The sequence below is a fragment of the Streptomyces sp. A01 genome (assembly GCF_059026195.1).
In genome coordinates, this window is record NZ_JBWLKN010000019.1 from 57,275 (window position 1) to 113,067 (window position 55,793).

The 55,793-nt window shown below is 72.5% G+C and carries 49 protein-coding genes, 2 pseudogenes and 1 riboswitch (2 of these 52 running past the window's edge); of the genes and pseudogenes, 22 read left to right on the top strand and 29 right to left on the bottom strand.

Translation table 11 applies throughout. The annotated features are described in order from the left end of the window. A protein-coding gene (locus AC5P1B_RS24335; protein WP_493889659.1) for a hypothetical protein crosses the window boundary here: on the top strand, window positions 1-816 show its 3' portion. 450 nt of this gene lie to the left of the window's left edge; the window shows 816 of its 1,266 coding nt (coding positions 451-1,266); the start codon falls outside the window, past its left edge; the stop codon is at window positions 814-816. A gap of 59 nt (window positions 817-875) precedes the next feature. Here AC5P1B_RS24335 and AC5P1B_RS24340 read toward each other — a convergent pair whose 3' ends face one another. The 4 genes from AC5P1B_RS24340 to AC5P1B_RS24355 form a co-directional block, all read right to left on the bottom strand. Beyond that, complete coding sequence (locus tag AC5P1B_RS24340; protein WP_493889661.1) at window positions 876-1,631, bottom strand: response regulator transcription factor; 756 nt, start codon at window positions 1,629-1,631, stop codon at window positions 876-878. After that, window positions 1,631-2,917 (bottom strand): sensor histidine kinase, encoded by a 1,287-nt coding sequence (locus tag AC5P1B_RS24345; RefSeq protein ID WP_493889662.1) that lies wholly within the window; start codon window positions 2,915-2,917, stop codon window positions 1,631-1,633. Before AC5P1B_RS24345 ends, AC5P1B_RS24340 begins: the two co-directional genes overlap by 1 nt. A gap of 1 nt (window position 2,918) precedes the next feature. Next, window positions 2,919-4,043, bottom strand: a complete 1,125-nt coding sequence (locus AC5P1B_RS24350) for a hypothetical protein (RefSeq protein WP_493889663.1) — start codon at window positions 4,041-4,043, stop codon at window positions 2,919-2,921. Window positions 4,044-4,135: 92 nt separating this feature from the next. Next, entirely contained in the window at window positions 4,136-4,906 is a 771-nt protein-coding gene (locus tag AC5P1B_RS24355) for an IclR family transcriptional regulator (protein WP_493889665.1), read from the bottom strand. Between the two features lie 124 nt (window positions 4,907-5,030). Between AC5P1B_RS24355 and AC5P1B_RS24360 the strand changes: the two genes are divergently transcribed. Next, window positions 5,031-6,686, top strand: a complete 1,656-nt coding sequence (locus tag AC5P1B_RS24360; protein ID WP_493889666.1) for an aldehyde dehydrogenase (NADP(+)) — start codon at window positions 5,031-5,033, stop codon at window positions 6,684-6,686. Here AC5P1B_RS24360 and AC5P1B_RS24365 read toward each other — a convergent pair. Continuing rightward, window positions 6,659-7,312, bottom strand: a complete 654-nt coding sequence (locus tag AC5P1B_RS24365; protein WP_493889667.1) for a class I SAM-dependent methyltransferase — start codon at window positions 7,310-7,312, stop codon at window positions 6,659-6,661. The two genes, AC5P1B_RS24360 and AC5P1B_RS24365, sit on opposite strands and share 28 nt — an antisense overlap. Before the next feature lie 92 nt (window positions 7,313-7,404). On the opposite strand from AC5P1B_RS24365, the gene AC5P1B_RS24370 reads away from it, so the two are divergent. Then, window positions 7,405-8,466 (top strand): aminotransferase class V-fold PLP-dependent enzyme, encoded by a 1,062-nt coding sequence (locus tag AC5P1B_RS24370; protein WP_493889669.1) that lies wholly within the window; start codon window positions 7,405-7,407, stop codon window positions 8,464-8,466. Between the two features lie 89 nt (window positions 8,467-8,555). On the opposite strand, the gene thpD is transcribed toward AC5P1B_RS24370, so the two are convergent. The 4 genes from thpD to ectA all read right to left on the bottom strand — a co-directional run bounded on the left by thpD (window position 8,556) and on the right by ectA (window position 11,944). Further along, window positions 8,556-9,467, bottom strand: a complete 912-nt coding sequence (gene thpD / locus AC5P1B_RS24375) for an ectoine hydroxylase (RefSeq protein ID WP_493889670.1) — start codon at window positions 9,465-9,467, stop codon at window positions 8,556-8,558. Between the two features lie 74 nt (window positions 9,468-9,541). Continuing rightward, entirely contained in the window at window positions 9,542-9,946 is a 405-nt protein-coding gene (locus tag AC5P1B_RS24380; RefSeq protein WP_493889672.1) for an ectoine synthase, read from the bottom strand. 92 nt (window positions 9,947-10,038) lie between these two features. Then, window positions 10,039-11,307, bottom strand: a complete 1,269-nt coding sequence (ectB, locus tag AC5P1B_RS24385; RefSeq protein WP_493889673.1) for a diaminobutyrate--2-oxoglutarate transaminase — start codon at window positions 11,305-11,307, stop codon at window positions 10,039-10,041. A 73-nt stretch (window positions 11,308-11,380) separates the two neighbouring features. Further along, the gene (gene ectA / locus AC5P1B_RS24390; protein ID WP_493889674.1) at window positions 11,381-11,944 is read right to left on the bottom strand and encodes a diaminobutyrate acetyltransferase; all 564 of its coding nucleotides are present in this window, start codon (window positions 11,942-11,944) and stop codon (window positions 11,381-11,383) included. Window positions 11,945-12,348: 404 nt separating this feature from the next. On the opposite strand from ectA, the gene AC5P1B_RS24395 reads away from it, so the two are divergent. Together AC5P1B_RS24395 and AC5P1B_RS24400 are read left to right on the top strand one after the other, a co-directional pair. Continuing rightward, complete coding sequence (locus AC5P1B_RS24395; protein ID WP_493889676.1) at window positions 12,349-13,449, top strand: amidohydrolase family protein; 1,101 nt, start codon at window positions 12,349-12,351, stop codon at window positions 13,447-13,449. A 406-nt stretch (window positions 13,450-13,855) separates the two neighbouring features. Then, on the top strand, window positions 13,856-14,827 hold the full coding sequence (locus tag AC5P1B_RS24400) for an SCO1860 family LAETG-anchored protein (RefSeq protein ID WP_493889677.1): 972 nt from the start codon (window positions 13,856-13,858) through the stop codon (window positions 14,825-14,827). A 318-nt stretch (window positions 14,828-15,145) separates the two neighbouring features. Here AC5P1B_RS24400 and cobC read toward each other — a convergent pair whose 3' ends face one another. After that, on the bottom strand, window positions 15,146-16,474 hold the full coding sequence (gene cobC / locus AC5P1B_RS24405; protein ID WP_493889678.1) for an Rv2231c family histidinol phosphate aminotransferase CobC: 1,329 nt from the start codon (window positions 16,472-16,474) through the stop codon (window positions 15,146-15,148). Next, window positions 16,458-17,264 carry a cobalamin biosynthesis protein gene (locus tag AC5P1B_RS24410; RefSeq protein WP_493889679.1) on the bottom strand — a complete coding sequence of 269 codons (807 nt, stop codon included), beginning with the start codon at window positions 17,262-17,264 and terminating at the stop codon, window positions 16,458-16,460. Before AC5P1B_RS24410 ends, cobC begins: the two co-directional genes overlap by 17 nt. A gap of 178 nt (window positions 17,265-17,442) precedes the next feature. Here AC5P1B_RS24410 and AC5P1B_RS24415 point away from each other — a divergent pair, with 178 nt between their 5' ends. Next, window positions 17,443-18,222 carry a ZIP family metal transporter gene (locus AC5P1B_RS24415; protein ID WP_493889681.1) on the top strand — a complete coding sequence of 260 codons (780 nt, stop codon included), beginning with the start codon at window positions 17,443-17,445 and terminating at the stop codon, window positions 18,220-18,222. 179 nt (window positions 18,223-18,401) lie between these two features. Here the strand turns inward: AC5P1B_RS24415 and AC5P1B_RS24420 are convergent, their stop codons facing one another. The 9 genes and pseudogenes from AC5P1B_RS24420 to AC5P1B_RS24460 form a co-directional block, all read right to left on the bottom strand. Then, window positions 18,402-19,955, bottom strand: a complete 1,554-nt coding sequence (locus AC5P1B_RS24420) for a cobyrinic acid a,c-diamide synthase CobB (RefSeq protein WP_493889682.1) — start codon at window positions 19,953-19,955, stop codon at window positions 18,402-18,404. Further along, complete coding sequence (gene cobO / locus AC5P1B_RS24425) at window positions 19,952-20,548, bottom strand: cob(I)yrinic acid a,c-diamide adenosyltransferase (protein ID WP_493889684.1); 597 nt, start codon at window positions 20,546-20,548, stop codon at window positions 19,952-19,954. Before cobO ends, AC5P1B_RS24420 begins: the two co-directional genes overlap by 4 nt. Beyond that, complete coding sequence (locus tag AC5P1B_RS24430) at window positions 20,548-22,806, bottom strand: putative cobaltochelatase (protein WP_493889685.1); 2,259 nt, start codon at window positions 22,804-22,806, stop codon at window positions 20,548-20,550. The genes cobO and AC5P1B_RS24430 overlap by 1 nt, the downstream gene beginning before the upstream one ends. After that, window positions 22,803-22,982: a hypothetical protein gene (locus AC5P1B_RS24435; RefSeq protein ID WP_493889686.1), complete on the bottom strand. Its 180-nt coding sequence runs from the start codon at window positions 22,980-22,982 to the stop codon at window positions 22,803-22,805. Before AC5P1B_RS24435 ends, AC5P1B_RS24430 begins: the two co-directional genes overlap by 4 nt. Continuing rightward, window positions 22,979-24,589, bottom strand: coding sequence for a cobyric acid synthase (locus AC5P1B_RS24440; RefSeq protein WP_493889687.1), 1,611 nt, complete (start codon window positions 24,587-24,589; stop codon window positions 22,979-22,981). Before AC5P1B_RS24440 ends, AC5P1B_RS24435 begins: the two co-directional genes overlap by 4 nt. 257 nt (window positions 24,590-24,846) lie before the next feature. Continuing rightward, window positions 24,847-25,818, bottom strand: a pseudogene (locus AC5P1B_RS24445) (cobalamin biosynthesis protein); the annotation flags it as partial. A 129-nt stretch (window positions 25,819-25,947) separates the two neighbouring features. Continuing rightward, window positions 25,948-26,143: riboswitch (cobalamin riboswitch) on the bottom strand. Window positions 26,144-26,546: 403 nt separating this feature from the next. Then, the gene (locus AC5P1B_RS24450) at window positions 26,547-26,786 is read right to left on the bottom strand and encodes a hypothetical protein (protein ID WP_493889688.1); all 240 of its coding nucleotides are present in this window, start codon (window positions 26,784-26,786) and stop codon (window positions 26,547-26,549) included. A gap of 105 nt (window positions 26,787-26,891) precedes the next feature. After that, window positions 26,892-28,250, bottom strand: a complete 1,359-nt coding sequence (locus tag AC5P1B_RS24455; protein ID WP_493889689.1) for an inorganic phosphate transporter — start codon at window positions 28,248-28,250, stop codon at window positions 26,892-26,894. Window positions 28,251-28,396: 146 nt separating this feature from the next. After that, entirely contained in the window at window positions 28,397-29,104 is a 708-nt protein-coding gene (locus tag AC5P1B_RS24460) for a lysozyme (protein WP_493889770.1), read from the bottom strand. A gap of 713 nt (window positions 29,105-29,817) precedes the next feature. Between AC5P1B_RS24460 and AC5P1B_RS24465 the strand changes: the two genes are divergently transcribed. The 3 genes from AC5P1B_RS24465 to AC5P1B_RS24475 all read left to right on the top strand — a co-directional run bounded on the left by AC5P1B_RS24465 (window position 29,818) and on the right by AC5P1B_RS24475 (window position 33,880). Next, window positions 29,818-30,483 carry a class II aldolase/adducin family protein gene (locus AC5P1B_RS24465; RefSeq protein ID WP_493889772.1) on the top strand — a complete coding sequence of 222 codons (666 nt, stop codon included), beginning with the start codon at window positions 29,818-29,820 and terminating at the stop codon, window positions 30,481-30,483. A 334-nt stretch (window positions 30,484-30,817) separates the two neighbouring features. Beyond that, window positions 30,818-31,945, top strand: coding sequence for an alpha/beta hydrolase (locus AC5P1B_RS24470; protein WP_493889691.1), 1,128 nt, complete (start codon window positions 30,818-30,820; stop codon window positions 31,943-31,945). 285 nt (window positions 31,946-32,230) lie between these two features. Beyond that, on the top strand, window positions 32,231-33,880 hold the full coding sequence (locus tag AC5P1B_RS24475) for a hypothetical protein (protein WP_493889773.1): 1,650 nt from the start codon (window positions 32,231-32,233) through the stop codon (window positions 33,878-33,880). 117 nt (window positions 33,881-33,997) lie between these two features. Here the strand turns inward: AC5P1B_RS24475 and AC5P1B_RS24480 are convergent, their stop codons facing one another. Next, on the bottom strand, window positions 33,998-34,411 hold the full coding sequence (locus tag AC5P1B_RS24480; RefSeq protein ID WP_493889693.1) for a VOC family protein: 414 nt from the start codon (window positions 34,409-34,411) through the stop codon (window positions 33,998-34,000). Window positions 34,412-34,717: 306 nt separating this feature from the next. Here AC5P1B_RS24480 and AC5P1B_RS24485 point away from each other — a divergent pair, with 306 nt between their 5' ends. The 3 genes from AC5P1B_RS24485 (at window position 34,718) to AC5P1B_RS24495 (ending at window position 37,876) form a co-directional block, all read left to right on the top strand. Further along, window positions 34,718-36,316, top strand: a complete 1,599-nt coding sequence (locus AC5P1B_RS24485; protein WP_493889694.1) for an ABC-F family ATP-binding cassette domain-containing protein — start codon at window positions 34,718-34,720, stop codon at window positions 36,314-36,316. Between the two features lie 408 nt (window positions 36,317-36,724). Continuing rightward, window positions 36,725-36,943, top strand: coding sequence for a helix-turn-helix domain-containing protein (locus AC5P1B_RS24490; RefSeq protein WP_493889696.1), 219 nt, complete (start codon window positions 36,725-36,727; stop codon window positions 36,941-36,943). Between the two features lie 153 nt (window positions 36,944-37,096). Beyond that, window positions 37,097-37,876 carry an enoyl-CoA hydratase/isomerase family protein gene (locus AC5P1B_RS24495; RefSeq protein WP_493889697.1) on the top strand — a complete coding sequence of 260 codons (780 nt, stop codon included), beginning with the start codon at window positions 37,097-37,099 and terminating at the stop codon, window positions 37,874-37,876. 216 nt (window positions 37,877-38,092) lie between these two features. Here the strand turns inward: AC5P1B_RS24495 and AC5P1B_RS24500 are convergent, their stop codons facing one another. Further along, window positions 38,093-39,244 (bottom strand): hypothetical protein, encoded by a 1,152-nt coding sequence (locus tag AC5P1B_RS24500; RefSeq protein WP_493889699.1) that lies wholly within the window; start codon window positions 39,242-39,244, stop codon window positions 38,093-38,095. 128 nt (window positions 39,245-39,372) lie between these two features. Between AC5P1B_RS24500 and AC5P1B_RS24505 the strand changes: the two genes are divergently transcribed. The 5 genes from AC5P1B_RS24505 (at window position 39,373) to amaP (ending at window position 41,957) form a co-directional block, all read left to right on the top strand. Continuing rightward, entirely contained in the window at window positions 39,373-39,837 is a 465-nt protein-coding gene (locus AC5P1B_RS24505) for an Asp23/Gls24 family envelope stress response protein (protein WP_493889700.1), read from the top strand. A 43-nt stretch (window positions 39,838-39,880) separates the two neighbouring features. Beyond that, window positions 39,881-40,072 (top strand): hypothetical protein, encoded by a 192-nt coding sequence (locus AC5P1B_RS24510; RefSeq protein WP_493889702.1) that lies wholly within the window; start codon window positions 39,881-39,883, stop codon window positions 40,070-40,072. 9 nt (window positions 40,073-40,081) lie between these two features. Then, a complete protein-coding gene (locus AC5P1B_RS24515; RefSeq protein WP_493889775.1) occupies window positions 40,082-40,456 on the top strand; it encodes an Asp23/Gls24 family envelope stress response protein in 375 nt (124 codons plus the stop codon). 176 nt (window positions 40,457-40,632) lie between these two features. Beyond that, window positions 40,633-41,319 (top strand): DUF6286 domain-containing protein, encoded by a 687-nt coding sequence (locus AC5P1B_RS24520; RefSeq protein ID WP_493889776.1) that lies wholly within the window; start codon window positions 40,633-40,635, stop codon window positions 41,317-41,319. 8 nt (window positions 41,320-41,327) lie between these two features. Next, entirely contained in the window at window positions 41,328-41,957 is a 630-nt protein-coding gene (gene amaP, locus AC5P1B_RS24525) for an alkaline shock response membrane anchor protein AmaP (protein ID WP_493889704.1), read from the top strand. Window positions 41,958-42,056: 99 nt separating this feature from the next. On the opposite strand, the gene AC5P1B_RS24530 is transcribed toward amaP, so the two are convergent. The 4 genes from AC5P1B_RS24530 to AC5P1B_RS24545 form a co-directional block, all read right to left on the bottom strand. After that, window positions 42,057-42,812 carry an SDR family oxidoreductase gene (locus AC5P1B_RS24530; RefSeq protein WP_493889706.1) on the bottom strand — a complete coding sequence of 252 codons (756 nt, stop codon included), beginning with the start codon at window positions 42,810-42,812 and terminating at the stop codon, window positions 42,057-42,059. Window positions 42,813-42,817: 5 nt separating this feature from the next. Further along, window positions 42,818-44,803 (bottom strand): glycoside hydrolase family 15 protein, encoded by a 1,986-nt coding sequence (locus AC5P1B_RS24535; protein WP_493889708.1) that lies wholly within the window; start codon window positions 44,801-44,803, stop codon window positions 42,818-42,820. Between the two features lie 29 nt (window positions 44,804-44,832). Further along, a complete protein-coding gene (locus AC5P1B_RS24540) occupies window positions 44,833-45,900 on the bottom strand; it encodes an SURF1 family cytochrome oxidase biogenesis protein (RefSeq protein ID WP_493889710.1) in 1,068 nt (355 codons plus the stop codon). Between the two features lie 93 nt (window positions 45,901-45,993). Next, window positions 45,994-47,013, bottom strand: coding sequence for a DEDDh family exonuclease (locus AC5P1B_RS24545; RefSeq protein WP_493889711.1), 1,020 nt, complete (start codon window positions 47,011-47,013; stop codon window positions 45,994-45,996). A gap of 361 nt (window positions 47,014-47,374) precedes the next feature. On the opposite strand from AC5P1B_RS24545, the gene AC5P1B_RS24550 reads away from it, so the two are divergent. Continuing rightward, complete coding sequence (locus AC5P1B_RS24550; protein ID WP_493889713.1) at window positions 47,375-48,373, top strand: sterol desaturase family protein; 999 nt, start codon at window positions 47,375-47,377, stop codon at window positions 48,371-48,373. Continuing rightward, window positions 48,370-49,119, top strand: coding sequence for a lysoplasmalogenase (locus tag AC5P1B_RS24555; RefSeq protein WP_493889715.1), 750 nt, complete (start codon window positions 48,370-48,372; stop codon window positions 49,117-49,119). The genes AC5P1B_RS24550 and AC5P1B_RS24555 overlap by 4 nt, the downstream gene beginning before the upstream one ends. A gap of 100 nt (window positions 49,120-49,219) precedes the next feature. Here AC5P1B_RS24555 and AC5P1B_RS24560 read toward each other — a convergent pair whose 3' ends face one another. From AC5P1B_RS24560 to AC5P1B_RS24570, 3 genes and pseudogenes are all read right to left on the bottom strand, one after another. Beyond that, window positions 49,220-50,014, bottom strand: coding sequence for an NACHT domain-containing protein (locus AC5P1B_RS24560; protein ID WP_493889717.1), 795 nt, complete (start codon window positions 50,012-50,014; stop codon window positions 49,220-49,222). An 88-nt stretch (window positions 50,015-50,102) separates the two neighbouring features. Continuing rightward, window positions 50,103-50,597: pseudogene (locus tag AC5P1B_RS24565) on the bottom strand (NACHT N-terminal Helical domain 1-containing protein); the annotation flags it as partial. Between the two features lie 219 nt (window positions 50,598-50,816). Beyond that, complete coding sequence (locus tag AC5P1B_RS24570; RefSeq protein WP_493889719.1) at window positions 50,817-52,385, bottom strand: S8 family peptidase; 1,569 nt, start codon at window positions 52,383-52,385, stop codon at window positions 50,817-50,819. A gap of 328 nt (window positions 52,386-52,713) precedes the next feature. Between AC5P1B_RS24570 and AC5P1B_RS24575 the strand changes: the two genes are divergently transcribed. The 3 genes from AC5P1B_RS24575 to moaA form a co-directional block, all read left to right on the top strand. Next, window positions 52,714-53,007 carry a DUF485 domain-containing protein gene (locus AC5P1B_RS24575; RefSeq protein ID WP_493889777.1) on the top strand — a complete coding sequence of 98 codons (294 nt, stop codon included), beginning with the start codon at window positions 52,714-52,716 and terminating at the stop codon, window positions 53,005-53,007. After that, window positions 53,004-54,632 (top strand): monocarboxylic acid transporter, encoded by a 1,629-nt coding sequence (locus AC5P1B_RS24580; protein WP_493889721.1) that lies wholly within the window; start codon window positions 53,004-53,006, stop codon window positions 54,630-54,632. The genes AC5P1B_RS24575 and AC5P1B_RS24580 overlap by 4 nt, the downstream gene beginning before the upstream one ends. A gap of 291 nt (window positions 54,633-54,923) precedes the next feature. Next, on the top strand, window positions 54,924-55,793 hold the 5' portion of the coding sequence (gene moaA, locus AC5P1B_RS24585) for a GTP 3',8-cyclase MoaA (RefSeq protein WP_493889723.1). It continues 120 nt past the right edge of the window; the window shows 870 of its 990 coding nt (coding positions 1-870); its start codon is at window positions 54,924-54,926; its stop codon lies off the right edge, out of view.

Consider the following 55,793-nt stretch of genomic DNA (forward strand, 5'->3'; position numbering starts at 1 on the left):
ACCACCCTCGCCGCCGAGGCCGCGGCCAGGCCGGGCGCGGGCGGCACGGAACTGGAGTCGTGCGGCTGGTACGGCCTCGCCCACCCGCACGCGCATGACAAGACCGGCGGGGTGCCGCTCGACGAGACCGCCCAGCTGCTGATGTCGCTGTGCTTCTGCTCCGCGTGCCGCGCGGGCTACGCCGGACTCGGCGCCGATCCCCAGGCGCTGCGGGCGGCGGTCATCGCGGCGCTGCGCCCCGGGTGGGGCGAGCCCCCGCCCGAGGGGGAGGACCGCGCCGCGATGGAGCCCCTGTGGCCGGGGACGGCCGTGGCAGGCGCCGGTGCGGAGTGGGCCGAGGTGGAGCGGGCGCTCGGCCACGACCTGACGGCCGTGGTCGCCGCTTGGCGCGAGCGGACGGCTGACGCCCTGCAGCGCGATGCCGTCGCTGCGGTACGCGCCGAGACGGGGCCCGGCTTCCGCGTCCTGCTGCACGCCGACCCCGTGCCGCACCGCTGTGGCGCGAACGCCGGAGTGCGGGCTTCCGGCGTCCTGCGGCACGCGGACGGGGTGGTGCTGCCCTGCGGTGGCGGACCGGCCGCCCGCGCAGCCGTCCTCGCGCCCTTCGCGGGCGCAGGCGCGGACGGGGGCACGGGCGTGACCATCGCCGCCAACCTCCCCGTCATCTCCGGCATGGGCGGCAGCCCGGCGACGCTCGCCGCCGACGCGGCGCACGCGGCCGGTCTCGGGGCCACGGAACTGCGGCTCTACCACGCCGGCCTCGCCTCGGACGGTGACTTGTCGGCCGTACGCGAGGCGCTTGCGGCGCTGCCGTAAACCGGGTTCGGGGGCCCGGCCCCGAACCCGGCCCCGGTGTCCGGGCCGGTGCGAACGCGTCAGCGCGGGGTGACGAAGCCCGACTCGTACGCCTTGATCACCGCCTGCGTGCGGTCCCTGACACCGAGCTTGGCCAGCACCGTCGCCACATGCGTCTTGACCGTGGACGTGCCGACGACGAGCCGCGCGGCGATCTCCGCGTTGGACATCCCGGCCGTCATCAGCCGCAGCACCTCCGCCTCCCGGTCGGACAGCCGGTCCTGGAGCGCCCGCGCCGTGGTCCGTTCGGTGCGGTCGCCCGCGTGCTCGGCGGCCAGTGCGCGCACCGCCGCGGGGAAGAGCAGCGAGTCGCTCGCCGCGACCATCCGTACGGCGTTGACCAGTTCGTCGGCTCCCGCCCGCTTCAGCAGGAAGCCGCTGGCGCCCGCGCGCAGCGCGTCGTACACGTAGCTGTCGTTCTCGAAGGTCGTGACGACGACGACTCGCGGTGGCGACGGCACGGTGTGCAGGATCTGCTCGGTGGCGCGGATGCCGTCGAGTTCGGGCATCCGGACGTCCATCAGCACGACGTCCGGACGCAGCTCGCGCACCAGCGCCACCACCTCGGTGCCCGTGCTCGCCTCGCCGACGACGATCATGCCCGGTTCGCTGTCGATGATCGCGCGCAGTGCCGTACGCACCAGCCGCTCGTCGTCCGCGAGCACGATCCGCAGCGTCTCCGGGTCCGGCGCCGTCGGTGCGGGCACGGCGGCCGGTGCCGGGTGCCCCGCCGTCTCCTCCGAGGGCGCGGGGCCGCCGGGTGCGGTGCCGGACATCACATGCCTCCCAGCGGGAGGCGTACGACCAGCCGCCATACGCCGTCGTCCGCGCCCGCGTCGCAGCTGCCGCGCAGCAGGGCCACCCGCTCCGCTATGCCGTGCAGCCCGCGGCCACCACCGGGTGGTCGTCGTCGCTCTCCTGTCACCGGGTTCTCCATCCGGACCTCCAACTGTGTTGTGTCGATGGTGACGCGCAGCCGCACCGGCACCTCTCCCGCGTGCCGCAGCGCGTTGCTGAGCCCTTCCTGGACGATCCGGTACGCCTCACGCGAGACGACGGCGGGCAGCCGGTCCACGGCGCCCGACGTGGTCAGTTCGACGGTGCTGCCTGCCGCCCGGGTGCGGTCGAGCAGTGTGGGCAGCTCGGTGAGGGTGGGCGCGGGGGCGGTGGCCACCTGGCCCTCGCCGTGCCGCGCGGCCGGCTCCTCGCGCAGTAGGCCGAGCACGCTGTCGAGTTCGCTGACCGCGTCGCGCGTGGTGTCCTCGATCGCGGCCAGCGCGCGCCGGGCGAACTCCGGGTCCCGGTCGAGGACCCGCCGGGCGGCGCTCGCCTGCAACGTCACCGCGCTCAGCGCGTGGCCGACGGAGTCGTGCAGCTCCCTGGCCAGCCGGTTGCGGACGGCCAGCGCGGTAGCCCGCCGCTCGGCGGCGGCGAGCTGGTCGGCGGGCGTCGGGCCGAGGAGGAAGGGGGCGCAGCGCGCGAGCAGCGAACCCGCCGCCGTGATGACCCCGATGAGCGCGGCGAGCATCGCCAGACCGGCTGCCGGGGCGACCACGGCGGTGTGCTCGAAGGGGCTCACCCAGGCCAGGTCATCGGCGCGTTCCGAGTCGGTGAAAGGCAGCGCCACAAGCAGCAGGGCGGCCGGGGTGACGGCCAGTATCAGACCGCTGAGCAGGCCGCCGACCCCCAGATGCAGCACGAACCAGAGGCTGGTGCGGCTGCGCGCGTCCCAGGAGTCAGCGGGCCGCTCGGCGAGCTGGGCGTCCGGGACACCGCACAGCCACCGCACCGCACTGGCCTCCAGGGTGCGCACCAGGGGGAGCAGCGCGGCGACCGCGGCGGGCGGCAGGGCCACCACGTAGATGATCAACTGCCAGCTGAGCGAGGTGAAGAGATCGGCGTGGGGAAAGAGCACCACCATCACCACGGAACACAGCAGATAGAACGGCATGAGCAGCGCGCCGCCGAGGACGAGATGCACCCAGCGCAGCCGGGCGCGCCGCCCGAGAGCCGCCTCGACGAGCCGCCGGGCGGCCGCGCCGACCGCTGCTGGAGCGGGCACCTCAGTCGCCCGCCGTCGCGCCGCCGCCTGCGACGGAGGTGAGGGTGGCGGAACCGAGCGGGGTGCCGGGGTCGGCGTCCCGGACATCACTGACCAGGGCGTCGTTGTGCCGCGCGGCGTGGTCGGCCAGGAAGGACGCGCCCGCCGTGGCGATCAGTATCCCCGCGATCATCTGCACAGAGTAGGTCAGCGTCATCAGCGTGGTGGCCCCGTCGTCGCCTTCCATGCCGCCCAGCGAAGTGAACAGCAGCCAGCCGCCCCAGCAGGCGAGTACACCCGAGCCCACCCCGGTCAGTACGAGCGGTGTGCGCAGTCGCACGCCGGAGCCGAGACGGAAGGTGAGCATGAGAATCCCGGTCGCTGCGGCGAGCGCGTACAGCGGGTAGAGGGCCTCCACCACGGAGAAGTCGGAGGTGCGTCGCTCGGCCATCGCCGGGCTGAGTCCGGTGCTCGAACCCGTCGCCCACAGCAGGTGCGTGGCGATCGGGAAGAGCAGGAGCAGGCTGGAGACGACGGCGGTGACGCGGAGCGCCGGGCTGGCGGAGCCGGTGCGCAGGTCGCCGACGCTCCCTCGCCACAGGTGGCCCCAGCGGTCACGGGCGTACAGCACGAACAGCGCGCCCAGAGCCAGCCCCTGGACGATGAAGCCGCCGTAGACGACGCCGAACACCCAGTCGGCGAGGCGGCCGTCCTCCTTCGAAGCCGAGTCCCCGCCGCCGCCCAGCGCCCGGGCGACCAGCTGCGCGGGGAAGCCGGTCATGATGGGCGCGATCAGCCCGGTGGCGCACCACATGGGGAGAGCGAGCAGCCAGGCCGGTGTCCGCTTGCCCCAGGGGCGGCTGAGCAGCAGGGCGATCCCGATGGCCGCCGCGTCCATCAGGACGGTGAGGGCGTTGACCGCCCGCATCAGCGTGGCCTTGTCGGGGTCGAGCAGCGTGCTGCCGTCGGGGATGCCGAGATGGCTGCCGAAAATCCAGGCGATCTTCAGGGAGAGGTAGGGCACGCAGGCCAGGATCGCGATCACACAGAGCGTCCGCCGCACGGTCGCGGCGCGGCCAGGCGTTGCGGTCTCCCGTGAGGCGGGTGGCTGGGCCTGGGGACCGGTGCGGGTGAGCGGGTTCGTCATGTGACCAGACTTTCCTGCGCCCGGCCGCCCGCGCGTCGCCCTGTACGGCGATCCGCCTCCGCCATGTGGCGGAGGCGGTCATCAGCCCCGCGTCAGAGGCGGCGCGTAGCGAGAATCAGCCGGTCACGGGCGTCGAACAGGGCGTCCTTGATCATCTGCTCATGGGCCGGGGTCAGCCTGGCCACCGGCACCGAGCAGCTGATCGCGTCGCGCGCGGGCGTGCGGTAGGGGATCGCGACGCCGAAGCACCGCAGTCCCAGGGTGTTCTCCTCGCGGTCCACGGCATAGCCTTGTTCGCGGACCAGCCGCAGCTCGTCGATGAGCTTCTCGCGGTCGGTGATGGTGTGTTCGGTGAGCTGGCCGAGAGTGTCCGGCAGCAGCTTGCGGACCTGCTCGTCGGAGTAGGTGGCGAGCAGTGCCTTGCCGAGCGAGGTGGAGTGCGCGGGGAGACGGCGGCCCACCCGGGTGAAGGGTCGGAGGTAGTGCTGGGACTGGCGGGTGGCGAGATACACGACGTTGGTGCCGTCGAGCCTGGCCAGGTGGATGGTCTCGGTGGTGTCGTCGGAGAGCCGGTCCAGCGTCGGCCGCGCGGCGGCCACGACCTCGTCGCCGTCGATGTACGAGGTGCCCACCAGCAGGGCGCGCACCCCGATGCCGTACCGGGTGCCCGTCGCGTCCGTCTCGACCCAGCCCAGCTCCACCAGCGTGCGCAGCAGCATGTAGAGGCTCGACTTGGGGTAGCCGACGGCCTCCTGTACGGCCGAGAGGCTGTGCATGCCGGGGCGGCCCGCGAAGAATTCCAGCAGTTCCACGGTGCGGACCGCGGACTTGACCTGTGCGCCACCTGCGTCGGCCGCTGACATACGCCCCTTGACCCCTCTGATCGACCACCCATAGAGTCCCAGCGTATTCACCATCAGGGACGGCGTTCAGCATATCGAACAACACCCGGTGTGCGGTGCGCAAGGACTCAGGAGGAACCGGCCCGTGCCAGCACCAGTGTGGAGCGTTGACCCCCGGACCGGGAAGCAGCGGGAGCAGGTCGCCACCGAAGCCACCGGCGAAGAGGTGGACCGGGCCGTACGTGCCGCGCACGCCGCCCGCCCCGCGCTCGCCGACCGTGCCGCCCGGACCGCGTTCCTGCGCACCGCCGCCACGCTCCTCGAAGAGGCGGGCGAACAGGTCGTCGAGGCGGCCGACGCGGAAACCGCCCTCGGCCCAGGGCGCCTCACCGGCGAACTCGCGCGCACCGCCTACCAGCTGCGCGCCTTCGCCGACCTCGTGGACGAGGGCGACTACCTCGGCATCCTCATCGACCACGCCGACCCCGGCCTCACCCCGCCCCGCCCCGACCTGCGGCGGTACAAACTGCCGCTCGGCGTCGCCGCCGTCTACAGCGCCAGCAACTTCCCGCTGGCCTTCTCCGTGCCCGGCGGAGACACCGCGAGCGCGCTCGCCGCGGGCTGCCCCGTCGTCGTCAAGGCGCACCCCGACCACCCGGCCACCTCGGAACTGTGCGCCGCCCTGCTGCGCCGCGCCGCCGAGCGCAGCGGTCTGCCGCCCGGCGTCATCGGCCTGGTGCACGGCTTCGACGCCGGGGTCGCGCTGATCAACCACCCGCTGGTCGCCGCCGCCGGATTCACCGGCTCCGTCAGGGGCGGCCGCGCGCTGTTCGACGCCGCCGCGGCCCGCCCCCGGCCCATCCCCTTCTACGGCGAACTGGGCAGCCTCAACCCCGTCGTCATCACCGAGGCCGCGGCCGCCGAACGCGCCGAGAGCATCGGCAGGGGACTCGCCGGAGCCATGACGCTCGGCGTCGGCCAGTTCTGCGTCAAGCCCGGCCTCGTCCTCGCCCCCGCGACCGAAGCGGGCGACCGGCTGCTGGCCTCCGTCGTGGAATACGTCAGCGACACCGAGCCGGGCGTGCTGCTCGACGCCCGGATACGGGACGCGTTCGTCGCGGGCGTACGCGCGCGCACCGCACTGCCCGACGTGGGGAGCCCGGTCACGGCGGGCCCCAGCGGCGGCTTGGCGAGCGAGAACGCCACGGGGCCCAGCGGCAGCACGGTCAGCGCCGGATTCCTCACCGTGCCCGCCGCGCGGCTCGCCGCCGAAGGCCCGTACGACCTGCTCCTTGAGGAATGCTTCGGCCCGGTCACCGTCATCGCGCGCTACAACGACGAGGACGAGATCGGCGCGGTGCTCCAGCGGCTGCCCGGCAACCTCACCGCCACCGTGCAGCTCAGCTCCGGCGAATGCTCGGGCGAGGGCACGGGCCAAGGCCCGGGCGAAGGCTCCGGCGAAGGCGCGGAGAGGGCGCCAGGCACCGGTGCCCAGGACGGCGCGCCCGGACGCGGCGCACGGCTGCTCGACCAGCTCACCCCGCTCGCCGGGCGGCTGGTCGTCAACGGCTGGCCGACCGGGGTGGCCGTCGCCCCCGCCCAGCACCACGGCGGCCCCTACCCGGCCACCACGTCCACCACGACCTCAGTCGGCGGCACCGCCATCGAACGCTGGCTCCGCCCGGTCGTCTACCAGGACACCCCGCCCGCGCTGCTCCCTCCCGAGCTGCGCGAGGAGAACCCCCTCGGCCTGCCGAGGCGCGTCGACGGACGTCAGGAGACGCGCCGCACGACCAGCTGAAGCCGCAGATCGACGTGGCCGTCGAGGGTGGGGACCGGGTCCCGCTTCTCCTCGGCCACCTCGAAGCCGTGCCCGGCGGCCAGGGCGTGGAAGCGCTCCAGCGGCTGGTGCCGGAAGACACCCCCGTCCTCGGTGGTGAAGACGCCGTAGGTGCCCGTCGCCGCCTTCTGCGCGCGGTAGCGGCGCAGGCTCCGTTCGTCCGTCTGGAGCGGTACGTCGCTGATGTACAGCACACCACCGGGCCGGATCAGCCGGGACAGCTCCGCCATCACCGCGTCCTGGGCGGCCGCGTCCGGGGCGGAGGTCAGCACGGCGAACAGCAGCGCCGCGTCGAAGGACCCGGCGGCGAAGGGCAGCGGCGGTCGCCTGAAGTGCGTGATCCGCAGCCCCGGGAACGCGCGCCGCCCGCGCGCGACGAGCGCCGCGGAGGGCTCCACGCCGCGCACATCGCGGTAGCCGCGCTCGGTGAGCCGCGCGAGCAGCCGCCCGTATCCGCAGCCGTAATCGAGCACCCGGTCAGCCGGCCCCACATGACGGGCGAGCACCTCGTCGTCCAGCGGATGGGTGAAGGCGTGGGCGGCGCCCGCCGCCTCCCAGTACCGCCGCGCGGCGTCGGAATGCGTCATGGGCGCAGGCTACCCAGCACACCCCGTCCGGCATGCGGGAACGGCGCGGCGCCCCATGGACGAGGCCGTGCCCGCCACGCATAGTGAGAGCCATGGACAGCCTGACGACAGATCAGCGGGTACGCGAGCAGTTCTCGCAGGAGACCACCTACCTCAACACCGCCTCCGCCGGTGTCCTGCCCCGGTGCGCGGCGGACGCCGTACGGGAGGCCGTCGCGGAAACCGCCGCCGGACGGCCGTATCTCCGTCAGGATTTCGAAACGGTCGAGGAGTCCCGGGCCGCGTACGCCCGGATCGTCGGCGTCCCGGTCGAGCGGGTCGCGACGGGCGCCTCGGTCGCCGTGCACTCCGGGCTGCTGGCGGCGGCGCTGCCGTCGGGGGCCGAAGTCGTGATCGCCGACGGCGACTTCAGCTCGCTGGTCAATCCCTTCGCCATGCGCGCCGACCTCAAGCTGCGGAGCGTCCCGCTCACCGACGTCGCCGAAGCGGTGCGGCCCGGCACCGCGCTCGTCGCGGTCAGCGCCGTCCAGTCGGCGGACGGCCGGATCGCCGACCTCGAAGCGATCAGGGACGCCGCCCGCGCGCACGGCGCCCGTACGCTCATCGACGTCAGCCAGGCGGCGGGCTGGCTGCCGCTGCGCGCCGACGACTACGACTTCCTGGTGTGCGTGGGCTACAAGTGGCTGATGACGCCGCGCGGCACCGCCTTCCTCGTCATGCCCGAGGACCGGTCGGCCATCACGCCGGTCTTCGCGGGCTGGGTCGCCGGGGAGAAGCCCTGGGACTCCTGCTACGGACCGGTCGCCGAACTCGCCCGGTCGGCCAGGCGCTTCGACGAGAGCCCCAGCCTGCTGGCGTACAACGCCGCCCGGCACTCGCTCGCGCTGATCGAGCAGCTCGGCCCGGCGGCGATCGGCGCCCACAACGCCGCCCTCGCCGACCGCTTCCGCACCGGCCTCGCCGCCCTCGGCCACCCGGCCATCCCCGCGGCGGGCTCAGCGATCGTCGCCGTGCCCGGTCTCGGGCACGCCGCCGGACGGCTGGCCGAGGCCGATGTGCTGCTCTCCGACCGCGCCGGCAACCTGCGGGCCTCGTTCCATCTGTACAACACGGAGGCGGACGTGGACCGCGCGCTGGAGGCGCTGTCCGGCTGACGCCCCCGCCGGGCTCCGGCGGGCACGCCGAGGGGGCGGCCCCGCAGGGACCGCCCCCATCCGGCAGCTGGTGAACAGCGCCGACCCGACTACCTGACCGGCGTGAACGGCGGCCGCGCCCCGATGAACTCGGGACGGCGCATCGGAGCGGCGAAGGGCTCCACCGCCGCGTTCTCCATGCTGTTGAAGACGATGAAGACATTGCTGCGCGGGTACGGGGTGATGTTGTCCCCGGACCCGTGCATGCAGTTGCAGTCGAACCAGGTGGCCGACCCGGCCTTCCCGGTGAACAGCCGGATACCGTGCTGCTCCGCGAGTCCGGTCAGCGCCTCGTCGGACGGCGTGCCCGCGTCCTGCATCTGCAGCGACTTCTTGTAGTTGTCCTTCGGCGTCGCACCCGCGCACCCGAGGAACGTCCGGTGCGACCCCGGCATGATCATCAAGCCGCCGTTGGTCTCGAAGTTCTCGGTCAGCGCGATCGAGACCGACACCGTACGCATCCGGGGCAGCCCATCCTCGGCGTGCCACGTCTCGAAGTCCGAGTGCCAGTAGAAACCAGAAGCGCCGAAGCCGGGCTTGACGTTGATCCGGCTCTGGTGGACGTACACCTCAGAGCCCAGGATCTGCTGGGCCCGTCCCACCACACGCGGGTCGCTGACCAGCTTCGCGAACACCTCGCTGATCTTGTGCACCTCGAAAACCGTACGCACGTCCTGCGATTGCGGCTCGACGATGGACCGCTCGTCCGCACGGATCACCGGGTCGGCGATCAGCCGGTTCAGCTCGTCGCGGTACAGGCTCACCTCATCAGGCGTGATCAGCTGATCCACCGTCAGAAAGCCGTCCTGCTCGAAGCCGGCCAGATCCTTGTCCACGATGGGCCCCTTCGCCCATTCGCCGTCCGGCATCGCCCACACCACCGGGTCCTGCCGCGGGGTGATCACCTCGGTGGCCCCACGGGTCGGGTACAGGTCGGCGGTGCGTTCGGGTGCGGTGGTCATGGTTTTGCCTTCCTCTCCTCTCGTACGGTCCGTACATGGCGGGCCGCTTCGCCGGTGAACGGCAGGCGCGGGTATCAGCTCTCCACGGGCTCGGTGAGTAGCGGGTACACGCCGTTCTCATCGTGGTCCTCGCGGCCCGTGACGGGCGGGTTGAACACGCACACGCAGCGGAAGTCAGTCTTCGGCCGCATGGTGTGCTTCTCGTGCCCGTCCAGCAGATACATCGTGCCGGGCGTGATCAGGTGCTTCTCGCCGGTCTCGTCGTTGGTGAGCTCGGCTTCACCTTCCACGCACAGCACAGCCTCGATGTGGTTGGCGTACCACATCGACGTCTCCGTACCGGCGTACAGCGTGGTCTCGTGCAGCGAGAAACCCACGCGCTCCTTGGCGAGCACGATGCGCTTGCTCTCCCAGGTGCCGGATGCCGACTTGACGTGCCGGTCGGTTCCCTCGATGTCCTTGAAGGATCGGACGATCACAGTGCTCTGGTGCCTTTCTGTCTCACGCGCCCGGTGCGGGTCACGTGCGGGGTCCTGCCCCGCGCGGTTCGCGCGCGGGGCCGGGGCTTCGGTCAGGCGGTCTCGCGGACGGCGCGGGCCAGCGTGCGCAGGCCCTCGTCCAGTTCTTCGGGGGTGACCGTCAGCGCGGGCAGCAGCTTGACGACCTCGCTCTGCGGGCCCGACGTCTCGATCAGCAGACCGAGCTCGAAGGCGCGCTTGGCGACGGCCGAGGCGCGCGTCACGTCGGTGAACTCCAGGCCCCAGACCAGGCCGCGGCCCCGGTACTCGGCACCGAGCTGCGGGTGCTCGTCGCAGATGGCGCGCAGCGCCTGCTCGACCTGCTCGCCGCGGGCCAGCGTCTGCTTCTCCATCTGGCCGTCGGCCCAGTAGGTGTCGAGCGCCGCCGCGGCGGTGACGAAGGCGGGGTTGTTGCCGCGGAAGGTGCCGTTGTGCTCGCCCGGCTCCCACACGTCCAGCTCCGGCTTGAACAGGGTGAGGGCCATGGGCAGGCCGTAGCCGCTGATGGACTTCGAGACGGTGACGATGTCCGGCACGATGCCCGCCTCCTCGAAGGAGAAGAAGGCACCGGTGCGGCCGCAGCCCATCTGGATGTCGTCGACGATCAGCAGCATGTCGCGCCGCTCGCACAGGTCGGCGAGGGAGCGCAGCCAGTCCGCGCGGGCGACGTTGACGCCGCCCTCGCCCTGGACGGTCTCCACGATGACGGCGGCGGGCTGGTTGAGCCCGGAGCCCTGGTCCCCGAGGAGCCGTTCGAACCAGAGGAAGTCGGGTACTTGGCCGTCGAGGTAGTTGTCGAACGGCATCGGAGTGCCATGCACGAGAGGGATGCCCGCGCCCGCGCGCTTGAACGCGTTGCCCGTGACGGCGAGCGAACCGAGCGACATGCCGTGGAAGGCGTTGGTGAAGGACACGATCGACTCGCGGCCCTTGACCTTGCGCGCCAGCTTCAGCGCGGACTCGACGGCGTTGGTGCCCGTCGGGCCGGGGAACATGACCTTGTACGGCAGGTCACGCGGCCGCAGGATCGTGTTCTGGAACGATTCGAGGAAGGCGCGCTTGGCGGTCGTGCTCATGTCGAGACCGTGGGTGACGCCGTCGCGCTCGATGTAGTCGATCAGCGCGCGTTTGAGGACCGGGTTGTTGTGCCCGTAGTTGAGCGACCCCGCCCCGGCGAAGAAGTCGAGGTAGGTGTGGCCGTCCTCGTCGTACATACGGCTGCCCTGAGCGCGGTCGAAGACGGTGGGCCAGCTGCGGCAGTAGCTGCGCACCTCCGACTCAAGGGTCTCGAAGACACTGAGGTCAGGCTGGGTGATGGTCACAGCATGCTCCTGGGAGATGAGTGGCGAGGGGGGTGAGGAGTGGGTCGGCGGGGGAAGCCGGCCGGGGCCGTGGTCAGCGGCTGTCGACGGGAGGGCGCAGCGGGCCGATGCGGTACAGCACCTCGGGCTCGTGCGCTCCGTCGGGGAACATTCCCCCGTCGAACAGGACCTCACGCTCGACGGCGGCCTGGTGCCGCTCGGCGAAGGAGGTGAACAACCGGTTGGACGCCGCGTTGTCCGGCGTGATCGTCGTTTCCATGCCACGAACGCCGTGGCCGGCGGTGACCCGTGCGGTCAGTCCGTCCAGCAGTGCGCCTGCCAGCCCCCGGCCTCGGCACGCGTCATCGACGGCGACCTGCCAGACGACGAGGGTTTCCGGGCGCTCTGGGCGGATGTATCCGGTGATGAAGCCGACGGGGTCTCCCGCGCTGTCACGCGCCACCACGGAGGTGGCGGCGAAGTCGCGGCACCACAGGAGGTAGCTGTACGAGGAGTTCAGGTCGAGTGCCTTCGAGTCGCGGGCGATGCGCCAGATCGCGGCTCCGTCCTCCACGCGTGGGGTGTCGAGCTTGAGTCCCTCCGGTATTTCCAGGAATTCGCTGTGGGCACGTGCAAGGTCTGCTTGTGCGGCGGTCATGCAAATTGAATTTACCGAGGTAAATCAGAAATTGCATCGCGAGGAGGGGTTACGCAACGGGGGGGTCGTGTGGTATCGCGCGGGGACGCGCGCATGCGCAGCTGGGCGCCGCAAAGTCCCGGTTTGCCCCGGATTTAGGGGGCGAAACGGGCATCATGTGGAGTGTGTCACATGTGCGTAACGGCCTTGAGACGCGTCCGAATTACGCTTGCGTCGCTAACGGAATCTTGGCGTTTAAGGTCGGGAAAAGCGGGCAGGAGAATATGGCTTGCTGTGCTGAATAACCACTTCCGGGTGCCGGGAATTCATTAGCATAAGCGGAGTCTGTTGATGTCCCAGGTCTTGTGGAGGCGCACGTCGCGACCGGGGGAGAAGTCGTCTACGCTGGCTCGTAGAGTGCGCTCATGACGCATAGCACGGTGCTGCACATCAAGGGACGTGTGTTGGCCGGCCCCCTGGCCGACGAAGACGTCCATGACGAGCTCTGGGTGGTCGACGGAAAGATCACCTACGACCGTCCGGCCGGAGCCCGGGACGTCCGCGTGCTGACGGGTTGGGCCCTTCCCGGCCTGGTCGACGCGCACTGCCATGTGGGGCTCGACGCGTACGGCCCGGTGGACGAGTCGACCAGTGAGAAGCAAGCTGTCACCGAGCGTGACGCCGGGGCGCTGCTGCTGCGCGACGCGGGCTCGCCGTCCGACACCCGCTGGATCGACGACCGCGAGGACCTGCCCCGCATCATCCGCGCGGGCCGCCACATCGCCCGCACACGGCGCTATATCCGCAACTACGCGCACGAGATCGAGCCCGAGGACCTGGTGGCCTACGTGGCGCGTGAGGCGCAGCGGGGCGACGGCTGGGTGAAGCTGGTGGGGGACTGGATCGACCGTGAGAGCGGCGATCTGTCGTCCTGCTGGCCGCGCGGCGCGGTCGAGGCCGCCATTGCCGAAGCGCACCGGCTCGGCGCGCGGGTCACGGCCCACTGTTTCGCCGAGGAATCCCTCGCCCCGCTGGTCGAGGCCGGGATCGACTGCGTCGAGCACGCCACGGGCCTCACCGAGGAGACCATCCCGCTGTTCGCCGAGCGCGGCGTGGTGATCGTCCCCACGCTCATCAACATCGCGACCTTCCCCAAGCTCGCCCAGGGCGGCGAGGCGAAGTTCCCCCGCTGGTCGGCCCATATGCGACGCCTGCACGAGCGCCGCTACGACACGGTGCGCGCCGCCTACGACGCGGGCATCCCGATCTACGCCGGTACGGACGCGGGCGGCTCCCTGGCGCACGGGCTGATCGGCCAGGAGGTGGCCGAGCTCGTCAAGGCGGGGATTCCGGCCATGGACGCGCTGTCAGCGGCGACCTGGGGCGCCCGCGGCTGGCTCGGTCGCCCAGGAATGACCGAGGGGGCCCCGGCGGACCTGGTCATCTACGAGTCGGACCCGCGCGAGGACGTACGCGTGCTGACGGCGCCGAGCCGAGTGGTGCTGCGCGGCAAGATCATCGGCTGAGGTCCGGGATGCGGGTCCGAGGCCCCTCGGACGCTGTGCCTCGGGGGTGCAGTGAGTTGCGGCGTGCGGGAAGTGGCGAAGGTGCGCCGGGGCGCGTATGAGCGCGTCAGGGGGCGCGTGGGCAGCGCACGTATGGGCTGACCAGCGCAATTGTGGGCGTCGGGGTCGATGCTCGGGAGGCGGACTGCGGGTGGGAACCTCGCGGAGGAAATCGAAGACAGGCGCGAGAGTCACCCTTTGTGGTGAACTCACGGCAGGTAGGCGTTTGTTCACCCATCGTGCGTAACGATGGCGGGGCCGAGGTCGTCGGAGCACGCCATGTCCCCCAGATCGGCGGGGCCGACGACTCCATGTCTCTTGTGGGGGTTCCACACACGTGTCCCGTTCCAGCAACTGTCCCTCCGGCGTGCCCGCACGCCGTGCCGCCGCCCTGACGGCCTGCTCGACTCTGCTCTTCGGCGCCATGAGCGCGCCCGCGTACGCCACGGGGAATGAGGAGAGGGGGAGCGGCAAGTCCAGCGCTGTCGCCCTCCGCGCCGACCTCGACGTCTCCTTGCTCAACAAGACCGCCCAGGTCCCGCTCAACGCCACGCTCAACGAGGTGCACGCTCCCGCGAGCGCCCGCAAGGCCGCGCTCACCGTCCTCGTGAACGGAGTGGACAAGGGCAAGCCGGTCAACGTTTTACGCGCTGACGTGGCCACCACACGCACCACGGTCACGCAGCGGAGGTCGGAGGGTTACGCCAACATCGCCCGCGCCCGCGTCCACGTCCCAGGGCTGCCGCTGCTGTCCCTCGTGGAGATCGAGGCCGTCACCTCGAAGGCGCTGTGCGCGGTCGGTGCGAAGCCGGTCGCCAAGTCCAACGTGCTGGGCAGCGTCCTCGTCCTCGGGAAGCGCGTCACGCTCAGTAGCGGGGGAAGCACGAAGGTCACCGTGCCGGGCGTGGGCGAGGTCGGCCTCGATCTGTCCAAGACCTCGACGACCTCGCGCACGGCCGCCGCGACAGCGCTCGACCTGCGCGTCTCGGTCAACCCTGGCGAGCTCAACGTGGCGGAGGTCGAGGGCAGGGTGACCCTCGCCGAGGCGACCTGCCAGACGCCCAAGGGCAAGGCGGCGGAGGGCACGCGCCCGCAGCCCGAGCAGCCGAAGCCCGAGCCGGTGACGAAGACCCAGCCGAAGGACCAGCCGAAGACCGCGCCGAAGACAGAGCCGAAGGCCGAGCCGGCCCCGAGCTCTGAGCAGGAGCCGGACCTCGCGGCGACCGGCGGCAGCTCCAGCACGCCGTATCTCCTGGGCGGCGCGGCGGCGCTGCTGGCCGCGGGTGGCGGCACGCTCGTACTGGTCCGTCGCAGGGCGGCTGCCCGAAGCCAGGGCTGAGCGCCAAGGCCGCGTCCGGCGGACCGTGCGGAGGGGAGTGCCGGAGGGAGCCGCTGTCCGTGCGGAGGGGAGTGCCGGAGGGAGGCTGTCCGCGCGTCGCGGAGTGCGGGTGCGTTGTGGCTGGTCGCGCGGTTCCCCGCGCCCCTGGCGGCGCACTCCTCTTCGCTATGCCCGGGCTGCCACCCCGGAGATGGCGGCTCCCATACGCGCCTCGACTGGCGGCGGGCGCCACCGATGCCACGACCCCGACGGCCCGGGCGCCGGCTGTTCGTGGTCGCTTCGTCGTCGCTGCCCGCAGGGGCGGTGTGCGGCCACTGTTCACGGTGGTCGGTGACCGGTCGTCGGTGGCCGGTGGTCGTCAGCTGACGGCCGGTGGCCGGCGGCCGCTGGTGGGCGGGCGTCGACGTTCGGAGGTGCGGCCAGGGCCTTCGCCAGGGCCGTCGCGAAGCGGTCCGTCGTGGAGCGGTCCCGTACGGCGAGGCGTAGCCAGTCCCGGCCGAGGCCGGGGAAGGTGTCGCCGCGCCGTACGGCGAAGCCGAGGTCCCTGAGCCGGTCCCGTACGGCGTCGGCGCCCGGCAGCCGGATCAGTACAAAGGGCCCCGCCGCCGGTTCGCACACGGACAGGCCCTCGAACTCCGTCAACCGCGCGATCAAGTGGGCGCGGTCGGAGGCGATGCGGTGGGCGGCGTGCGCCGCTTCCGCGCGCGCCGGGGGCGCGCTGCACACTTCGGCGGCAGTGAGTGCTGGGGTGGACACCGGCCACAGCGGCTGGGCGCGTTCCAGAGCGGAGATCGTCTCGGGTTCCGCCAGCACGTAGCCGATGCGGAGCCCTGCCAGGCCCCAGGTCTTCGTGAGGCTGCGCAGGACGACCAGTCCGGGGACGTCGGTGCGCTCGGCGAGCGACGCCTGCTCGCCGGGCACCGCGTCCATGAACGCCTCATCCACGACCAGCGTGCGCCCGGGGCGCGCCAGGCTCGCGAGGGTGGCGGCGGGGTGGAGCACGGACGTGGGGTTGGTGGGATTGCCGATCACCACCAGATCGGCGTCGTCGGGTATCGCGCCGGAGCCCAGGCGGAACCCCGTTTTCGCTGTGAGGAGCACCCGCTCTACGGGCCGTCCGGCGTCCCGGAGCGCCGCCTCGGGTTCGGTGAACTGCGGATGCACGACGACGGGGCGGTGGGCCGGCAGGGCTCGTGCGATCAGTACGAACGCCTCCGCCGCGCCCGCTGTGAGCAGTACCCGCTCCGGGGGCAGGCCGTGCCGTGCGGCGACCGCGCGCCGGGCCGCCGCACCGTCGGGGTAGGCGGCGAGGCCGTCGAGGGAGGCGGCGATCTTGGCCTTGAGCCAGTTCGGCGGCGTAGCGGCCCGCACGTTGACGGCGAGGTCGATCAGCCCGGCGGCTCCACGTACCTCCGCGTCACCGTGGTGCCGCAGATCGTGCGCCGGGCCGTCGGCTCCGTCCGCCGCGATGGGGGCGACAGGGCTCGCGTCACGGGTGCCGGTGCCGGTGCTGGTGGTGGTGCCGGTGCCGGAGGCGGTGCTGCTGCTGGTGGCCGCGTCCGCGCCGGTGGCTGGGTCTGCCGTCCCCCGTGGGGCGGGGGCGCCGTCGGTGGCTGGTGGGGTGTCGCTGTCAGTGTGCGTGGACATGGTCCTCCTGCCGCTGTTTCCGGGAGCGGTTCCGGCCGTCGTCGGCCGCCGCCTCGCGATATCGCTCCACGCGCGTGCTCGTCGTGCTGGTACCGGTGGTGCTCGAAGCGCCGGTGGTACCGGCGGTGCTGGTCCTGCCGACGGTGTGCGCTCGCGGGCTGCCGCGTCGGCCGCCGGCGGCGCTGCCGCTGATGGCCGCCGGGAGCGGGGCGGTGGCCTGCGGCCCCCGGATGTCGCCGACGGCTGGGGGGCCGGCCACGCCCCGGGCGGTTTCCGCGCGCTTCTGGCGGAGGCCGGGTGGCGGCGTGGGCAGCGCGATGGCGCAGGTCGCGGCCGGGGGGCCGGACGCCGGTGTGGACTTGCGCTTCTCCACGACCAGCCGCGCTCCGGGACCAGCGGCGAGGAGCGCCGCCGCCTCGGCGACGCTGGGCGTGCCGACGGCGGCCAGTGAGGCGGACGTCGGGTTGGGCACGGCGACCTCGGCCAGCTCGGCGGCCCCGTAGGCGCGCAGCGGCACCCCGTACGCGGTGGCCGCGGCGATCAGCGCGGGTTCATCGGCCTTGATCTCGACCGTCGCCAGCTCGGCGACCGCGCTGGGCGGCAGGCACGCGGCGGCGAGGCAGGCCTCGATCAGCTCTAGCACCTCGGCCAACGGGGCGTCCCGGCTCGCCCCTACGCCGACGAAGGCCGGTACGGACGCCGGTACGAAGGCTGGCACGGAGGCCGACGCGGAGGCCGGTACGGACGAGGCGGAGGTGGAGGCCGGTACGGAGGGTCTGTCGGCTGTCATGGAACGCTCAGTTCCCCCGCGTGCGCCGTGCCGCGCGAGCCTCGGGGCGGATGCCGGACGGCCCGTGGGTGACGGCGACGGCGCCCAGCGTGGTGTGCACGCACCGTTCTCCGCGCGTACTGTGCGTGTCCAAAACGATCGCTTGGGCCCGTGTGCCCCGAAGGAGAGGAGCGAGCCCGTGCCGGTGGTCATCGCGCTCGGGGCGTTCCTGATGACGCTGCTCGGCGGCTGGGCCGCCCACCGTGTCACCGACCGCAGGCATCTGATCCTCGGTCTCGCGGGCGGGCTGATGCTCGGGGTCGTCGGCCTGGATCTGCTTCCTGAGGCGCTGGAGGCCGCCGGGGGCGAGGTCTTCGGCGTACCGGCGGCCCTGCTCTGCTTCGTGTCCGGCTTTCTCCTCGCGCACGGCGTGGAGCGGCTGCTCGCGGCGCGGGCGACCGGCTTGGCGGTGGCAGCGGCGGCGGCGAGGACAGCCATGGCGGACGAGCGGCCCGAGCCGTCGCTCGCGGCGGGCGGACGGGCGCCCGAGGTCGGGCTGACGGCGGCCGCGGCGATGGTCGGGCACAGCGCCATGGACGGGGTCGCGCTCGGCCTGGCCGCGCAGGTCGGCAGCGACATGACAGTCGCCGTCGCGGTCGCGGTGATCGCTCACGACTTCGCCGACGGGTTCAACACGTACACGCTGACCAGCCTGTACGGGAACGCGCGGCGCAAGGCGCTGCTGATGCTCGGGGCCGACGCGGTCGCCCCCGTCGCCGGTGCCGCCTCCACCTTGCTGTTCTCCGTCCCGGACTCTTTCCTCGGCATCTACCTGGGCTTCTTCGGCGGCGTGCTGCTCTACCTCGCCGCCGCTGACATCCTCCCCGAGGCGCACCACGACCACCCGGCCCTGAGCACCCTCGCGTGCACGGTGGCGGGCGTCGGCTTCATCTGGCTGGTCGTGGGCATGACGGCCTGAGGGGGCGGCCAGGCCCGCCGCGTACGCCCGCTCGCGCGCCACGGGGGCGGCCAGGGCGCACCCCGGCGTCCGGGTGGTGCCCGCGGTCGCCAGGGCGTGCGCCCTGCCGAGGGAGCGGCGGCCGGTCGCGTTCCCACGGCCGGAGCGGCCGGTCGCGGCCCTCTGGGCGCGGCGGCCGGTCACGGCGTGCAGCCGGTGACGAACGAGTCGGCCATCGCGGGGCCGGCGGCCCAGTGCAGATGCAGATACGAGGCGTGGACGCCGCCTCGTACGAAACCCTCGACGCGCCGTTCGGGCCGTACGAGGCCCCACGCGGGCAGTGTGCCTGGCTGAGTGCGGTCGTCACCTGACGCGCGTGCGCGCGCGGTGTCGCCCTCTGACGCGGCCTCGGCCTTCCGCGCGTGACCGGCCCGTCCTTCCGCGCCGACAGCGCCGTCGGCGGCGGCCGCGCCCGCGCGCGGTTCGATGACCGTGCGGTGGAACTCGTGCCCCCGCACCCGGGTCCCCGCAGGGGCGAGCGGGCTGTCGGACAGCGCGACCGCCTCCCGGTAGCCGAGGGTCAGCCGGCCCGACATCCGGGCGTCGGCGGGCAGCACGCCGCACATCGGCAGTGGCGCCGCCTCCGCGCCGGAGTCGGCGGCCGGGGCCAGTGAGCGGGCCAGATACAGCAGACCGGCGCACTCGGCGGCGACGGGGGCGCCGGAGGCGGCGAGGGCGGCCACGGCGGCGCGCAGCGGCTTGTTCGCGGACAGTTCGGGCGCGTACATCTCGGGGAACCCGCCGCCGATGACCAGGCCGCGCGTGCCGTCAGGCAGCCGTTCGTCCCGCAGCGGGTCGAAGGAGACGACGTCCGCCCCGGCGGCGGTCAGCAACTCGGCGTGCTCGGCGTACGAGAAGGTGAACGCCGACCCGCCCGCGATGGCCACGACGGGCCGGGCGCCGCGCCCCGCGCCGGGCCGCGGCGCCCCGGCCGGGGAACCGTTCCCGGCGCTGATCGCCGCTGCCGGGTCCCACGCGGGTCCCGGCAGCGGGGGAGCGGTGCGGGCAAGCGCCAGCAGGCCCTCCAGGTCACAGCCGTCCCGTACGCGCTCGGCCAGCGCCGAGACCGACTCCACGGCCTCCGTGTGCCGTTCGGCGACCGGGACGAGCCCGAGGTGCCGACTCGGCGTATGGACCGCGCTGACCCGCCGGAGCACGCCGTAGACCGGAACACCCGACTCCGCCAGGGCTTCGCGCAGCAGCGCCTCGTGGCGGTCGGAGCCGACCTTGTTGAGGATGACCCCGGCGACCCGTACCTCCGGGTCCCACGAGGCGAAGCCGTGCACCAGCGCCGCCACCGAACGGGACTGCGACGAGGCGTCCACGACCAGCACCACCGGTGCCCGCAGCAGCTTCGCCACATGCGCCGTCGACGCCAGCTCCCCCTGCCCCGCCGCGCCGTCGTACAGGCCCATCACGCCCTCGACCACGGCCAGCTCCGCGCCGCGCGCGCCGTGGGCGAACAGCGGCGCGATCCGCTCGGGGCCGCACAGATACGCGTCCAGGTTGCGTCCCGGGCGGCCGGTGGCGAGCGCGTGGTAGCCCGGGTCGATGTAGTCGGGGCCGACCTTGTGCGGGGAGACGGCCAGGCCGCGTGAGGCGTAGGCGGCCATCAGCCCGGTCGCGACGGTCGTCTTGCCGCTGCCGGAGGCGGGCGCGGCGATGACGAGGCGGGGGATGGTCGTGCTGGTCACCACTCGATGCCCCGCTGGCCCTTCTGCCCGGTGTCCATGGGGTGCTTGACCTTGGACATGTCGGTCACCAGATCGGCGAAGTCGATGAGCTGCTGCGGGGCGTTGCGGCCCGTGATGACGACGTGCTGGGTACCGGGCCGGTCGCGGAGGACCGAGACGACCTCGGCGGGGTCGATCCAGCCCCAGTGCATCGGGTACGCGAACTCGTCCAGCACGTACAGCCGGTAGGTCTCCGCCGCCAGATCGCGCTTGACCTGCTCCCAGCCCTCGCGCGCCGCCTCCTCGCTGGACGCCAGGTCGCGCTGGACCCAGGACCAGCCCTCGCCCATCTTGTGCCAGGCGACGGTGCCGCCCTCACCGGAGTCGCCGAGCACGCGCAGCGCCCGCTCCTCGCCGACCTTCCACTTCGCGGACTTCACGAACTGGAACACCCCGACCGGCCAGCCCTGGTTCCAGGCACGCAGCGCCAGGCCGAAGGCGGCCGTCGACTTGCCCTTGCCGATGCCGGTGTGGACGAAGACCAGCGGGCGGTTGCGGCGCTGGCGGGTGGTGAGCCCGTCCTCGGGCACCATCGACGGCTTTCCCTGTGGCATTACGCGGCCCTTTCCGTGTCGGTCGTCTGCCGTGCGCCCCGTGCGCCAGGTGCGCCCTGGGGTCCTCGCGTGCCGCGCGCCCCGCGTGCGCCGCCGCCTGTCTCCCGTACGTCGCGCGCTCCCTGCCCGCCGCCGCGCCCGCCTTGCGCCTGCCGCGCGCCGCGTACCAGCGCGGTCACGCTGTCAGCGCGCAGCTCGTCCAGGGTCACCGCGGGGCCCCGCAGTTCGCGGGCGAGCTCGACGGCGAGGCCGAGCCGTACCATCCCCGACTCGCAGTCGACGACCACGGAAGCCGTGCCCTCGCTCGCCAGCAGCCGCGCCGCACGGGCGGCACCGGCGACCGGCTGCGGCCCGCCGGTGGCCCGGCCGTCCGTCACCACGATCACCAGCGGCCTGCGCGAGGGGTCCCGCATCCGCTCGACCCGCAGCACGTCGCGGGCCTTGAGCAGCCCGGCCGCGAGCGGTGTGCGACCGCCGGTGGGCAGCCGCTCAAGCCGGGCGGCCGCCGCGTCGACCGAGGAGGTCGGCGGCAGCACCTGCTCGGCGTCCTTGCCCCGGAAGGTGATCATGCCGACCTTGTCGCGCCGCTGGTACGCGTCGAGCAGCAGGGACAGCACGGCGCCCTTGACGGCGCTCATCCGCTGCCGGGCGGCCATCGAGCCGGAGGCGTCCACCACGAACAGCACCAGGTTGCCCTCGCGCCCCTCGCGTACCGCCTCCCGCAGATCGTCACGCCGCACGACCAGCCCTGTGCCCGAGCGGCCACGGGCCCGCTGATGCGGGGCGGCGGCCTGCACCGTCGCTGCCAGGTGCAGCTTCTTCAGCGCGCCCTGCGGCCGCCGCGCACCCGTGGTCCTGCCGTGCGTGGTGCGGGCCCGGGAGCGCCGCCCTGCCGCGCCCTCGCCGAGCCCCGGAACATCGAGCATCCGGGCGGCGAACGGGGCCGACGCGCTCACCGCGCCGCGCTCCGGCGCGTCGCCCGCGCCGCTCTCCGGGCCCTGGCCGCCGTCGGCCTCTTCCTGCGGCCGCGCCGCGTCGCCGGGCCCGGCTTCCGGCGCGGGCTGCGGCTGCTCGTCCTCGCTGCCGCGCTGGTGCGGAAGGCCGGGTTCCGTCGCCGGGCCGCCCGGGTCCGTCCCCGGGTCCGCCTCGTGGCCGTCCGAGCCGTCCTGCGGTCCGTCGTGCGGGCCGTCCTTCGGTGGCTCACCGCCGCCGGGCCCGTCCGGGTCCGGGTCGTCGTCGGAGGGGTCCGGCTCGTGCTCGTTGAGGATGTCGTCGAGCTTGTCCTCGTCCAGGCCGGGCGCGTCGAAGGGGTTACGGCGGCGCCGGTGCGGCAGCGAGAGGAGCGCCGCCTGCCGTACGTCCTCGGTGCGCACCTCCGTGCGCCCGGCCCAGGCGGCGAGTGCCGTCGCCGTACGCGCCGTCACGATGTCCGCGCGCATCCCGTCGACCTCGAACGCCGCGCACACGGCGGCGATCTGCCGCAGCGCGCCGTCGCCGAGCCGCACTCGGGGCAGCAGCGCGCGGGCCACGGCGACGCGCTCACGCAGCGCGCCCTCGTCGTCGGCCCAGCGCGCGGCGAACGTGCCGGGGTCCTCGTCGTACGCGAGCCTGCGCCGTACGACCTCCACCCGCTCATCGGTCTCCCGGGAGGCGGCGACCTCCACGGTGAGGCCGAACCGGTCGAGCAACTGCGGCCGCAGCTCGCCCTCTTCGGGGTTCATGGTGCCCACCAGCAGGAAGCGCGCCGCGTGCCGTACGGAGACGCCCTCGCGTTCCACGTAGGAGGCGCCCATGGCCGCGGCGTCGAGCAGCACGTCGATGAGGTGGTCGTGGAGGAGGTTGACCTCGTCCACGTACAGGATTCCCCGGTGCGCGTCCGCGAGCAGCCCTGGTTCGAAGGCCTTCACCCCCTCGGCGAGCGCCCGTTCGATGTCGAGCGCGCCGACGAGCCGGTCCTCGGAGGCGCCGACGGGCAGCTCCACCATGCGGGCCGGCCGGGCGGTGCCGCCGCCCGGCTCGTGCGGCCCGTCGGGGCACCGCGCGTCCGGCGCGGAGGGGTCGCAGGAGAACCGGCATCCGGCGACGACGTCGAGCTCGGGCAGCAGTGCCGACAGCGCCCGCACCGCCGTCGACTTCGCTGTCCCCTTCTCGCCGCGCACGAGCACGCCGCCGACCGCTGGTGAGACGGCGTTGAGGAGCAGCGCCAGCCGCAGACTGTCCATGCCGACAATCGCGGTGAAGGGGTAGGGGGTGTTCACGCCGTGATCACTCCTTCGAGTGGCTTGCGTCCGGCTCCCGGGGCGTTGCCCGGCAGCTGCGGTACGTGGGTGCCGATGGCCCCGCGCACGCGCGGGTGGTGCGCTCCGCCACGGTCAGCGGGCGGAGCTGTCGCTGTCGTCCCCGGCTCGGCGGGGCTGTTCCGTACGGTGGTCATGGCGCCCCAGGCGGTACGAAGGGCAGCCCGGCGGGCGGGCCCTCCTCGATCAGCCGCAGGAGCGCGCTGGTGTCGGCGTGTTCCTCGATCAGGTCGCCGAGCCGGTCGAGCTGTTCTTCGCGCAGCACACCGAAGGAGGTGTCGGGCGCGGGCACGAACGCCCGCCCCGCGGCGGCGGCCACCCGGCGCAGGAACGCGCGCCGGAAACCGTCGCTCTCCAGCGAGCCGTGCCAGTGTGTGCCCCACACGGCGCCCACCCGGCAGCCGTCCAGCGCCCGGCCCTGGCCGTCGCGCATGAACGGCTCGTCGCCGCCCGTCACCTCGGCGACGCCGTGGTGGATCTCGTATCCCTCCACCGTCTCGCCGAGCGCCGTGCCGACCGGCCGCGCCAGAGTCTTGTCCACGGCGAACCGCACCCGCACCGGCAGCAGCCCAAGCCCCCGCACCGTCCCGGCCTTCGACTCGACCTGGTCATCGACGCGTTCGCCGAGGAGCTGATAGCCCCCGCAGATGCCGAGCACGGGACGGCCCTCGGCGGCCCGGCGCGCGAGGGCGTCGGCGAGACCGCGCTCCCGCAGCCACGCCAGCGCGCGCACCGTGCCGCGCGTGCCGGGGACCACCACCAGGTCGGCGTCGGCCAGCTCCTCGGGGCGGTCCACGAACCGGACGACGACGCCGGGTTCGGCCGCCAGCGCGTCCACATCGGTGAAGTTCGACATCAACGGGACGGCGGTGACCGCCACCCGCAGCACGTCGGCGCCGTGCGGCGGTGCCACGACCGATTCCCTGACGGCGCCGCGCATCGAGACCCGCAGCCCGTCCTCCTCGTCGATCCCGAGGCCGTGCGCGAACGGCAGCACGCCCAGCGTGGGCCGACCCGTCAGCTCACGCAGCATGTCGAGGCCCGGCTCCAGCAGGCTCACATCGCCGCGGAACTTGTTCACGAGATAGCCCGAGATCAGCGCCTGGTCCGCCGCTGAGAGCAGGGCGGTCGTGCCGAAGAAGGAGGCGAAGACGCCGCCGCGGTCGATGTCGCCGACCACCACGACCGGCAGCCGGGCGGCGCGCGCGAGCCCCATGTTGACGATGTCGGTGCGCCGCAGATTGATCTCGGCGGGGCTTCCCGCGCCCTCGCAGATCACCGCGTCGTGCGTACGGCGCAGCTCGGCCAGGCAGTCCGTGACCGTGGACAGCAACGCCTCCCGGCCCCGCGGCCGGACTCCGTCCCGTCCCTGAGCCCGGCCCGGACCCGGTTCCCGGCCGTCCTCCCGCTCGAAGTAGCCGCGCGCGGTGAACTCGCCGACCGCCTTGCCGAGCAGCACCACCTGGCTGGTGCGGTCGCCACCGGGCTTGAGCAGCACCGGGTTCATCAGCGCGGTCGGCTCCACGCGGGCGGCCGCGGCCTGCATGGCCTGCGCCCGCCCGATCTCCGCGCCTTCGCGGGTGACGAAGGAGTTGAGCGACATGTTCTGCGCCTTGAACGGCGCGACCTTGACGCCCTTACGGGCCAGCCAGCGGCAGATGCCCGCGGTGACCACGCTCTTGCCCGCGTCCGAGGTGGTACCGGCGACCAGCAGCCCGCCACCCACGCGCCCAGCGTCACTCATGCGCCCCCCTTGGCCTTGCTCACGCCGGGCCGTTCGCCCTTGGTCCTGCCCTTGGTCTCGTCCTTGCCGTGGTCGGCGCTGGCGCCTCTGGTGCCCCTGCCGTCACCGCCGGCGTCGGTGCCCGCGGTACGGGGCGGCGCCGGAGAAGCCATCGGCTTGGCCGCCAGCAGGCTTCCCGCCAGCGCCAGGCCGAATGCCGCCCGCCGCCACCCGGCGCCGCACCTTCCGGGCTGCCCCGCAAGGGAGGCGGCGAACCCGCGCCGGACCATGCCGTATCCCACGCGCCCGGCGACAGCGGCCGTCAGCGCGAGGGTGCTCACCCGGCGCGAGAGCCGTACCGCCCGTTCGATGTCGGCCGTCTCCACCGGCCGGTTCTCCGCGCCGAGCACCGGCCGGTGCTCCACGCGGCCCGCGTAGGCGAGGATGCCGCCGAGCCGGACACCCAGGGCACCGGCGAAGGCCGCCTCGACCGGACCCGCGTTGGGGCTCGGGTGCTTCGCCGCGTCCCGGCGCGCCACGCGCCACGCCCCGCGCCGGTCGGGCCCGGCGAGCGCCGCCAGCACGGCGGTGAGGCGCGCGCCCGGCCAGCCCGCGACGTCGTCGAGCCGGGCCGAGGCCCAGCCGAACCGCAGGTAGCGGGGCGACTTGTGACCGACCATCGCGTCCAGCGTGTTCACCGCCCGGAAGCCCACCAGTCCGGGCACGCCCCCGACAGCGCCCCACACCAGGGCGCCGACCACGGCGTCCGAGGTGTTCTCGGCGACCGACTCCACGACCGCCCGCGCGATCTGCTGCCCGTCCAGCGCCTGCGGGTCACGCCCGCACAGCCCCGGCAGCGCCGCCCTCGCGGCGGCGAGGTCCCCGGCGGCGAGCGCGGCGCCGATGACGCGCGCCTCGCGACCCAGCGACGTCCCCCCGAGCACGGCCCAGGTGGCGGCGGCGGTCAGCGCCGTATCGGCCAGAGCGGAGCGCCGCACAGTGCGGGACAGCGCGACGGCGGCCAGGGTGACGCCTCCGGCACAGATCGCCGTGTGCAGCGCCCCACGTCCCCGGTCGTCACGCCACAGCCGTCGTTCCACGGCGCCCGCCGCGCGCCCGAAGGCGGCCACCGGGTGCGCGCGGGGCGGGTCGCCCACGGCGAGGTCGCAGAGATAGCCGAGGGCGGCGCCGTACGCGTAGGGAAGAGGCCCGTACGGATCGCGCGCGTACGGAAACTGAGGAGCACGCATCGGGTCAGCTCGCCGTCGCGCCTCGAAGGGGGAGGGGACATGGCGGAGGTGGGGGAACGTGCGCGGCGCAGGGCGTTCTGTGACAGCCGACCATGGCGATGTGTCCTCACTCAGGGTCCGCGCCCTGGCTCGACGTGATCGGCGGCGAGAGTCTCCTGGCTCCCCGGATCGGCGCCGCACCCGGGCCTTCCAGCTCGGGGACCGAGCCGTGACCACACGCTGGGGGAGCGCTCCCCGGTGACAGTGGCGGGACCGCGCCGGATTCACACCGGCTTCCTCTGCTGTCGCCGTTTGGCCCCGGCAGTCCACCACGGCTCACGAAGAGCCGTCAACTTGCGGTTGACCTGCGACGGGGTAGCGCGGGGCGCCCACGCGGGCGGCCGTACCACCGGCTCGCGCCCGGCGTCCGATCGGGGCGCGTACCGCGGTCGCGAGCCCCACGGCGTCGCGAGCCCCACGGCGAGGGCGGTGCGACGGCGGTGGTGCCGCGGTGGCGGTGGGGCGGCGGTGAGGCGGCGGCGGTGGTCGGCGTCCAGGCCCCCTCCGGGCGCGCGTCCGCCTGCCCCGTCCGCCGCTGCCTGGTTCGTCCTCCGGGAGCGGGAAGGGCGTCCGCGGGAACGGGGAAGCCCGCCGCCCCGGGCGCGCTGTGCGGGCGCGTCGCGGGCGGCGGGCCAGAGGTTTCCGTGCCGAGAGGGCCGAAGGGGCCGAAGGGGCCGAAGGGGCGCGGGCTAGGCGACGATCAGGTAGATCCCGTACGAGACCACAGCCGCGCACAGCGCGAAGCACGCGTACGCGCCGGAGCGCGCCAGCCCGCTGGGGCTGGTGGTGGCGACCGCCGTGCCGTCCTGCTGGCGGGTCGGCTTGTGCGAGGTGCCGACGATGCCGAGCGTGAAGACGCCCACCATGGCGACGGTCACCACGAGGCTGACACCGAAGACCTCACCGAGTGCTGCCCAGTCGATGCTCATGGCGATGTTTCCTTGCTTCCTTGGGGTGTGGCGCTACGGGGGCCGCGCACCGTACGGGCCGCGCGGAGGTCCGGGCGCCGATGGAAGCGGCGCCCGGACGAGAGGTCAGACGGAGGCCCGTGCCGGGGCCGGGGCGGGGGCGGGTACCGAAGCGGCGGGCTCGGGCTCGGGCACGGTGGCCGACTCCGCTGCCGACGGCGCGCCGGACTCCTGCTCGGAGGCGGACCGCTGGGCGATGGGCCCGGCGGGCGGCGGTGCGACGCTCTGCAGGGCGGCGGTGACCACGCCCACCGGCTCGGCGGCGTCCTTCGTGCCGTCCGCGGCCTCGGCGGCCGCTGCGGCCGGGACGCCACCGACGATCTCGGCCTCGTTGACGTTGGTGTGGTCCACGGGCTTGCGGCGGGAAGCGGCCCAGATGGCGCCGCAGGCGAGGAGGGCCAGCACGGCGACCGTGGCCACGCCCCAGTCGCCACGTTCGGCGAGCAGCGCGGCAGCACCGGCGACCAGCCCGGCCGCGGGCAGCGTCAGGCCCCAGGCGAGCACCATCCGCCCGGCGGTGGACCAGCGCACCACGCCGCCCTTGCGGCCGAGACCCGAGCCCATCACGGAGCCGGAGCAGACCTGGGTGGTGGAGAGTGCGAAACCGATGTGCGAGGAGGCCAGGATCACGGTCGCGGCGCCGGTCTGGGCGGCGAAGCCCTGCGGCGGCTGGATGTCGGTGAGGCCCTTGCCCATGGTGCGGATGATGCGCCAGCCGCCGAGATAGGTGCCGAGCGCGATGGCGATACCGGCCGAGACGATGACCCACAGCGGCGGGTCGGAGGCGGGTGCGACGACGCCGCCGGTGACCAGGGCCAGGGTGATGACGCCCATCGTCTTCTGCGCGTCGTTGGTGCCGTGCGCGAGGGAGACCAGGGCGGCCGAGGCGATCTGCCCGGCGCGGTAGCCCTTGGCGGTGTCCTGGGAGTCGCGGTTGCGGGCGAGCCGGTACGTGAGCCGGGTCGCGGCCAGGGCGGCGATGCCCGCCACCAGCGGTGCGGCCACCGCGGGGATGAGGACCTTCATGACGACCGCGTCGCCGTTGACGCCGTCCATGCCGACGGAGACCACTGTCGCGCCGATCAGACCGCCGAAGAGGGCGTGGGAGGAACTGGACGGGAGCCCGGCCAGCCACGTCAGGAGATTCCAGACGATGGCTCCGACGAGGCCCGCGAAGATCACTTCAGGTTGGATACCGGAGTTCTCATCGATGATTCCTCCGGAAATGGTCTTGGCGACCTCCACGGACAAGAACGCGCCCACCAGATTGAGCACCGCCGACATGGCCACTGCGGTCTTGGGCCGCAGCGCCCCGGTGGAAATGGTGGTGGCCATGGCATTGGCCGTGTCGTGGAAGCCGTTCGTGAAATCGAACACCAAGGCCGTGACGATCACGATCCCGATGAGAAGCGTGATGTGTTCCATTCACCCAGGCAATCAGTTCGGGGGGTAGTGACCCGGCGACCGTAGGTAGGTCGAGTGAACGGAAGGTGAACTAGGGCAGACGTCACGGTGACGCACCTGAAGTGGCCCATTGAGACCGTTTCCGGAAGCGCGTACGTGGGGCGTCCTCAGCCCCCAGCGAGCCTTCTGAGACCCGACATTGAGCCGTTGAACACGTTCTGGTCACCCGGCAGCGGGCCCTTGTTCGCCTGCTGCCAGAACGTGTGGGTGCCCCAGCCGGCGGGGAGGGGCCCCGGAGAGCTGCGCCAACTCGCGAGCCAGAGCGGATGCTGGGCACCGAAGGCGGCGTTGTTGCCCGTGCACCGGCGCCACCAGTTGGTCGTCGTGTAGATGACCGGATAGCGCCCTGTCTGGCGGCGTACCTCGGCACTAAACGCCGAAATCCAGTCAACCATGGCCGAGTCGCTTATCCCATAACAGGCGCGCTTCGGGTCATATGGGTTGAATTCGATGTCAAGTGCGGGCGGCAGTGTCCGGCCGTCCGCCGCCGGTGTCCCCCCGTTGCGCAGGAAGTGCTCGGCCTGCGCGCGCCCTGACGAGGTATTGGGGCGGGCGAAGTGATACGCGCCACGCAGGAGCCCCACGGCCCGCGAACCGTTGTACTGCTGTGCGAAGTACGGGTTTCGGTAGTCGTCCGACTCGGTCGCCTTGACATAGACGAACCGCGCCCCCGCGTCCCGCGCCTGGCGCCAGTTCACCTCCCGCTGGTGCGAGGAGACGTCGTGGCCGCGCGGCTTGCTCGCCGTGGCCGCCGCCGACGGCTCGATCAGCGTGAGAGCGCCCGCCAGCAGGGTGCCGAGGGACGCTATCCACACGCGGGCCCGGCGTCGGCCCGTCGCGCCGCCGTGGACGCGTACCGGCGTGCGCGCCGGTGTGCCGCTGGGCGCCCGCCCCTCGTGTCGGCACTCCTGGCCGTGGCTGTCACTCGCGCCCGTTCCGGCTCTCTCCACGCCAACCCCTTCCATCGCGGTGAGTGGCACCAGGATTACCAGGAGTAGGAGCAAAAAGTCCGGAGATTTAGTGTGTTATTCGTATTTATCAATCCGGTTGGCCGCCTCGCGGACGGACTGACGGTGCCGGAGGGCCCGTGCTTACCGGGGGCTGGCAGGATCTCCAACGGCGCGGCGCGGTGGGAGGCGCGACGCGCCATCAGGTGACCGGCATCACCCGGCGGGCGGGATGGCGGGCGGCCCCGCCGAACGGCCGGACGTCTCCGAACGGCCAGGCGACCGCCACCGGCCGACGCCCACAGCGGCTGAGCGCCGAGCGGACCGTGGGGAACCCGGCGGCGGCCGTGCTGCCCGAAGGCGTCGGAGCGTGGCGCAGAGGCGTAGGGCAGCGAACCGTGGACACAGCCGACCGCACCCGCCGGACGCGCCTGATGACCGGCACGACGGACGAGACCGGACGAGAACCGGAACCGGCAGAGCCGCCAAGACCGCGAAGCAAGACCGCAAAGCAAGACGGCGAGAAGCAAGACGGCGAGAAGCCAGACGACGAAAACGAGAAGGAGAGGGCGAGCGACGACATGACCGGAACGGCGGCGGAACGCGAACACCTACGGCAGACATGGGCGGACGTCGTGGCGACCGCCCGGCGGACGACCGCGGACGGACTGGTGGTCGGCACGTCGGGCAACGTCTCGGCCCGCGTCGGCGACACCGTGCTGGTCACCCCGAGCGGCACCCCGTACGACCGGCTTGGACCCGACGACCTGTGCGGTGTCGACCTCGAAGGACGGCAGACCATCGGGGACCGCGTCCCCACCAGTGAACTGCCGATGCACCTCGCGATCTACCGGGCCACGACGGCCAGGGCGATCGTGCACACGCACGCCGTCCACGCCACCGCCGTCTCCACGCTCGTCACGGCGCTGCCCGCCATCCACTACATGACGGGTGCCCTCGGCGGACCGGTCCGGGTCGCCCCGTACGCGCTCTACGGCAGCGAGGAGCTGGCCGAGCACATGCTGCACGCGCTCAGCGACCGCACCGGCTGCCTGCTCCGCAACCACGGGACGATCGTCTACGGCGACAGCCTCGACCAGGCGTACGACCGCACCGCCCAGCTGGAATGGATGTGCAGGGTCTGGCTCACGGCGGCGGCCGTCCCCGGCCTGACCCCCGCCCTGCTGTCCAGCGAGGAACTGAGCCGCGCGGCGACCAAGCTCAGCACGTACGGCCAGCCGCGATAGGCCGTGTCCGGCGGCTCGTGCTGCGGATTGCGCTGGGGATCGCGCTGGGGAGGGGCAGCCCCCTGTCCGTGCGTCGCGGACCGCGGGTGCGTGGTGGCTGATCGCGCGGTTCCCCGCGCCCCTGACGGGGCGCACACCCCTGCGCCGGACACCCCCTGATCGGCCGCACCGCACCGCACGGGGCCGGGCGCGGCGTTCCCGTCCGGCCGAGGGGTGGCGCGCGCGGGCGCGCACGCGTCACCACGTCTCACTCCCCCCGCGCGGCCCCGTCGCTCATCACCCGGCCGCGTATGCCCACTGGCCGTACGTCGTCGCCCCGCCCACACTGGGGTGGATGCGCATGCGTACAGCGGTGGCCGCGGCCGCCACCACGACGGTGTTGAGTGCCGGTGCGGCCGTGCTGGCCGGACGGTACGTGAGCAACGCCGTCCTCAAGCCGTCGGCCGGGCGCCCGCCGCCGGGTGAGCCGCGGCTGACCGTGCACGCCACCGCCGCCGGGCAGATCACCCTGACCCGCACCCTCGCCTCGCAGCGCCCCGGGACGTACGGCCTCACCGGGGACGGCGTCCACGCGATCGTCGGGCCCGTCATCGAGGGCGCGCCGCATCCCGCCGACTGTGTCGTGCGGCGCCTGGAAGCGGTCACGCACGGCACCGTGCGGCCCGGCGCCCGGGCCTGGCTCACCCCGCAGGTGTACGTCGGCAATCCCAGGGACGCGCTCGGGCTCGACCACGCCGACATCGACATCCCCGCCGAGCTGGGCCCGCTGCCCGCCTGGTTCGTGCCCGCCGCCCGTGACACCTGGGTCATCACCGTGCACGGCATCGGGACGACGCGCGAACTCCCCATGTCCGTCATGCGGTTCCTGAACGACAAACAGCTGCCTGTGCTCGACATGGCCTACCGGGGAGACCCCGGCGCCCCGCGCTCACCCGACGGCGTCAGCCACCTCGGCGAGAGCGAATGGCGCGACGTCGACGCCGCCATCCGCTACGCGACGCGTTACGGCGCGCGCCGCGTCATCCTGCACGGGTGGTCCACCGGGGCGACGATGGTCCTGCACACGGTGGTCCACTCCGCGCTGCGGCACCTCATCAGCGGCGTCGTCCTCGACTCGCCGGTCCTCGACTGGCAGGCCACCCTGCGCGCCCTGGTCGCCGCACGCGGCACCCCCAGCGTGCTGCTGCCGCTCGCCGTGCGAGCCGCGCTGGCCCGTACGCCGCTGCAAGCCGGGCGGTTCGACGCGCTGGGCGATCCCGGACAGCTGACCGTGCCCACGCTGATCCACCACGGCCCGGACGACCACCTGGCGCCGTGGGGTCCTTCCCGGGAACTCGCCGACCGGCGCCCCGACTTGGTCTCCCTGCGCGCCGTGCCCAAGGCCCCGCACGGTGCGATGTGGAACGCCGACCCGACGGGCTACGAAGAGGCGCTGCGCCGCTTCCTGACCCCCTTGGTGTGACGTCCGGGCCGCCTCCGGGCCCAGCTCTCGGCGCGCGCCGCGCACGGCAGGGCACCGCCGCACCGGTCGCCACCGGTCCTGGGCGGCTGGTCCGGACGGGCAGGCGCCGCCCGGGGGCGCAGGGGGCGCGGGAAGGGCGGCACAGCAGTCGCAAGACCATCACCTGGCCCGTGAACGCGGCCGAATGACCACCGATTGGGTTTTCGGGCCGTCAGCGGCAAGACTGCTCTTGTGACGTCCCGTACCCCGCGCGACTCCCGACTCCGACTCGTCCCGCACCGGCCGATGGCCAGTGCCCGCAGGGCAGTGCCGCAGCGCGGCACGCGCCCAGCGCCCCGCCCGCCGGAGGGCACCCCGCCACCGGCGGAACTCGCACGCCAGGCGAGGATCTCGCTCGCCGGTGCCGTCCGGGTCGCCCGCTGGGCCGCCGCCGAGCCCGGCGGCGACGCCTCGCTGCCCCCCGGCGCGTACGGAGTGCTCTCCGACGTGGCGGCCGACCGGGCCGCCGAGGCCCTGGGGCTGACGCCACTTCAGGTGCGCGCCGACTGGGACAGGGCCCGGCTCGCGGGACTGATCGAGCTGCACGGCGGCGCCGCGCGCCCCGGCTGGCGGCTGCGTGCCTGGGACCGCGACGACTCCGCCGTGCTCCGTGGCTGGGTCGCACTGTTCGACGCGTGGTCGATCGCCCGGCCCTGGCCGCCGGGAGCACGCGGTTCGCAGGCCCCGGTGACCGAGGCCACCGGCGCCGCGGCGGTCGCCGAAGTCGTCGAGGCCGTGCCGCAGTTGCTCTCCCTCCTTCAGCTCTCGGCCGGGCCCGTGGGCTTCCCCGCCCTGCTCGACCTGCTGCGCCAGCGCGTCGCCGAGCTGCGGACGGAGCGCTGCGAGGTGCCGTACGCGCAGCGGGCCCCCAAGCCCGGCGGCCCCGGCGGTGCCCCGGCGGCGGGCGAGCGGCAGGCGCCGGGCGCGGCCGGCACATCCGCCGCGGCCGGTGCCGGGCAGGCACCCGCCCCCGGGACGGGGGCGGACGACGCGGCCGACAGCGAGGTGCCCGAGTCGCTGCTGACCTGGGCGCTGGACGGGCTCGCCGCCGTTGGCGCGCTCGTCGTACGCGACGCGGCGCCGGAGCGCGCGGAGGCCACGCCTCCTGGCGAGGCCGGACCCCTGGCCCCCGGCAAGGCGGCGCGGGCCGGGGAAGACGCGCAGCCGGCGGTGGCCGGGCACACCAGTGGTGGCCTGGCCCACGGCGGCACGGACTCCACCGGGCCCGGCGGCACGGCCGACCACCGTGAGGCGGAGCTGACCGCACTGGGCAGCTGGGCCGTGTGGGTCAAGCTGGAACAGATCTGCGTCGCCGCCCAGAGCCCCGCCGGGAACATCGAGCAGCCCGCCGAGGACATGCTGCGCGCCTGCGCGCAGCTCACACCGGGACCGGCCCGCGCCGAATACCGGGCGTGGCTCGCCGCACGGCCGGTCGGCAGCGCGGTCACCGAGCTCCTCGACGCGGCACGCGGCGATGACGCGCTGCTGCGAGGACTCGCCTTCGAGGCGTTGCGCGTTGTCGGCGCCCCCGCCGAGCCCGCCGTGCGCGCGGCCGTCGATGAGTCCCGGCTGCGCCCCTACGCCCTGCTGTGGCTGGCGGAGCAGGCGGGCGCCGACCCCGACGACACCCTCGAAGTGCTCACCCGGGAGGAGGCGACCTGGCTCTGGGTGGACACCGCCGCGGCCATCGCCGACCACGGCGAGATAAGACTGCTGGTGCGCCATCTCGACTCGGCGGTCCAGGGCACGGTCCCCGCACTGCTGGCCGAGGTCAGGGAAGTGGGACACCCGCGCACCGTGCAGGTGCTGGTCGCCCTGGCGGCGGCGCACCCCGACCCCGCCCTGGCCAAGGCGGTGCGCCGGGCCGCGTTCCAGGTGCACACCGGCGGCGTCTAGCCCCAGCCGAACGGCTCAGCCCAGAGCCTTCGCCCGCACCCCGGGGTGCGGGCGGGGAGCGGACGGCGGCCTGGCGACGCGCCCAGGCCCGTGAGGCGCCCCAGCGCCGAGCGCCCGTCAGCCGCCCCCTCCCGGTACGTACGTGCCGAAGCTCCACACGTTGCCCTCGGCGTCGCGGGCCATGTAGTCCCGCGAGCCGTGCTGCTGGTCGGTCGGCGGCATCAGGATCTCCACGCCCTGTTCCGCCGTACGCCGGTGGTGCGCGTCCGGGTCCTCAACCGCCACGTAGATCCCGGCGGGACCGCTGTCCGCCATCGCCTTGCCATAAGCCCCCTCCGAGCGCTTGGTGCCGAGCATCACCATTCCGCCGCCATAGGCCAGCTCGGCGTGGAGCACCGTGCCGTCCTCGCCCTCGTACACGGCATGCTCCGTGAAGCCGAAGGCCGTGGTGAGCTGCTTGATGGCCGCCTTCGCGTCGCTGTACAGCAGGGTGGGGTACACGCCCGGCTGCCCCGTCTTGGTGCCTGCCACGCTGATCACCTCTCGCGTTCGCCGATGGAGTCGCTGATCTGGTGTGATCCACTCCACAGTCTGGCACCGGGGTCCGACATCGGCCCGGACGCCGCTGAGCGGCACGTTCCGGGACCGCCCCGGAAAAGCACTTGCCCGCCCCCGCTACAGTGGTCCGTATGGCAATTCTCCTTGTGCATTAGACGGCGTCTGCCCGCCCTGGTCTCCGGCCGGGGGCCTTGCCCGCCGCAGCCCTTCGTCAGCGTGCCGCGCGGCTGAGGTTTCGCACCCGTCCATTCCGCCGTTCCATCCGCCCTGGAGTTTTCCGTGATCACCGCCTCCGGCCTTGAGCTGCGCGCCGGCGCCCGAGTCCTCATCGAGTCCGCCTCGTTCCGTATCGCCAAGGGCGACCGCATCGGCCTTGTCGGCCGCAACGGCGCGGGCAAGACCACCCTCACCAAGTGCCTCGCGGGCGAGGGCACGCCCGCCGCGGGCAACATCGCGCGCTCCGGCGACGTCGGCTACCTCCCGCAGGACCCGCGCACCGGCGACCTCGACGTGCTCGCGCGGGACCGCATCCTCTCCGCCCGCGATCTGGACTCCGTACTCCGCAAGATGCGCGAGAACGAGGACCGGATGGCGAACGGCCAGGGCGCCACCCGCGAGAAGGCGATGAAGAAGTACGAGCGCCTGGAGACCGAGTTCCTCACCAAGGGCGGGTACGCCGCCGAGGCGGAGGCGGCGACCATCGCCGCCAGCCTCGGCCTGCCCGACCGGGTGCTCGGCCAGCCGCTGCACACCCTCTCCGGTGGCCAGCGCCGCCGGGTCGAGCTGGCCCGGATTCTCTTCTCGGATTCCGACACGCTGCTGCTGGACGAGCCGACGAACCACCTCGACGCCGACTCGGTCGTCTGGCTGCGGGACTACCTCAAGACCTACCGCGGCGGCTTCGTCGTCATCTCCCACGACATCCAGCTCGTCGAGACGGTCGTCAACAAGGTGTTCTACCTGGACGCCAACCGCTCGCAGATCGACATCTACAACATGGGCTGGAAGCTGTACCTCGCGCAGCGGGAGGCCGACGAGAAGCGCCGCAAGCGGGAGCGCGCGAACGCCGAGAAGAAGGCGGCGGCGCTCAACACGCAGGCGGACAAGATGCGGGCCAAGGCCACCAAGACGGTGGCCGCGCAGAACATGGCCCGGCGTGCCGAGAAGCTGCTCTCCGGCCTCGACGCGGTGCGGGCCTCCGACAAGGTCGCCAAGCTCCGCTTCCCCGACCCCGCGCCGTGCGGCAAGACCCCGCTGACCGCCGACGGCCTCTCGAAGTCCTACGGCTCGCTGGAGATCTTCACGGACGTCGGGCTCGCCATCGACCGCGGCTCCCGCGTCGTCATCCTCGGCCTCAACGGTGCGGGCAAGACCACGCTGCTGCGGCTGCTGGCCGGTGTGGAGACGCCCGACACGGGCGAGGTCATCCCGGGCCACGGTCTCAAGCTCGGCTACTACGCGCAGGAGCACGAGACGCTGGACCCGGACCGCACGGTCCTGGAGAACATGCGTTCCTCGGCGCCCGACCTCGACCTGGTCTCGATCCGCAAGACGCTCGGGTCGTTCCTGTTCTCCGGTGACGACGTGGACAAGCCCGCGCGAGTGCTGTCCGGCGGTGAGAAGACCCGCCTGGCGCTGGCCACCCTCGTGGTGTCCTCGGCGAACGTGCTGCTGCTCGACGAGCCGACGAACAACCTCGACCCGGCGAGCCGCGAGGAGATCCTTGGCGCGCTGCGCACCTTCACGGGTGCGGTCGTGCTCGTGACCCACGACGAGGGCGCCGTCGAGGCGCTACAGCCGGAGCGCATCATCCTGCTGCCGGACGGCGTCGAGGACCTGTGGGGCAAGGACTACGCCGACCTCGTGGCGCTCGCCTGACGCGCCTGACGCGCGCGTCGGCCCCGGCGGTCCTGACGCCCCGGGGCCGCTCGTCCGGCACTCGATCCGGTCTTGATCAAAAGATTCTGGATCATTCGGCCGAGGCGTGATCCTTCATCTGAGTGAGACCGGCTCATCTTCCGGCGCGTCTCCTCACGCCCACGCGCGCACTGAGCGTAACGCCGGGCATATTCACGCTGGTCCCGCGAAGCCCGCCTGACCTGCCGCTTCGTCCCGGACACCGAATGGCCGTACGCGTACAGACAAGCGGAATCTGACATTCCTGCGGCCGTGGACGGGCTTACCGGCGGGAACCTTGTCGTGCGGACCTTGTCGAATGGGTGGCCAGGAAGGCGGCTAGGGGTGATCATGAGAGTCCCATAGCGCACTTCCCATGAGGAGGCACGGGTGGCCGAGACTCTGAAGAAGGGCAGCCGGGTAACCGGCGCCGCGCGCGAAAAGCTCGCGGCAGACCTGAAGAAGAAGTACGACTCCGGCGCGAGCATTCGTGCGCTCGCCGACGAGACCGGACGTTCCTACGGGTTCGTCCACCGGATGCTCAGCGAATCCGGCGTGACACTGCGTGGTCGCGGCGGAGCGACCCGAGGCAAGAAGGCCGCGACCTGAGCCTGATACCCGAAACCCTGTTCACCCTCTGACAAGGCGTACCGGTCTTGTCGGCAGCGGCACCCGGTCTGTGATCCGGTCGGCCGAGTGGTTACTGTGCAGTAGTCAACCTGCTGACTGCACCGACCGCTCGCGACCGACCGGAGGCTTGCTGTGACCCTGCTCGACACGGACGGCGTACGTCTCACCGTAGATGACGCCATCGCCACGGTGACCCTGTCCAACCCGGCCAAGCGCAATGCCCAGACGCCCGCCCTGTGGCGGGCCCTGGCCAAGGCTGGGCAGTCACTGCCGGGCAGTGTGCGCGTTGTGGTGCTCCGCGGTGAAGGCAAGTCCTTCTCCGCCGGACTCGACCGGCAGGCGTTCACGCCGGAGGGCTTCGACGGCGAACCCTCCTTCGTCGACCTCGGGCGCGGTCCCGAGGCGGAGCTGGACGCGACCATCGCGGAGTACCAGGAGGCGTTCACGTGGTGGCGGCGCAATGACATCGTCTCCATCGCGGCCGTGCAGGGCCACGCCATCGGTGCGGGCTTCCAGCTCGCGCTCGCGTGCGACCTGCGCGTCTGCGCGGAGGACGCGCAATTCGCCATGCGCGAGACCAGCCTCGGCCTGGTGCCGGACCTGACCGGCACCCAGCCGCTGGTCTCCCTCGTCGGCTACGCCCGTGCGCTGGAGATCTGCGCGACGGGCCGTTTCGTCCACGCGGCGGAGGCCGAGCGCGTCGGGCTGGCGAACCTCGTCGTGCCCGCCGCCGAACTCGACTCCGCCACCCAGGATCTGGCCGCCGCGCTCCTCTCGGCTCCCCGGGACGCGGTGATCGAGACCAAGGCCCTGCTGCGCGGAGCTGTCGGACGGACGTACGAGGAGCAGCGCGTGGCGGAGCGCGCGGCGCAGGGCCGTCGGCTGCGCGACCTCGCCGGTCTCGCCGACTGAGACCCAGCCCGGCCCAGCTACAGATCAGCCTCTCCCCAGCCGCATGCCTCGCCGCACTCCGGCGTGCCTGAGGACGTGCGTCCGGGGTGGCGGCGGACGCGGAGGCGTGAGCGGCCGCTGAGGCGGCGCGACGGCGAGTCGCGTCCCTCGCGATTGGCCTCGCGGTCGGCGGGGGACCGGCGGCTCAGACCTCCCGGTGGACGACGGGCGCCCGCATCAGGCGTCCGCCGTTTCGACGGCGGTGACCAGCACGGCCACCGTCACCGGCCCAGTGGCGTCCGCCGCGGCGACCTCGCCGACCTCCGCGCGTACGGCACGGGCGACGTCCACCGCGCGATGGCCAGCCGCGACGGCCACCTGGACCTGCACACGCCGCGCCCCTGACGCCCCGCTCACGGTGCGGGCCCGGCGGCCCGCGTCGCCCGCGCCCGCTGCCGCACCCCCGGCGGCGGGGCCACCGGCGGGTCCCTCGGCAGAGTCGCGGGGCAGCGCTTCGGAAGGGCCACGGGGCGGGCTGTCGATCCGTACCGGCCGGGTCAGCCCGCCCAGCGCCGCGGCGAGCCGGGCCACTCCCGGCACGGCCTCGGCGGCTGCCGCCGCCCGAGCCTCGGGGCCGCTCCCCGCACCGCCCGTGGGGCCGCCGGCCGGGCGTGCGCGGAGCGCGGCAGGGCTCGGCCCACCGACAGCGTCAGGACCCGCCCCAGCCGAGCCCGGACGCGCGGCGGTCGCGGGACCGGCGGTGCCGACGTCACCCACGTACTCCCTACCATCCGCGTCACCGGTGCCATGGGCGCCTTCGCTGCTTCCGGCGCCCTCGGCAGCCCGGTTCCGCTCCCGCTCGGCGCCCTGCTCCCGCTCTTCGTCTCGCTCTCCCTCGCCGTCTTCGGTGGGTTCGTCGTCGAGCAGCCCTGTCACGCGGAGATCGACCGTCTCGATGTCCAGCCCGAGCCGTGCCGCCGATGCGGTGAGCAACGCTTCCCGGAGCCGGTCAGCCGAAGCGGGCAAGGGCTGGTCGGCCGCCGCCATGAACTCGCCGTCCACCCGTAGCGGGCCGGGCGGAAGCGCGCTCGACGGGGCCGGGACGGCCGGTTCGTCGGCCCTCGCCGGGTCCGCGAGGTCGACGCGCAGGGTGCCGAGCACCACTCCGGGTACCTTGCCCGCCGCATGCCGCAGTACGCCCTCCGCCGCGTGCTCGGTGAGCCAGGCGCCGTCCCGCGCGTCCCCCAGGGGCAGCAGTCTGCCGAGCCCCAGCTGCTGCCGTACCGCCTGTGCCAACCCGTCCGCCACCACAGTGCGCCACCCTTCCGCCGTACGGCGCTTCGCCGTATGCCGCTCAGCCTGCCGTACACCACCGCCCGAACGGAGCACGACCCACAGGCTCCTGACGGGCGTTCCCACGTCTGCCACGCCCCGAGGGCGCTGCGCCGTGAGGGCGCCTACCGTGAAAGTGAGGAACGGAAGGCCGCTGCCTCCCCCATGGAAAGGGACGATGGGCGATGACGGACACGACTGAGAAGCAACGGACTGAGAGCGCTTCCCCAGGAGCCTCGACACCCCAGCGAGGCGGTGGCCCCCCGGCATCTCGTGGCCGGACGAGTATCGCGGACGGCGTGGTGGAGAAGATCGCGGGCATGGCGACCCGCGATGTGCCTGGCGTACACGCCATGGGCAGTGGGCTCGCGCGTACCTTCGGCGCGGTGCGGGACCGGGTCCCGGGCGGCAGCCGGTCGGTGACACGCGGTGTGAAGGCCGAAGTGGGCGAGGTGCAAACGGCACTTGACCTGGAAATCGTCGTGGATTATGGCGTCTCCATCGGTGATGTCACCCGCAATGTGCGCGAAGATGTCATTTCCGCCGTCGAGCGGATGACCGGCCTGGAGGTCGTCGAGGTGAACATCACGGTCAGCGATGTGAAGCTGCCGGACGAGGAAGACGAAGAGCCCGAGTCGCGGCTCCAGTAGCCGTGGCCGCGGAGCTGGGCTCAAGGACACGAGGGAGCTCACGATGAGCATGGCGATGGTCGGCCTGATCGCCGGAATGGCGCTGGGCTTCGCCGGATACTTTGGCGGCTTCGGGGCCTTTCTGCTGGTCGCGGCGTTGGGCTTGATCGGCTTCGTGGCCGGGAAGTTCCTGGACGGGGACCTGGAGCTGGGGGACTTCTTCCGTCCGCGCGAACGCGACGGACGACGGCGGTGAGGCCGAGTGGTGCGGTCCGGTGACCGGGGCGCTACCCGGATCGCTGACCGTGTCGTCGCGAAGATCGCTTCGCAGGCGGCACGCGAGGCGTTACGCGACGGTGGGACCGAGCCGAGTCCTCCACGGGGCGGCAAGCCGCCGCACGCCGCCGTCGCCATTCGACGAGGACACGGCCGCGACGGCGGCAACGGGGAGGCCAGGGTGCGGGTCGCCGTCGAACTCGGCTATCCCTCGGACTTCGGCGCCCAGTGCGGCGCCGTACGTCGTCAAGTGAGGCAGCGGGTCAAGGTGTTGGCGGGGATGGACGTGCGGGAGGTGGCGGTTACCGTCGAGCGTCTGCACGCACCGGAGCTGGAGAGCGCGGGTCAGGGGAGGGCGCAGTGAGCCACGACGGACCAGACGCCGGCGACAGCGCGAACGGAGAGCCAGAGAAGAGAACGAGCGACGAGCACGAGCTCCCTGAACCCCCCAAAGCCCCTGGCGCGCCCGGAGCGCCTGAAGCCACCGACGGCCCAGGCTCCCCGGGCCCTACGGGAGCTTCGTCCGTTACGGGAGCCACGCTGCGACTGCCCGCCTCGGACGCCGCTCACCTCGCGCGCGCGGGCGCCGCCGCCACGTCCGGCACGGACGCGAGCACCGGCACGGACGCGAGCACGCAGACGGACACCGGCACCGGCACTGAAACGGATACCGGCGGCCCAGAGGTGCGAGCCGGGCGTTTCTGGTCACCTCGCCGGGTGCCCGCCGCGCTGCTCGCCCTCGTCCTGCTGGGCGCGACCGGCCTGCTCCTCTACGACGTCGCGGCGGTACGGGCCGACCGGTCCGCGATGCGCTGGCGGCGGCGGCTCGCCGACGAACTGGCCACCCGGCCGCTCGACGACGCGGCGGTCGTGGTCGGCGCGGCGGCCGCGGTCGTTCTCGGCCTGTGGCTGCTCATCCTCGCGCTGACTCCCGGCCGTCGCCGTGTGCTGCCCATGCGACGGGACTCGCACGACGTACGGGCGGGCCTGGACCGGTCGGCGGTGGCCCTCGTCCTGCGGGACCGGGCGATGGAGGTCCCCGGAGTGCGGTCGGTACGGGTCGACGCCAAGCGGCGGAAGGTCAAGGTCCGCGCGCAGTCGCACTTCCGCGATCTGGACGAGGTGGCGGCGGATCTGGGCGGGGTACTGGACGACGGAGTCCGGCAGCTGGGCCTCGCCCGGCAGCCGAAGCTGATCACGCAGGTCCGGCGGCCGACGAAGAGATGAGGCGACAGATGTCGGCGAAGCGGGTACGGGTGGGGCGCGCGAGGGTGCGTGCCGTCAACCGGGTGCTCATGGGGCTGGCCGGGGTGGTGCTGATGGCGCTCGGCGCCGCTGTGCTCATCGGCGGGCTCGACCTCCAGCGGCGCTGGGGCTTCAGCCTGCCCTCCAGCTGGCCCTTCGACGGGCCGCACGATGTGCTGCTGACCCACGAGGACCGTCGCCGCTGGCGCGATGACGACTGGTGGTGGCCCGCCGTCATCGCTGGGCTCGCCCTGCTCGTCCTGCTGTCGCTGTGGTGGCTGCTGGCCCAGGCGCGGCTGCGCCGGGTGAGCGAGGTGCTGGTCGACAGCGGTGAGGGGGAAGGCGCCCTGGTACGCGGCCGGGCACTGGAAGGCGTGCTGGCGGGCGAGGCCGAGGCGATGGACGGCGTCGAGCGGGCCCATGTGCTGCTACGAGGCGGCCGGACGGCTCCCGAAGCCCGGATTCGCCTCGTACTGGCCCCTCACGCGCAGCCGGCGGCCGTGCTGGCGCGGCTGCGCGACGAGGCACTGGAGCACGCGCGCGCGTCCGCCGGACTGGAACGGCTGCCCGCCGAGGTGCGGCTGCGCGCCGCGCGCCACCGGCCGGAACGCGTCAGCTGACGGACGCCCCCTTCGCCGCGGCCGGCGCCCGGTCCCTTCACTGCGGCCGGCGTCCGGTGGCACCCCGGCGGGAAACGGGTCGGCCGGGGCCGCGCCGGGTCAGATGCCGTGCAGCGCTCCGCCGTCGACCGGGAGCATCAGTCCGGTGAGGTAGGAGGCGGCGGGGGACAGGAGGAAGGCCGCGGCGCGGCCGAACTCCTCCGCCGTGCCGTAGCGGCGTAGCGGAACGCGGGCGCTGCTCTGCTGACGCGCGGCGTCAGCGTCGCCGGAGAGGCCGTCGAGTTCCCGTACCCGGTCGGTGTCGATGCGGCCGGGCAGCAGCCCCACGACGCGGATGCCGCGCGGCCCCAGCTCGTTCGCGAGGGACTTCGCGAACCCGGCGAGGCCGGGCCGCAGCCCGTTGGAGATGGTCAGCCCGGGGATCGGCTCCCGTACCGAACCGGACAGCACGAAGCCGATCACCCCGCCCGAGGTGAGCGACTCGGCCGCAGTCCGGGCCAGCCGGACCGCGCCCAGGAAGACGGACTGGAAGGCCGCCTCCCACTGGGCGTCGGTGTTGTCGGCGGCCGACCCGGCGGGCGGGCCGCCGACGCTGATGAGGATGCCGTCGAAGCGGCCGAAGTGATCACGGGCGGCGTCGATGAGCCGCTGGGCGGTCGCCGGGTCGGCGTTGTCGGCGGGCGCGCCGTGCGCGCCGGGCCCGAGGTCGTCCGCCGTGGCGGTCACCGTCTTCTCGTCACGTCCGGTGATGATGACCTTCGCGCCGTCGGCGACGAGCTCGCGGGCGGCGGCGTGACCCAGGCCGCGGGTGGCACCCGTGACGACGTAGACACGGTCCTTCAGTCCAAGATCCATGGGCCTCAGTCTGCCGTGGCCGGACCGGTGAGCGCGAGGGCCGCCGTCACCAGGCCGATGTGGCTGAACGCCTGCGGGAAGTTCCCGAGCTGGCGGCGGTGGGTGACGTGGTACTCCTCGGCGAGGAGGCCGACGTCGTTGCGGAACGAGAGCAGCCGCTCGTACAGGGCGACGGCGTCCTCCGTACGGCCGATGCGGTGCAGCGCGTCGGCCAGCCAGAACGAACACACGAGGAACGGGGCTTCCCTGCCGGGCAGCCCGTCGACGGCCGAGCCGTCCGCGCTGTACCGGCGGATCAGGCCGTCCTCACCCAGTTCACCGCGGACCGCGTCCACGGTGCCGATGACACGCGGGTCGGAGGCGGGGAGGAAGCCGACCTGGGGGATGAGCAGGGTGGCGGCGTCCAGTTCCGTGGAACCGTAGGACTGGGTGAACGTGAAGCGCTCCCGGTCGAACCCCTTCTCGCAGACCTCCCGGTGCACCTCGGCCCGCATCGCGCGCCAGCGGTCCGCGTCACCCGGCAGGCTGGGATCGCTTTCGAGGGTGCGGACCGCGCGGTCGGCGGCCACCCACGCCATCACCTTGGAGTGCACGAAGTGGCGGCGGGGGCCGCGCACCTCCCACAGCCCTTCGTCGGGGTCGCGCCAGTGGGCCTCCAGGAAGTCCAGGAGCGCGCACTGCAGGCTCCAGGCCGTCGGCTGGGCGGACAGGCCCGCGTTTCTGGCGAGGGCGAGGGTGTCGATGACCTCACCGTAGATGTCGAGCTGGAGCTGCTTGACGGCGTCGTTGCCGATCCTGACGGGCGCCGAGCCCTCGTAGCCGGGAAGCCAGCTCAGCTCCGTCTCGGCCAGTCGGCGCTCACCGGCCAGCCCGTACATGATCTGGAGGTCGGCCGGGTCACCGGCGACGGCGCGCAGCAGCCAGTTCCGCCAGGCCGCGGCCTCCTCCTGATATCCGGTGGCGAGCAGCGCGCTCAGGACGAGGGTGGAGTCCCGCAGCCAGCAGTACCGGTAGTCCCAGTTCCTGACGCCGCCGATCTCCTCGGGAAGCGAGGTCGTCGGGGCGGCGACGATGCCGCCGGTCGGCGCGTAGATGAGCGCCTTCAGTGTGATCAGGGACCGGACGACGGCCTCCCGGTACGGCCCGTCGTAACAGCACTTGCCCACCCACTCGCGCCAGTCCTCCAGGCTGTGCTTCAGCGCTTCGTACGGATCGACGAGCTCCGGCCTGGGCTCGTGCGAGGGGTGCCAGGTGAGCACGAACGCCACCTGCTCTCCGGCGCGTACGGTGAACTCCGAGCGGGTGCTGAAGTCCTGCCCGTACGTCTCCACCTCCGGCTCGCTGCGCAGCCAGACCGAGTCGGGCCCGGCGACCGCGACCCGGTGGCCGTCGGTGTGCCGCACCCAGGGCACGATGCTGCCGTAGTCGAAGCGGAGCCGGAGCACGCTGAGCATCTCGACGGTCCCGGAGACGCCCTCGACGATACGGACGACGTCGGGGGCGCGGTCGCGCTGCGGCATGAAGTCGAGAACCCGGACCGTCCCGGTGCTCGTCTCCCAGACGGTTTCGAGCACCAGGGTGTCGGGGAGGTAGGCGCGGCGGGTACAGCGTGCGTCGCCGCCTTCGTCGTCTGTGGTGGCCGTGCCGCCACCGCTGCCGTGGGGGCGGGTGCGGGCGTCGGTGCCGGTGTCGCTGTCGTCGCCCTGGATGCCGCCGGTGGCACTGTCCTCGCTGCCGATGTCCGTGCTGGGGCCCGGGTTGTCGGGGGCACCCGTGTCACCGCCGTCGGACTCGGCACCGTCGGCGCCGTGGGCGTGGGTGACGGGCGCGAGCCGCCAGTGGCCGTTGTTCCGGTCGCCGAGGAGCGCCGCGAAGCAGGCGGCCGAATCGAAGCGCGGCAGGCAGAGCCAGTCGATCGAACCGTCCCGGCCGACCAGCGCGGCGGTCTGGAGATCGCCGATGAGGGCGTAATCGTCGATGCGTTGGGCCATGCCCGAGCGTGTTCCCGCTGACGGCGGCGCTATTCCGGGGCGGCGGCTGTCCGGCCTACGCCGGACGCGGCGGGGTCCGGGCTCCGGACGGCTGCGGCGTCGGCGTCCTCGCCGGCATCGTCGGGCGCTGAGTCCTCGTCGCGGTCGGCGGCCGCCACGGCGGTGGCCGTCGTTCCGGCACCGGCAGCCACCACGGCGTCAGTGGCGGCAGGGGCGTCAGCGGCCACGGCGGCGCCGCTGCCTGCGGCCTTCGCTGTCCCGTCGCCGTCGCCGTCGCCGTCGCCGGACGCGGGCTCCGGTCCGTCAGCGGGGGCGTCCGCCGCCGCCTTGGCGGCCTTCGCCGCCGCTGCCACCTGGTCGCGCCGTTCCCGGCGGACGAGAATCACCCACCCGACGGGCACGGCAGCGGTGAACAGCCACCACTGGACCGCGTACGCCATGTGCGATCCGATGCCGCTGGTGTCGGGGGCGGGGACCGGCTCGGGCTGCTTGCTGCCCTTGGGGGTCGACTTGGTCAGCTCGATATAGCCGCCGAGCAACGGGCGGGAGACGGTCTTGGCCCGCCGCTCGCTGTTGATGAGCATGATCTGACGCGGCGGCAAGCCCTTTTTGTCCTTGATGCCGCTGGCACCGCTCGTCTCGTCGGCCTTGAGCCGACCGGTGACGGAGACTTCTCCGGCGGGCGGGGCCGGGACCTTCGGGAAGCGGGTCAGATTGCCGGGCGCGGGAATCCAGCCGCGGTTGACGAGGATCGCCTTGCCGTTGTCGAGCAGCAGCGGGGTGACGACGTAATAGCCGATGGACTGGTCATCGGAACCCGTGCGCTGCCGGACGACGACCTCACCCTTGGTGTCGTACCTGCCGGTCGCCGTCACCTTGCGGGAGGTGTCCTTCTTGGGGACCTCCCGCCCGGGGGCGCTCAGCTCGCCGACCGGGACGGCGGGGGCGTCGAGGCTCTTCTCCACCAGGCGGTTGTGCTCGACCCGACGCTCGTGGCGACCGAGCTGCCAGAAGCCCAGCTTGATCATCGTTGGGATGAGGACGAGCGCCACAAGGGTGAGAATCACCCACTGCCGGGACAACAGGAAGCGGTACACCCCACGACCGTACAACTCGCCCGCCGGACGATGGAGAGCGGGGCTGGCCCCCGGGCGCGTCCCGCGACGCTCCCCGGGGGCCCGCACGGTCGGTCAGGAGGACGTGGCCGGGGCGGGCGCCACGGTCAGGAGCAGCTGCATGAACGCCGCCTCGTCGACCACGGGCGTCCCGAAGGACTTGGCCTTGACGACCTTGGAGGTGGGCGAGTCGGGGTCGTTGGTGACCAGGACGCTGGTGAGCCGGGACACACTGCTCGCCACGTGCAGCCCGGCCTCGATGGCCCGGTCCTCCAGCAGCTCCCGGTCGACGGAGGTGTCACCGGAGAACGCCACCCGCATGCCCTGCACCAGCTGACCGCCCACCTCGTAGCGGCCGGGGTTGAGGTAGGGGCAGGCGGGCCGCTTGCGGCTGGGGCGCCAGCTGGTCGGCCGGTACCCGGACTGCTGGACCATGCTGCCGGAGCGGCCGGTGGCCGGGGCGTCCGACCACTCGGTGAGCGGCTGGCAGGCGAGCAGCGGCAGCCGCACGTTGGCCGCCGCCGCGAGATGGAGGCTGGGCCGGAACGTCTCGGCGAGCACCCGGGCGTCGTCCAGCGCGTGGTGGGCGCGCTGCTGTACGACGCCGTAGTGCGCGGCCAGCGACTCCAGCTTGTGGTTGGGCAGCGGCAGCGCCAGCTCCTTGGAGAGCGCGATGGTGCACAGCCGCTGCCGTACCGGGGCGGCGCCCTTCGCCCGCGCGTACTCACGGGCGATCATCGACCAGTCGAAGACGGCGTTGTGCGCGACGAACACCCGGCCGTCCAGGCGCCGGGCCAGCTCGTCGGCGATCTCGGGAAACAGCGGCGCGTCGGCGAGCGCGGAGCTGGTGAGACCGTGAATCCAGACGGGGCCGGGGTCGCGCTGCGGATTGACCAGCGTGTACCAGTGATCCTGCACCTCGCCGTGGCCGTCCAGCTGATAGACGGCGGCCGACACTATGCGGTCGTCGCGGGCGAGTCCGGTGGTCTCCACGTCGACGACCGCGTACCCCTCGGGGTAGGCGGTCGGCCACGGGGACGGCGGGGCGGACTGCGGAGGAATCCGCGGTGCGGCTGCCGGTCGGTCTTCAAGCATGGTCCATGAGGATACGGGCCACCGCTGACACTCCGCCCCGGCGGGTTCTCCGGTCGGCGCCCGGTCGCTGACCCAGATGTGCCCAGATGTGCGCGGATGGCCTGGGGAGTCCCAGGAGACGGTGCAACGTACGGGCCTACTGGGGCTTCTGCGGCGCCTGGTCGCCAAACTCTTGTCCGAAAAGGGAGGTTGGAAGACGACGGTCCGCCAGCTGGCGAGGTGGCGCACGGCGGCGGCGTGGGGCGCACGCCGTGCGGGCGACCGCCCCGGTTGCCCCGGACGCACACCCGCTTCCCGCCTTTACTAACTCGTCAGTAACAACCTCTGTTCAAGGCCGCCGAGTCGCCCTTATCTTGCGAACATGCCGCACCTACCCGATGTCGTGTTGTGGTCCATACCGGCCTTCGTCCTGCTCACCGTCATTGAGCTGGTGAGCTATCGGCTTCACCCGGACGAGGACGCGGCGGGCTATGAGACCAAGGACGCCGCGACGAGCGTGACGATGGGGCTCGGCAGCGTCGTCTTTGACTTCGTGTGGAAGATCCCGATTGTCGCGATCTATACCGCCGTGTACGAACTCACCCCCCTCCGCGTCCCCTTTCTGTGGTGGACCCTGCCGCTGATGCTGCTGGCGCAGGACTTCTTCTACTACTGGTCGCACCGCGGCCATCACGTCATCCGCGTCCTGTGGGCGTGCCACGTCGTGCACCACTCCAGCGAGAAGTTCAACCTCACCACCGCGCTGCGCCAGCCATGGACGACGCTGACCGTCTGGCCCTTCTACGTGCCGCTCGTCGCCTGCGGCGTGCACCCGGCCGCCATCGCCTTCCTCTCGGGAACCAACCTCGTCTACCAGTTCTGGGTCCACACCGAGCGCGTCGGCAAGCTGCCGCGGCCCATCGAGTACGTGTTCAACACGGCCTCCCACCACCGGGTGCACCACGCCTCCCAGGGCGGCTACCTCGACCGGAACTTCGGCGGCATCCTCATCGTCTGGGACCGCGTGTTCGGCTCCTTCGTCGCGGAGGACCAGCAGCCCGTCTACGGACTGACGAAGAACATCAAGACCTTCAACCCGCTCCGGGTGGCGACACACGAGTACGTGGCCATCGCCCGCGACGTACGGGCCTCCCAGACCTGGGGCGAACGCGCGGGCCGGATCTTCCGGGGCCCAGGCTGGCAGCCGGAACGGTTGCGGAAAGCGGCCGCCGAGGCCGCCCAGACCACCCCGGCCGCCCAGACCACCCAGAGCGCTCAGCCGGAAGCGACCGCCCCGGCCTCCACAGGCCCTGACACCGCCGCCGCCCCGGCTGCCACGCCCCCGGGCACCGCCAAGCCGGTGGGGGAGCGCGTCGCGTGAGCGCGGAGCGCCGCGCACGCGCTCTGCTCGGCTGCTTCGCGCTGCTGACCGCCACCCACCTGGCCGCGCTGCTCACCGGCGCCACCCTGGTCGAGCACCTCACGAAACCGGCCCTGATGCCCGTTCTCGCCGCGTACGTCCTCGCCCGCGGCGGCCCCCGGCTGCTCGCCGTCACCCTGCTCCTCGGCTGCGGCGGCGACACCCTCCTCCAGACCGGCGGCGACCTCGTCTTCCTCGCCGGAATGGGCTCGTTCGCCGCAGGCCACGTCTGCTACCTCACGCTGTTCGCCCGCGGCGGCACACCGGCCGGGCGCCGCCGCACCACCGTCCTCACGACCGGCGGCTACGCGGCGGCCTGGCTCGGCACCGTCGCCCTGCTGTGGCCCGGCCTGGAGTCCGGCCTCCGCGTCCCCGTCGCGGTCTACAGCCTGCTCCTCACGGCCATGGCACTCGGCGCGCTCCGGGTAAGCCCGTGGACCGGACTCGGCGGCGCGCTGTTCCTGCTCTCCGACACCCTGATCGCCACCGGCATCGCCGACTGGCCCCAGCCGCCGGTACCGCAGTTCTGGATCATGCTCACGTACGCGGGGGCGCAGCTCGCGCTGGTGTGGGGGCTGTTGGGGCGGGGCTCCTCACTGGGTGGGGCGCCGCCTGGGCCGGACGATCCGCTCAGGCGGGATGAGATGGTCGTTGACGACCCGGGTGCTGCCATTCACATGAATGACCAAGCCGGGTACATCCGCTAACGGCGCGAGATTGACTGTGCTGGACGCCTCGCCCGGATGGAGATCCAGTTCTTTGAGCTTGGGGTGCTCGCGCAGGGGTGTCAGGTCGGGGGCTGCTCATTCACCGTGAGCCCCAGGTGGTCAAGTGCTCGTACGCGTCCAGGGATTCCGCCGGGTTCGTCCGCTCCGGCCGTTCCTGGCGCGCCGCGCTGTGCCAGTACGCGATGAAGTTCCGTACGTCGTCGCGGGTCATCGGTAGCAGCGCGTGCGCACGGAAGCCGTACGGGGCGAGCCAGTCCTCGGGGACGGCGGACGGCCGGGTGGTGACGACGTACCGGGTCTCGGGGAAGGCGGTGACGAGGTGCCGCAGCCAGTCCTCGGTCCGCTTCCGCAGGCGTTGCGGGATCTCGTCCACGCCGTCGACGAGCACGAGCGCCCGGCCCGTGGGCAGCAGCTCTTCCACCCATCCCGCCGGGGCCACGCCGGAGAGCGGGTTGCCCATGCTGGTCAGGAAGTCCTGGGGGAGGGGAAGCGCTTCGCGCTCGGTGAGGGCGCGCAGCCGCAGCACGAACGGGACGCACCTGTTCCACTCCGCCAGTTCCTGGCCGAAGCTGCCGCGGGCGGCGTTGGTGGCGAGCCACTGGACCAGCGTGCTCTTGCCGGAACCGGCCGGGCCGCGCAGCAGCAGCCGGGAGCTGTTCGCCAGAGCGTGCTCGACCCGGACCGTGGACGGTGTGAGGTCGCGGAAGGAGTCGCCGGGCGGTTCGCCGCTGACGCTGACGCTGAGGCTGACGTAAGCGGTGTCCAGTGCCCACCCGGCCCGTGCGTCGCTGAGGGTCACCCCGAACAGCTGGAGGCGGCTGTGTGTGGCCCGTCCGAAGTCCGCGTAGCGCGCCTCGAACTTCGGCGGCCGCACGTTCCGGGCCGGGGCCCAGGCGGCGCCGTACGTCCGCGATTGCTTCTTCCACGGTTCCCGCCCGCCGGACCAGCTCGACCTGGGTCCGGGCGGGGAACTCCGGCAGCGTCGTCGCGTACTCGACGAGGTGCAGGCAGCACACGTCCAGGAGGCGGTCGAAGAGGGCCGTACCGGACGTGCTGAGTCCGGCTCGCTCCCGCACGCCGTCCGATGCGGCCAGCACATGATCACGTAGCGCCCGCGGTGTCAGGTCCAAGGCCAGCAGGAGTCCCAGGTCCAGTGATCCGGCGCGTTCGAAGGTGTCCGCGACGGCCGCGACGGCGGCCAGCCGCTCGTGTTCCGGGGTGGTGCCGAACGTGCCGTCCAGGCGCCGCGCCAGCGAGTCGGCGAGCCGCCCGGTCTCCTTGGCGGTCAGCTCCCGGGGCGTCCGCCCGGGTCCGCCCGGCTTCGCGGGCCTGGCGGCCAGGCCCGCGCCCGGCCGCTTGGCCAGCAGCGACTTGGCGAGCGTGGAGACGACTGCGGTGGCCAGCCGTAAGACGGCGGTTTCGACTCCCTCCACCCGGCAACTCCCCCTGGCAGCCACGGTCAGTACCTCGAAACCGCAGCGTACCGCCGGGCCCGGTACGCCCGCAGGGAGTCAGCGGACGGCACACGGAGAGCGGTACGCGGAGAGCGGCGCGCGGAGAGGTGCGCACAACGGGAAGGGGCCGGGCCCCCGAAAGGAGGCCCGGCCCCACGCGCGTGCTCAGTGAGCGGGCGCGCGCTTCCGCGTCATGGCGTCATCACGCGGTCGCGTATCCGGTTACTTCTTCACCGCGTCCAGCGCGTCCACGATGCCGAAGCCGTAGAAGCTGTTGATGTGCTTCGTGCCGGTGCAGGTGGCGTCGACGTCGCCGTCACCGTCCGGGTCGTACGGCGTGGTCGGGCAACCCGGGTTGTCCGCCTGCTGCTTCAGCAGCCACTGGACTTCCTGCGGGCTGGCGTTGGGATGCTTGCTGCTCACCAGGGCCGCGACACCGGCGACGTGCGGTCCCGCCATCGAGGTGCCCTGGAGGTAGGCGTAGTCGCCGTCAGGCATCGTGGAGAGGATGCGGCCGTCCTTCGCGGGCAGCTCGGGCACCTGGTAACGGTCACCGCCGGGGCCGGCGAGGTCGATCTGACCCGCGGCGACGGAGCGGTTGTAACCGTAGTTCGAGTAGTACGACTTCAGCGACTGGACGCCGGTCGCCGAGACCGTGACCACGCCGGGCAGCTGAGTCGGGACGTCCAGGCACTTCGACGGGTCGATCTTGCGGTCGACCGGGGTGGTGTCGTTCGGGCTTGAGGAGTCGGAGATCTCCGTCGCGCCGAGGTCGAAGTTGGAGTTGCCGGCGGAGGCGACGTTGATGGCGCCCTTGTTCTGCGCGTACTTGGCCGCCCGGCCCACCGCGTCGAGAATGGCCTTCTGGTCCGGGTCATCCTTGCAGTTGAACATCCACGGGTCGACGTAGTAGCTGTTGTTCGTGACCTCGACGCCGTGGTCGGCGGCGAAGACGAACGCGCAGACGACGCTCTCCGCGAAGAACAGACTCGTCTCGGGCTCGCTGACCTTGATGGCGGAGATCTTCACGCCGGGCGCGACACCCGCGATGCCCACCCCGTTACGGGCGGCGGCGATCGAACCGGCCACGTGCGTGCCGTGGTAGTCCTCGTCCGCGTTGTACGGGCGCCAGGCGCCCTTCGAGGTGTCCGCGACGCCGCCCACGCAGTTGGCGGACGCCTTCCGGTCGAAGTTCGGGGCGAGGTCCGGGTGGGTGTCGTCCACGCCGGTGTCGATCACCGCGACGGTGACGTCCTTGCTACCCGGGTTGATCTTCGCGGCCTTGTCCGCCTTGATCGCCGGAATGTCCCACTGGAGGGGCTCCAGCGGCTCCTTGCCCTTGGACAGGGACTTCGCCTCGCTCTGCGCCGTGACGCGAGGGGCCTTGACCTTCTCGGGCTTGCCGACATCGGTCGTCGCCGCGGACTTCAGGGGCGCGGTGCGGGACGCGCCCGCCGACTGCACGCCCTCGACGCCACGGATCGTTTTCGCGAAGTCGGGGGAGGCCGAATGGGCGACGATGACACCGATGCGCGGGTGCGCGGTGACCACGTTGCCGCCGGCCTTGGATATCGCCTTCTTGACCTTGCTGACGGTGGCCTTGTCAGGGGTCGTGTTCACCACGTACGACAGCTTCGGGCCGTCGGTCACGGTGGCGGAGGCTGCCGTGGAAGGCGCGTCCTGCGAGGTCGCCGAGGCCGCACCGGGCAAGAGGCTGAGGGACGCGGTGAGCGCGAGGCCAGCCGGCACCGCGAACAGGGCGCGCCGACGTCTGGATATCAGATGAACCATGGGTTCTCCACATCATCCGTCATGACCGCCCGCACGCTGAATACGCGCGAGCCGGTCGTACGAGGTGTGAAGCTAGCGCCGATCATGGCCCGCCATCAATGGATAACGGCAGAAAACCCGCCACGGCTATCCGGGTGACGGGGGAGGCACCACCAGCGGGGAGTGCTCATCCGGTTTTCAATCACCAGCCCCTGGTTCGGCGACGCCACCTGCGCCTACGATGCGTGATCCGGATCACTCGCATCCCGTCCGCTGCCAGTCGCCATCAGGAGAGACCGTGGATTCCGCACCGCCCAACGAGCCGGAGCAGCACAGCCGGCCCGACTTCATGGAGGTGCAGTCGAGCGAGGAGTTCGCCGAACTGCGCCGCGCCCACCGCTCGTTCGCCTTCCCGCTCACCGTCGCGTTCGTCAGCTGGTACCTCCTGTACGTGCTGCTCTCCAACTACGCGGGCGACTTCATGGGCATCAAGGTCGTCGGCAACATCAACGTCGCTTTCGTCTTCGGCCTCGCGCAGTTCGTGACCACGTTCCTCATCGCCTGGTGGTACTCGCACCACTCCGCCACCGAGTTCGACCCGCGTGCCGAAGTGATCAAGTCTCGCCTGGAGGGCGACGCATGAGCGGCCTGACGTACCAGCTCGCGGCCGACAGCGGCGTCAGCGAGCACCGCACGCTGATCATCTCCCTGTTCGCGGTCTTCCTCGTCGCGACCCTCGGCATCACGGTGTGGGCGGGGCGGCAGACCAAGGACGCGACCGACTTCTACGCGGGCGGCCGCCAGTTCACCGGATTCCAGAACGGCCTCGCCATCTCCGGCGACTACATGTCCGCCGCGTCCTTCCTCGGCATCGCGGGCGCCATCGCCCTCACGGGATACGACGGCTTCCTGTACTCCATCGGCTTCCTCGTCGCCTGGCTGGTGGCGCTCCTGCTGGTCGCCGAGCCGCTGCGCAACTCAGGCCGGTTCACGATGGGCGACGTGCTCGCGTACCGGATGCGGCAGCGCCCGGTCCGTACGGCGGCCGGGGTCTCCACCATCGTCGTGTCGATCTTCTATCTGCTGGCCCAGATGGCGGGCGCCGGTGTGCTCGTCTCGCTGCTGCTCGGCATCACCAACGAGGCAGGCAAGATCCTCATCGTCGTCCTCGTCGGCATCATGATGATGCTATACGTGACCATCGGCGGCATGAAGGGCACTACCTGGGTGCAGATGGTCAAGGCCGTGCTCCTCATCGCGGGCACCCTGCTGATCACGTTCCTGGTGCTGCTTGAGTTCGACTTCAACGTCTCCAAGCTGCTGGGCGAGGCCGCGGCGAACAGCGGCCATGGCAGCGCCTTCCTTGAGCCCGGGTTGAAGTACGGGCTCACATCGACGTCCAAGCTGGACTTCATCTCGCTCGGCATCGCCCTGGTGCTCGGCACCGCGGGCCTGCCGCACATCCTCATCCGCTTCTACACCGTGCCCACGGCGCAGGCCGCCCGTAAGTCGGTGAACTGGGCCATAGGCATCATCGGCGGCTTCTACCTGATGACCATCGCGCTGGGCTTCGGCGCCGCAGCGCTCCTGGAACGCGCGGACATCATCGCGTCGAACAAGTCGGGCACGACAGCGGCACCGCTGCTGGCCATGGAGATCGGCGGCGGCTCCGACTCGACCGGCGGCGCGATCCTGCTCGCGGTGATCTCCGCCGTGGCGTTCGCGACCATCCTCGCCGTCGTCGCCGGGCTCACCCTCGCCTCCTCGTCGTCCTTCGCGCACGACCTGTACGCGAACGTCATCCGCAGGGGCGAGGCGACGCAGAAGGAGGAGGTCGCCGCGGCACGCTGGGCGACGGTCGGCATCGGGACCGTGGCGGTGATACTCGGCGTCTTCGCCCGCGATCTGAACGTCGCGGGCCTGGTCGCGCTGGCCTTCGCGGTCGCCGCCTCCGCCAATCTGCCGACGATCCTCTACAGCCTGTTCTGGAAGCGCTTCACCACCCAGGGCGCGCTGTGGTCCATCTACGGAGGTCTCGCGTCGTCCGTGTTCCTGGTGCTGTTCTCGCCGGTGGTCTCCGGCAAGCCGACGTCGATGTTCCCCGACGTGGACTTCTACTGGTTCCCGCTGGAGAACCCCGGGCTGATCTCCATCCCGCTGGGCTTCCTGCTGGGCTGGCTCGGTTCCCTGCTGTCGAAGGAGCCGGTCAACGAGGAGAAGTACGCCGAGCTGGAGGTCAAGTCGCTGAGCGGCTACGGCGCGCACTGACCCGCCCGCTCCCGGCCGGTCCGTTCCCACGCGGTGGGGGCGGGCCGGCCGGTCTGTCTCCGCCTCCGGCCGCCACGGACAGGCACGGAGCCACTACTTCAACGATCTGTTGAAGATCGTGGGTATCGCGTACGCTGCGGGACACTTGACGTGGAGCACTCCGGACGGGGTGCGCCGCAGAGACCAGCAACCACCGCAGTACGCACACCACAGCACCAACAAGCACCGCAGCACCAACCAGCAACACAGCACCGCAGTACGCACCGCAAATCCGTGGGAGGGCTCGCCGTCATGCTGCTCGATACCTATGGTCGGGTCGCGACCGATCTCCGAGTCTCCCTCACCGACCGCTGCAATTTGCGCTGCACGTACTGCATGCCCGAAGAGGGCCTCCAGTGGCTGGCCAAGCCCGACCTGCTCACCGACGACGAGATCGTCCGGCTGATCTCCATAGCCGTCCGTGACCTCGGCATCACCGAGGTCCGCTTCACCGGCGGCGAGCCCCTGCTCCGCCCCGGCCTCGTCTCCATCGTGCAGCGGTGCGCCGAGCTGACGCCGCGCCCCCAGATGTCCCTGACCACCAACGGCATCGGACTCGGCCGCACCGCCACCGCGCTGCGCGACGCCGGGCTCGACCGGGTCAACGTCTCCCTCGACACGCTGCGCCCCGACGTCTTCCAGACCATGACCCGGCGCAAGCGGCACCAGGACGTCCTGGACGGCCTGGAGGCCGCCCGCGCCGCAGGTCTCGTCCCGGTCAAGGTCAACGCGGTACTCATGCCGGGACTCAACGACGACGAGGCTCCCGACCTGCTCGCCTGGGCCGTGGAGAACGACTACGAGCTGCGCTTCATCGAGCAGATGCCGCTCGACGCCCAGCACGGCTGGAAGCGCGACGGCATGATCACCGCAGGCGACATCCTGGCCGGCCTCCGCACCCGCTTCGCGCTGACGGCCGAGGGCGACGACGAGCGCGGCTCGGCGCCCGCCGAACGCTGGCTGGTGGACGGCGGTCCCGCCCGCGTCGGCGTCATCGCCTCGGTCACCCGCCCGTTCTGCGGGGCCTGCGACCGCACCCGGCTCACCGCCGACGGCCAGGTCCGCACCTGTCTGTTCGCCCGTGAGGAGTCCGACCTGCGGGCCGCCCTGCGGTCCGGGGTG

What these genes read in the sequence shown, in the direction of transcription:
- AC5P1B_RS24580 (WP_493889721.1), top strand. Translation starts at nt 53,004, where the DNA reads ATGAGCGGCCTGACGTACCAGCTCGCGGCCGACAGCGGCGTCAGCGAG.
- AC5P1B_RS24410 (WP_493889679.1), bottom strand. Translation starts at nt 17,264, where the DNA reads ATGACAGCCGACAGACCCTCCGTACCGGCCTCCACCTCCGCCTCGTCC.
- AC5P1B_RS24505 (WP_493889700.1), top strand. Translation starts at nt 39,373, where the DNA reads ATGACGGACACGACTGAGAAGCAACGGACTGAGAGCGCTTCCCCAGGA.
- AC5P1B_RS24355 (WP_493889665.1), bottom strand. Translation starts at nt 4,906, where the DNA reads ATGTCAGCGGCCGACGCAGGTGGCGCACAGGTCAAGTCCGCGGTCCGC.
- AC5P1B_RS24440 (WP_493889687.1), bottom strand. Translation starts at nt 24,589, where the DNA reads ATGAGTGACGCTGGGCGCGTGGGTGGCGGGCTGCTGGTCGCCGGTACC.
- AC5P1B_RS24455 (WP_493889689.1), bottom strand. Translation starts at nt 28,250, where the DNA reads ATGGAACACATCACGCTTCTCATCGGGATCGTGATCGTCACGGCCTTG.
- AC5P1B_RS24350 (WP_493889663.1), bottom strand. Translation starts at nt 4,043, where the DNA reads ATGACGAACCCGCTCACCCGCACCGGTCCCCAGGCCCAGCCACCCGCC.
- AC5P1B_RS24570 (WP_493889719.1), bottom strand. Translation starts at nt 52,385, where the DNA reads ATGGTTCATCTGATATCCAGACGTCGGCGCGCCCTGTTCGCGGTGCCG.
- AC5P1B_RS24550 (WP_493889713.1), top strand. Translation starts at nt 47,375, where the DNA reads ATGCCGCACCTACCCGATGTCGTGTTGTGGTCCATACCGGCCTTCGTC.
- AC5P1B_RS24470 (WP_493889691.1), top strand. Translation starts at nt 30,818, where the DNA reads ATGCGCATGCGTACAGCGGTGGCCGCGGCCGCCACCACGACGGTGTTG.
- cobO (WP_493889684.1), bottom strand. Translation starts at nt 20,548, where the DNA reads ATGCCACAGGGAAAGCCGTCGATGGTGCCCGAGGACGGGCTCACCACC.
- AC5P1B_RS24545 (WP_493889711.1), bottom strand. Translation starts at nt 47,013, where the DNA reads ATGCTTGAAGACCGACCGGCAGCCGCACCGCGGATTCCTCCGCAGTCC.
- thpD (WP_493889670.1), bottom strand. Translation starts at nt 9,467, where the DNA reads ATGACCACCGCACCCGAACGCACCGCCGACCTGTACCCGACCCGTGGG.
- amaP (WP_493889704.1), top strand. Translation starts at nt 41,328, where the DNA reads ATGTCGGCGAAGCGGGTACGGGTGGGGCGCGCGAGGGTGCGTGCCGTC.
- AC5P1B_RS24575 (WP_493889777.1), top strand. Translation starts at nt 52,714, where the DNA reads ATGGAGGTGCAGTCGAGCGAGGAGTTCGCCGAACTGCGCCGCGCCCAC.
- AC5P1B_RS24465 (WP_493889772.1), top strand. Translation starts at nt 29,818, where the DNA reads ATGACCGGAACGGCGGCGGAACGCGAACACCTACGGCAGACATGGGCG.
- AC5P1B_RS24475 (WP_493889773.1), top strand. Translation starts at nt 32,231, where the DNA reads ATGGCCAGTGCCCGCAGGGCAGTGCCGCAGCGCGGCACGCGCCCAGCG.
- AC5P1B_RS24510 (WP_493889702.1), top strand. Translation starts at nt 39,881, where the DNA reads ATGAGCATGGCGATGGTCGGCCTGATCGCCGGAATGGCGCTGGGCTTC.
- cobC (WP_493889678.1), bottom strand. Translation starts at nt 16,474, where the DNA reads ATGTCCACGCACACTGACAGCGACACCCCACCAGCCACCGACGGCGCC.
- AC5P1B_RS24370 (WP_493889669.1), top strand. Translation starts at nt 7,405, where the DNA reads ATGGACAGCCTGACGACAGATCAGCGGGTACGCGAGCAGTTCTCGCAG.
- AC5P1B_RS24365 (WP_493889667.1), bottom strand. Translation starts at nt 7,312, where the DNA reads ATGACGCATTCCGACGCCGCGCGGCGGTACTGGGAGGCGGCGGGCGCC.
- AC5P1B_RS24450 (WP_493889688.1), bottom strand. Translation starts at nt 26,786, where the DNA reads ATGAGCATCGACTGGGCAGCACTCGGTGAGGTCTTCGGTGTCAGCCTC.
- ectA (WP_493889674.1), bottom strand. Translation starts at nt 11,944, where the DNA reads ATGACCGCCGCACAAGCAGACCTTGCACGTGCCCACAGCGAATTCCTG.
- AC5P1B_RS24340 (WP_493889661.1), bottom strand. Translation starts at nt 1,631, where the DNA reads ATGTCCGGCACCGCACCCGGCGGCCCCGCGCCCTCGGAGGAGACGGCG.
- AC5P1B_RS24395 (WP_493889676.1), top strand. Translation starts at nt 12,349, where the DNA reads ATGACGCATAGCACGGTGCTGCACATCAAGGGACGTGTGTTGGCCGGC.
- AC5P1B_RS24530 (WP_493889706.1), bottom strand. Translation starts at nt 42,812, where the DNA reads ATGGATCTTGGACTGAAGGACCGTGTCTACGTCGTCACGGGTGCCACC.
- AC5P1B_RS24535 (WP_493889708.1), bottom strand. Translation starts at nt 44,803, where the DNA reads ATGGCCCAACGCATCGACGATTACGCCCTCATCGGCGATCTCCAGACC.
- AC5P1B_RS24435 (WP_493889686.1), bottom strand. Translation starts at nt 22,982, where the DNA reads ATGACCACCGTACGGAACAGCCCCGCCGAGCCGGGGACGACAGCGACA.